The sequence below is a fragment of the Paenibacillus lupini genome (assembly GCF_011761355.1).
In the GTDB taxonomy this organism is placed as follows: Bacteria; Bacillota; Bacilli; order Paenibacillales; family Paenibacillaceae; genus Pristimantibacillus; species Pristimantibacillus lupini.
The window spans coordinates 634,386-692,056 of sequence record NZ_JAASRW010000001.1; the positions used below are offsets into that span (position 1 = coordinate 634,386).

The window sequence follows — 57,671 nt, forward strand, 5'->3', positions numbered from 1 at the left end:
CTCCTAAGGAACAGCCGACTGAAACGCCGGTTGATAATGAGACTAAGCCTGATGAGCAGCCGTCAACCGAGACTCCAACAGAGCAGCCTACAGAACCAGACCATACCGTCCAGCCGCCGCTGGAACACCAGTCGGGCAAAGGTATTACGGTTATTGGTGATTCTGTCATCCTGGATGCCGCGCCATTCCTGGAGAAGCAGCTTCCCGGCATTGTTATTGATGGTAAAGTTGGCCGGCAAATGCGGCAGGCTCAAGATGTTATTAATCAGATGAAGAAGGACAACAAGCTGGGTAGTACGGTTGTTGTCGAGCTGGGTACGAATGGAGCTTTTACAAGCAAACAATTAAAAGCCTTGATCCTGTCATTGGATAAGGTTGATCATATCTATCTGGTGAATACAAGAGTGCCTCGTAATTGGCAGGATACCGTAAATAAGATGCTTCCAGAAGTTGCTAAGGAATTCAACAATGTCACCATAGTAGACTGGTATACGGCAAGTGAAGGGAAAGACGACTATTTCTCCAACGATGGCGTTCACTTGAAGAAGGATGGCGCACAATTTTACGCAGCTATGCTCATTGATGCCATTACTAAGTGAATAAATAAAGAAGGGTATGCCGGGCTATGTTGAATAGGAAGACCGAACAATTACTGACGAATTGTATTACCGAGAATAAGCAGAATATCTACCGGCTGGCATACAGTTATGTGAAAAATAAAGAAGATGCGCTCGACATTGTTCAGGATTCCATCTACAAAGCAATGACGAGTATAGAGCATCTCAAAGATGAGTCAGTAGTGAGAAGCTGGTTTTTCCGCATCGTAGTGAATACATCGCTCGATTTTTTACGTAAGCATAAGAAGATTTATCCGATGGATCAAGAAAGGCTTGAACTGTATGCGCATGGTGCTGTAGATGAATACATGGACATTGATCTTGTGAGAACGCTTGACGATCTGCCTCCCAAATATCGAGATGTTATCATTCTTCGTTATTTCGAAGATATGAAGATTGAAGAGGTAGCGGAAGTGCTGCACGACAATGTGAATACTGTCAAAACACGGCTGTATCAGGCGCTAAAGCTTCTTCGTGTGAAATTAAAGGATAGGAGATCAAGTAATGACTGATATACTAGACAATCTTCGGAAGGAGTACCAGGCGGTACCGATTCCTGAAGAGCTGGATTTTATCGTTAATCGATCTGTTAAGCAAGCCTTGCAAACACGCAGAGTAAAACGGTTGAAGGTAAAAGGGCTTACTGTTGCGGCAGCGATCCTTGTGTTCTTGATTGCCATTAATGCAAGTACAACGGTTGCGAATGCCTTTGCTGCGATACCAGGGGTGGATCGAATCATTAAGGTGCTGACTTTAAAAGAGTTTAAAGTCGAAGATCCTAATTATGATGCCAGCATCAAGGTGCCCGCAATTACCAATATGGAGAACAAAGAATTACAATTAGGGCTGAATAAGAAGTATTTGGCTGAAAATAAAGCGCTGTACGATCTATTTCAAGCTGAGATTGAGGAATTGAAGAAACAGGGACTAAATGAGGCTCATATCGGAGTTGTCGCGGGCTATGAAGTGAAGACCGATAACGACACGATCTTCTCCATTAGCCGTTACGTCACGCAAATCGCAGCTTCTTCCTCGATGGAAATGCAATTTGATACGATTGATAAGAAAAATCAAATTCTGATTAGTTTGCCAATGCTGTTCAAAGACGATCAATATGTGCAGGTGATCAGCGAGAACATTATCGGACAGATGAAGGAACAAATGAAAGGCGACGAGGGTAAGATCTACTGGATCGCCGGCGAAGCAAATGATATTCCGATGGAAGAAGCGTTCTCTACGATTAAGAAGGATCAAAGCTTCTACATTAACAATGACGGCAAGCTTGTTATCGTGTTTAATAAATACGAAGTGGCTCCTGGTTATATGGGTCCAATTGAGTTTATCATCCCAACAAAAGCCATTGAAGGCAGCCTAGTCAGCCATAATTATATTAAGTAAAAGAACAGAGGGACTTCGGTTCCTCTGTTTTTACTTATTTTGGTGACAAAACGGAGCACAAGATGGTAAAATACAGCCGATAATGACAAAGGGAAGGGACTCGTCCAATGAAACTTCAATCTAATACTATTCTTATTACAGGCGGTGCATCCGGCATCGGGCTGGAGCTGGCCGGCCGTTTACTTCAGCTTAATAACACCGTTATCATCAGCGGCAGAGATCAAGCCAAACTCGATAACGCTAAGAAGCAATTCCCGAAGCTTCATACCTTCCAATGTGATGTGACTGATCCTATTGCAATCTCGGATCTGTATAACAACGTGACTGCTCAATTCCCGAGCCTGAATTTCCTTATCAACAATGCCGGTCTCATGCGTAAAATTAACCTGCAAACAAAGGAAATCGATTTGCTCGATATTAACCGTGAGATTGAGACGAATCTCAGCGGCCCGATTCGGATGGTAAATCAATTCCTGCCGCATCTATTAAAACAGTCGACCGCGGCGATTATGAATGTTTCTTCCGCGTTGGCATTTGTTCCATTTGCGATTTCGCCAGTCTATGGAGCGACCAAGGCAGGCATACATTCCTATACACAATCTTTGCGAGTTCAATTAAAGAATACGAAAGTCCAAGTGTTTGAACTGGCGCCGCCATTAACGCAAACCAGTTTGGTGGATGCTTTTGAAGGAAATGACATGAAGGGGAGCGTCCCAATGGACGTTGCGAAGCTGGTAGACCATGTGATGAAAGGTCTGGAGCGGGATCAGCTCGAGATCCGTCCAGGTCAAAGCAATCTGCTTAAGCTGATGAGCCGCGTGGCACCTAATTTTATCTTCAAACAGCTAAGTAAATCAGTAGATGCTATGCTTGCTGATTCACGTAAATAGACAAACAAAAAAAGGCCCCGTGAAGGGCCTTTTTTTGTTTAGCTTTCTTTTTTATCGCGATATCCGCCGTGGACTGGAGCACAGCCACTGCTACCACCAAACATACCACAGCTGCAAGCAATAATGACCAACAAGATAAACAAAACAAGAATGAAACCGGAAGAAGCCATTAAGAATAAAACCTCCTAGTAATTTAGAATACACTATATATTATGTATCTATGTTATGAATTGCTTGGACATTTAGCGGGGTGATAGAGGTCCAATTCCATATCTCAGTAAAAGACATTGTCCTAAGTAGGCAAATCTACGGTGCTCTGAACGAACAAAAGACCCCACGAAGGGGTCTTTTGTTTTTTTTATATTGGAGAGAAATTAAGTTTCTGCTTTCATGGAGGCATGAGGCTTTACTAATTAGTAGTAACCTTTACCTTGACCTACGCCTCCAACCATTGGGCCGCCACAACCGCCGCCACCCCATCCGCCTACAAAACCACAACCGCAGACGATGATCACCAGCAAGATGAACAACACAAGAATGGAACCAACATTATTAAAACCATGGCCAATTCCTGACATAATTCACAACACCTCCTTACGTCTGGAGTATACATTATTGTATGAGGTGGGGTGAAAATATGCTTGGGTATTTGCCTCTGAGGCATTTGACCAATTCCATTTGCCCCTCCGTAACAAAGGTCATGGCATGACAGGGGTAAATCAGTAGATGGAATGTGGACTGATTCCAATAAATAGACAAACAAAAAGGCCCGTAAAGGGCTTTTTTGTTTTAGCTTTCTTTTTTATCACGATATCCGCCATAGACAGGATCGCAGCCAACCGTTTCCACCAGTAATACCACAGCTGCATGCGATAATGACCAGGTGCTTTAAACGTACAAAAGACCCCGTGATAGGGTCTTTTGTTTTTTATATGATAGAGAAATTAAGTTAGTCTGCTTTCATGGAGGCGACATGAAGCTTTGGTATTAGTAGTAACCTTTACCTTGACCTACTCCACCAACTGGCCCGTAGCCGCCGCAGCCGCCACCGCCAAATCCACCTACAAATCCACAGCCGCAGATGATAATTACCAGCAAGATGAATAGCACAAGAATGAAACCAACACTATTACCATGGCCGATTCCTGACATAATTCACAACACCTCCTTATCTGAATTATACGTTAATATATGTGGGAGGAGAGGAAGTGCTTGGGTATTTACCTCAGAGGCATTTGATCAGCTCCATTTGCCCATTAGTGAAATGTCATGGTTAGAGCTTAGTTGCTTCCGCTCTTGGTCTCCAAGTGGAATGGGATCCGAAGCCTGAACGAAGTGCGTTTCGGTAAGCCTGTCGAGCTTGCTAAAGATGCCATAAACGCTTCTTAACCCATGTTGAGCGAGGAGAAGAACAACTTGCCAATGCTGAGCTCCGTATTGCGGGCAGCACGTTTGAACAAAGCTCCTCGGTTGGCGTTGTCACAATCATGGGAGAAATGGATATTTGATATCCAAGAGATGAAGGTAAAGACACAGAATAATAACTCCATAACAATTGAGACCAAGCAGCATAATCAGAAATTTCTCAACACAGAACGACTTGTAGATGAAACATCTTCGCAATTATATACCCTTAAGCTGCTTGATGATGGACAATGGCATATTACAAATATGGATTTACGGTAATTTATCAATCAGGAAGAAGCCTGCTCTGAAATCGGAGCAGGCTTCTTTATTGACTTTAAAGATGAAGAGGATTAGTGCTTTATGATTGGGTAAAATGGCTCAAATGTGAACAAATCGAACATGAAAAAGAATAAATTTCGAAAAAGGTCTTGAAAACCACAATTTTAATGTTATATTAAATAACATCAAGTTGAAACGGATCATGTGAGCTTAACTCGCATAGCTCAACGAACTGAATAAATTTGTCCTCTAGGGTTCCGTAGCGGTAACGCCGCTGGTCTGGTCCGAGAGAGGACGCACAGCCAAGCGGTTGTGTCCACGGAGGGATAAAAGCCCGGGAGGATATGAAAATATCTTCCCGTGGCTTTTTTATTTTTTGCTCAGAGAGAGGGAGGAATTTGGAGATGAAACAAGAGGTTACGCTCCGCCAATCACTTACACTCGTTCAAGTTGTTGCACTTGGGCTCGCATGGATGACACCGATGATTTACTTCTCGGTATTTGGTATCGCGTACGATGCATCGAAGGGCATGATCACAGAAGCTTATTCGCTCTCTATCGTCGCTATCTTTTTCACTGCGTATAGTTACAGCGTTATGGCCAAAATCTTCCCAGGTTCCGGTTCGTCTTACACGTATGTGAAGAAGTCGATGCACCCGATTCCCGGATTTACTGTTGGTTGGGCAATCATGCTTGATTACTTATTCTCTCCCATTATCGCATGCCTCACATTTGGCATCTATCTGAATGCTCAATTCCCGGCGATTCCCGCTTATGTCTGGATCATTGTGCTGAATGTGGTGCTCGCCGTCGTTAACATAGCAGGCATTAAGTTCTCAGCTAGCTTAAGCAAGTTGTTTGTGCTATTCCAAATTATTTTCATTGCGTTGTTCTGCGGATATCTGATTAAAGGGTTGTCTGGAGTACAGGAAGTTGTACTTCCGTTCTCACATATGGATGCGGGACTGCCGACTCTGCTTGCCGGAGCTTCACTCATCTGCTTCTCGTTCCTTGGGTTTGATACAGTATCCACACTGTCAGAAGAGACGATTAATGCGAAAAAGACGATTCCAAGAGCGATTATGCTTATCATCCTGATCGCAAGTATCTTATACATTGCAACTTCTGTCCTCATTCAAGTTAGCTATCCTAACCTGACGTTTAATAATATGGACTCCGCTGGATTTGAGTTGATGAAAATGGTTGGCGGAGCGACACTTGGTGCAATCTTCACAACCGTTCTTATTTTCGCGATCTTCACACAAGGCTTAACATCAGTTACAAGTGTTTCACGCCTGATGTATGTGCTTGGCCGTGATTCGATTCTGCCGAAAAAATTCTTTGGCTCACTTCATCCAAAATTCCGTACTCCGGTTAATAACATCATCCTTGTGTCTATTATTTCATTGCTCGCTCTTGTGATCAGTCTGGATATGGCCGTCAAATTCGTAAGTTTTGGAGCATTGACGTCATTTGCTTTCGTCAATATCTCCGTCATCGTAGAATGCTTTATTAAACGGAAACAGCGTTCACTGAAGCAAACGTTCCAGTATCTGATTTTCCCATTGATCGGGGCATCATTCATTATCTGGTTAATTACTTTGCTAGACACTCAAGCTTTGCTGCTAGGCTGCGTATGGCTCGTGTTTGGTGTCACGTATTATCTGATTCGTACAAGAAAGACGAGAGAAAGCCATGTAAAAGCTAACACCAATTCGATCTTTCCGGCGTCTGCAGCGATAGAATCAGAACTCAAATAAATTTTAATGTTATATATATTGACACGGAAAAAGAATCCACTTATACTTGCGATATGTTAGCAAACATTACATCTGAATAAAGGTTCTGCACTGCAAATAAAGTGCTAGAACGACAATGCTGTCTAGGGTTCCGTTGGCTGTTACAGCCAAGCCTGGTCCAAGAGACGGCGTATGGCGGAAGCCATATGACACGGAAGGACAAAAGCCTGGGAGATTATTCTCTCGGGCTTTTTTTGTTACCAACATATAAGGGGGAATTGGAATGAGCAGCATTTGGCAAACATCGGTTCGAGCAGGGGAGAAATGGTCGGGTGTGATTCGAAAAGGGAGACTCATTCGGTTCACTGCGTTAGAAGCAGGCGCAAACCTGTCGGCCATGATATTCCATGCGAAGGATTTGACCGAGCGCTACAATATGCCGGATTCTTTAAAAGCACAATATACAGCTCACCTGACAAGAGGGAATACACTGATGAGCGATAACGGACGGGTGCTTGCTAGCATCGTAGAAGACAGCCTTGGCTGGCATGATACGATCAGCGGCTATACAACCCGGGCGCTTACAGACCGCAAGTATGGGAAGACCACTTATCAAGAGCTTCGCAATGAATGGCATAGATCAGGTCAAGAAAATTTCGCAGTGGAGTTAACAAGGAATGGACTTGGTGTACGGGATCTGTCACCGGTCGTGAATCTCTTCTCCAAAGTGTACTGCGATGATGAAGGACAGATGCATTACGCGACAGAGCATTGCCCAGCTGGTGCAACCGTTGTACTTCGTACCGAGATGGATGTGCTGCTAGTTTTATCCAATACACCAAATCCGCTTGATCCAAGAACGGTATATCCTTCCGTTCCTGTAAACATAGAAGTCTTGGAAGCTGAAGCTGTAAATGATGATGATTACTGCTTGAACTTCAGGCCGGAGAACAAGAGAGCGTTCGAGAATACTTGGAGCTATCATCAATTGCTTGGTTTGTAATTATTGACGCTTACGAAGCATGAATTGCTTCACAATTCATTTTAGGAGGGTTAATTATATGGGAAGCTTTAACCGAGTGGAGAGCGAACGTTTGCCGGAGGCAGCGATCTATAATGAAGTGATTTTGGCAGGGGATGGCTGGATGCGTGATCTGGAGCCTGGTCAAGTGCTTCGTATTGTTGATTTAGAGGGAAATCAAGCGGCGGATACTTTGTTCTTTGATGCAGAAAATCCGGAAGATCACTATAGTGCGGTTGCGACGATTACGAATCAGCAAAACATCTACTTAACAACAGGCTCGGTCTTGCTGGCGGAATCCGGCAAAGAGCTGGTGAAGATTGTTGCCGATACTTGCGGGCGTCATGATACGGTAGGCGGTTCCTGTTCCGCACAAAGCAATACAGTTCGTTACGCACATGAGAAGCTTCACATGCATAACTGCCGGGATACCTTCATGCTGCAGCTGGCACAAAGAGGTGAGCCTTACGGTAAACGGGATTTGGCTCCTAATGTGAACTTTTTTATGAACGTGCCGGTAACGCCAGAAGGCGGTTTGAAGTTTGATGATGGTGTCTCCTCACCAGGAGCTTATGTAGAAATGCAGTCGATCGGCCGTACAGCGGTACTTATCAGCAATTGTCCACAGCTTAATAATCCATGCAATGCTTATAATCCAACACCGGTTCGTGTCCTGATCTGGAACAGCTAATCATCTTGGGAGAAGAGGAGAGGTTCATATGTTTACTAAAGTACTGATTGCTAATCGGGGTGCCATTGCAGTTCGAATTGAGAGAACACTTCGTAAGATGGGTATTGCCTCCGTTGCTGTATATACGAAAGCCGATCAAGACAGCCTGCATGTAGATCTGGCGGATGAAGCGGTTCTTCTAGGAGAAGGTCCAGCGAAAGAGAGTTATCTGAATGCGGATCTCATCCTGCAGATTGCCAAAGAAACAGGCGCTCAAGCGATTCATCCAGGTTATGGCTTTTTGAGCGAAAATGCAGATTTTGCACGGGCATGTCGAGAGAATGGTATTGTGTTTATTGGACCTACTCCTGAGCAAATGGAATCATTCGGCTTGAAGCATTCCGCACGTGAGCTTGCGGAGAGAGCGAATGTTCCGCTGCTGCCAGGTACGCCTCTGTTGACTGAGCTGGGGGAAGCCGCTCACCATGCATCGGAAATTGGATATCCCGTTATTCTGAAAAGTACAGCAGGCGGCGGCGGGATCGGCATGCGAGTATGTGCAGATGAAGATGCGCTGCGCGCTGCCTTCGATAACGTGCGTCACCTTGCTGAAGTCAACTTTAAGAATGGCGGTATGTTCCTTGAAAAATATATTGCCAAAGCACGCCATGTTGAAGTGCAAATCTTTGGTAACGAATTTGGCGAAGTTGTTGCTCTTGGTGAACGTGATTGTTCCGTGCAACGCCGGAACCAGAAGGTAGTCGAGGAAAGTCCGGCTCCTCAATTCCCAGCAGAGGTTCGGGCAGAGATCCTCGCTTGTGCGAAGCGACTGGCAGCAGAAGCTGGTTATCGCAGTGCCGGAACCGTTGAGTTCCTGTATGATCCGTCCAGCTGCAAGTTCTATTTCCTCGAAGTAAACACTCGTCTGCAGGTCGAACACGGCGTTACTGAGGAAGTACTTGGTCTTGATCTGGTGGAGTGGATGGTGAAGGAAGCGGCAGGTGAGCTTCGTGCACTGGAATCGCTCGTGGGTACGCCAAAAGGACATAGTATCCAAGCTCGTATTTATGCAGAAGACTGTCTGCAGCAATTCCGTCCTAGTGCGGGCCAACTGGATCAAGCTTTGTTCTCGTCTGAAGCCCGTAACGAGACTTGGGTTCGCGATGGGATTACCATTACGACGCTTTATGATCCGATGCTGGCAAAAGTCATCGTTCATGGCGAGAATCGAGAAGATGCAATTGGTAAGCTGAAGCAGGCGCTTCAAGAGACTCGTTTTTATGGGATTACTACAAATCTGCAGTATGTTCAAGCACTGCTTGATGAAGAACAATTCACGGCAGGAGATGTATTCACCCAGCTTCTTAATAACTTTGCACCTTCAGAATCAGCTATTGAGGTGCTTGATGGCGGTATTCAATCAACGGTTCAAGATTATCCGGGCCGTGTAGGCCATTGGGATGTTGGCGTACCGCCATGCGGACCGATGGATCCACTCGCATTCCGTATCGGGAACAAGCTGCTTGGCAACGCCGATCAAGCTAGCGGACTTGAGCTGACACTGCGCGGTGGTTCTTACAAATTCAGAGAAAGTATGCTGCTTTGTGTAACAGGAGCAGATATGCAGCCTACTTTGGACGACGTGTCCATCCCGATGTACACAACGGTAAAAGCAGAACGCGGACAAGTGCTCAGCTTTGGAGAATCGGAAGCAGGCTTGCGTACTTACTTACTGATCGAAGGCGGGTTTGATATGCCGCTTATTCTTGGCAGTGCATCAACGTTTACGCTTGGTGGATTTGGCGGACATGGTGGACGTGCAATCCGTACAGGTGACGTGCTTGGTGTGAACCGCCATCAAGGAGCGGATCTGATCCACGTAAAGCCTTCGCTGCCAAGTAAATTACAGCCAGCCATCACTCGTGAATGGACAATTGGTGTTATTCCAGGGCCGCATTGCACAAACGAATTCCTCAAACCTGAATACTTGGAACAGCTTGCGAATACAAGTTTTGAAGTACATTTTAACAGCTCTAGAACGGGTGTACGTCTTATTGGTCCAGCTCCTCTTTGGGAGAGAGAGGATGGTGGGGAAGCAGGTCTTCATCCATCGAATATTCATGACAACGCGTATGCAATTGGAACGCTTGATCTAACTGGTGATATGCCGATCCTGCTTGGACCGGATGGCCCTAGCCTTGGTGGTTTTGTATGTCCGGTTACGACGGCATCGGCAGAATTCTGGAAGCTTGGTCAACTGCATCCCGGTGATAAAGTCCGTTTCCAGCTCGTCACGCTGGAGGAAGCAGAAGAGCTTCGTAAACAGCAGGAAGAGCTGCTGGATGCGATTCAAGAAGGAGATTGCGCAGCAATTGAAGCGGCAGTATTACCAGTGGTGCATTCTTCCGTATCGCCAGAATATCCCGTTCTGTACCGTGAAGCTGAAGGACGTAAGTTCCCGATAACGATCCGCTGCAGCGGTGATGAGAACCTTCTTGTTGAGTATGGCTCATTAGAATTGGATTTGCTTTTGCGCTTCCAGGTTCATGCTCTTATAGAAGCAATTCGTGAGAATGGTACCATTCCTGTGCTTGATCTGACGCCAGGTGTACGCTCTGTTCAAGTGCATATTGATGCTTCGAGAATTACCGTTCAGGAAGCAGCAAAGCAATTGCTCGCGATTGACAGCAACTTGCCGCCGCTGGAATCGATTCGTGTACCTTCCCGTATCGTCCGCCTTCCGTTATCTTGGGATGACCCGGCTACTCAGCTGGCAATTGACCGTTATCAGCAAAATGTTCGTCCAGACGCACCTTGGTGCCCAAGCAACCTGGAGTTCATCCGCCGTGTGAACGGACTTGAAAGTATTGATGATGTGCAGCGAATTGTCTTTGATGCCAGTTATCTTGTTCTTGGCCTTGGCGATGTTTATCTTGGTGCACCACTTGCAACTCCAATCGATCCGCGTCATCGTCTTGTTACAACCAAGTACAATCCGGCACGGACTTGGACTCCGGAAAATGCAGTTGGCATTGGCGGCGCTTATATGTGCGTTTACGGCATGGAAGGCCCAGGCGGCTACCAATTCGTAGGCCGCACGATTCAAATGTGGAACAAACTTCGTTCCACAGAAAGCTTCAAATCCGGTAAGCCATGGCTGCTCCGATTCTTTGATCAAATTCAATTTTACCCAGTATCGGCAGAGGAATTGCTCCAGCTTCGTGAAGACTTCCCACGTGGACGGTTCGAAGCGGACATTACGGAGACGACCTTTGATCTTGGCGAATATTTGCAGTTCCTGAGTTCGATTGAGGAGAGCGCCGGACAATTCCGCAACCAGCAGCAGCAGTCCTTCAACGAGGAGCGCGAGCGCTGGAAGGAGCTTGGACTTGCAGAGTATGTATCTGAGCAGGATTCGTCGAAGCCAGTGAGTGACGAAGAGCTTCCGTCTGATGTGGATGCGATGAAATGCTCCATGCCGGGCAGCGTCTGGAAAGTACTTGTGAATCCAGGTGACACGATTAAGAAGGGCGATACCCTTATTATTGTAGAATCGATGAAAATGGAGTTTTCGCAAAATGCGCCATTCGACGGTGTGATTCATTCTGTACATGTTAAGCCAGGTGACAGTGTAAATGGCGGCCAACTCATTGTTGGCATCTCGAAACAATCGGAGAGGGAGTTGACTAGCGTATGAATGATAACCAATTGCGAATAACGATCTCTACGCTGCGTGAGCGCTATTTGAACGGAACATTGACGCCAGAGCAAGTTATCCAAACCATCATTGATCGTGCTCAAGCCGATGAGGATAAGCATATCTGGATTACACCGCCATCATTAGCTTTTATCCAGCGTTATCTGGATCGACTTGATCAGCTTGATCGTACACAACTGCCGTTATGGGGTATCCCGTTTGCGGTAAAAGATAATATCGATGTGGCCGGAATGCCAACGACAGCAGGCTGCGAGGATTTCTCTTATCTGCCAGCTGATCATGCTGCTGTAGTAGAACGTTTAATAGAAGCAGGAGCTATTCCTGTTGGCAAAACAAATCTCGACCAGTTCGCAACTGGACTGGTCGGGACGCGAAGCCCGTACGGCGAGACACATAATTCGCTTCGGCCAGAGCTGATCAGCGGTGGTTCAAGCTCCGGCTCCGCTGTTGCTGTTGCTTTAGGTCAGGCAGCATTTTCGCTAGGTACGGATACAGCTGGATCGGGCAGAGTACCTGCTGCACTTAATAACCTAGTTGGTCTAAAGCCAAGTGTTGGGGCATGGTCCATTAAAGGTGTTGTACCAGCTTGCGAAAGCTTGGACTGTGTGACGGTATTTACTCACAATCTGGAGGATGCGGAGCTGGTCGATCAAGTGGTGCGTGGCCTGCAAGCCAATGATCCATGGTCTAAAGATATCTCGGCGGGCGAACATAAGTTGCCTGTGAAAATCCTGCTGCCTGAAGGCCCGCTTGATTTCTATGGACCGTTTGCAGACAGTTATAAAGCTGCATGGGAGCAGGCAGTGGTTGATCTCAAGGCTTTAAAGCTTCCAATCGAATATGTAGAAGTAGAGCTGTTCCAAGTTGCAGCAGCGTTGTTGTATGAAGGACCTTGGGTTGCAGAGCGATGGGCTGCACTAGGCTCATTTATTGATGCGAATCCTGGCGTTACTTTCCCGGTAACTGAGCAAGTACTTCGAGGCGCTACAAAGCCGGAATTCGATGCTACATCCGTATTCAAGGCTTTCCATAAGCTGCAGGGCTATAAACTCGCGGCGAGCAAGCTTTTGCAAGATTCGGTGCTTGTGATGCCTACAGCGGGCGGCACTTGGACACGTGAGCAGGTTGCGGCTGACCCGATAGGGACGAATAGCGCCATGGGCAAATATACGAATCATTGTAATTTGCTGGATCTATGTGCACTCGCTGTTCAATCGGGCGAAGCTGAGAAGGATTTGCCATTTGGGATAACCCTATTTGCCTCGTCAGGAGGAGAGGGGATGCTCTTCGAATTAGCAGAAACATTCCGATTCTCGAAGGAGAAGCAGCCTTCTACTCTCGTAGCTGTATGTGGTCTGCACATGCGTGGTCTGCCGCTGGAGCGCCAAATGCTCGAGCATGGGGCTGCGTTTGTCCGTGAAGACTATACATCCGCGACCTACAAGCTGATGAAGCTTCAAACCGTGCCGCCAAAACCTGGCTTGTTAAAGCAGACGCATGGCGGAGCATCCATTGCTGTTGAAGTATGGGAGATGCCGCTCGCTGCATTTGGTTCCTTCACGGCTGCTATTCCCGGACCGCTTGGCATTGGTAAATTGGAACTCAAGGACGGTACAAGCATCCCCGGCTTTATCTGTGAAGCGTACGGAGCAGTAGGTGCAGAAGACATCACCGCTTACGGCGGCTGGAGAAAAGCGATTGAAGCCGTGAACGCGGTGTAGGTCAAGCTGGTTGACACCAATAAATTCCAAGACTTATACTTTTAAATAGACAGACGCACGATCCTCGAGGGAAAGTGCGTCTTTTTATTGGACAATAGTCACGAACGGCCGCTTGAACAGATAGTAGAGTTGATAAGAACAGAACAGATGAGTCATTCAGAATCCACTAAAAAGCGAGGTGCACGTTAGTGAGAGGTTTGGAAGTTATAAACGCATTCAAAGATAGACTAGATACCTATCCTATGGAGCAATTACGCTATAGCAGCGCTCCAGGAGTATGGTCGATGGGCCAGGTTTATTCCCATATTGTTGATGTGGCACTAGAATATCTGGATAAAATCGAACAATGCGCAATCTCGAGTGTTGATCAGCCTTTAGGCAAAACAGAAGCTGGTGAAGAGCTCATCGAGCGTGGGGGATTTCCACCGATTAAGATCAAATTACCTCCAGGCATGGAGTATAGTCCTAATAACGAAAAAAACAAAGCCGAGCATAATCGTGATTTGGACGATCTGCTCAGCAAGATGAGAGAATGGGATGCTCGAATCCAACTTATTAATCCCAACTATAAAATAAGACATGGGGGCTTCGGCTGGCTGAATGTCAGGGAATGGTTCGATTTGATTGAGATGCATACCCGCCATCATTTACGTCAGCAGCAGGAACTGGAGCAGGCTTGGAAGGAAATTAAGCTTTCTTGAGTTCAATGCGATTACCTTCTGGATCAATAATGACGCCAATCGTTCCCCAACTATGAATATGAACGTCTACCGTAACTCTTCTGTCTAACAGCTCCTGCACAGCCTGCTCAAAATCTATCACATCAAACCGCAGAACGGTTGGATTCTGAGCTCTCGACTTTTCTGTTGACGAGCCCACGCCGCCTCGCTCAACCATAAGATAGCTGCCGCCAAAGTCGAATACGGTAAGATTAGTCTGTCGCTCGCGAACATGTAATCCCATATGTGCGGTATAGAAGTCTACGGCAGTCTCGTAATTTTCCGTGAATAAAATAATACCGGATTCTTTGATTTTCATCTATGATTCCTCCTATTAAAAAATAAGCTTACTCTGCACAAAGAGTAAGCTTATTTTAGTTACATGACCACTACAATTTTACCGCGAACGTGTCTTTGTGATAAACGGGTTAATTCAGCTGGAATTTGCTCCAAGCTGATTTTTTTCTCCACGATGGCGTTTAATTTGCGATCAGAGATAAGCTGCATGAATTCTTCTGTCATCGTCCCAAGTTCACGTTCAGCACGAACATCACCGGATAAATGAGCACCGCCAATCATCATTTTATGAACCGAGAAAGTTTTGTAGGATGGCTGGAAGTCGGCTACGGTCTCAGGAGCGCCGGCGATACAGGCTAGTTGCCCGTTAAAAGAAAGCATAGTCAGATCTGCTTGGGCTGTTACCCGATTGAGTGAATTTAAGATGTAATCAACGCCTAAGCCATTTGTCGCTTCCATGACTCTTGCTGCTACATCTTCGGTATTGTAGTCAATAACAACATCAGCGCCAAGCTGTTTTACATAGTCCGTATTGGCTGTCGATGCCGTTGTAATGATTGGAGATGCTCCAAGCAGCTTTGCTAGTTGGATGGCATACCCGCCAACGCCGCCGGCACCGGCATGAATAAGAATGGAACGTCCAGCTTTCACATTCAGCTTCTCTAGTAAGGCTTGATAGGCAGTTAGTCCAGCACAAGGGAAGGCGGCAGCTTCCTCGAAGGTTACGCCGCTTGGGATACGGCCAGCCATATGAGCTTTCGTTATGCCATATTCGGCATATGTACCTGGTTTCATAAAGCTTCCATGATAAGCGACATGATCACCGATTACAAAGCCCGTAACACCTTCTCCAACAGCATCCACAATCCCCGCCGCATCAAGACCAGGAATGAAAGGATATTGCCAAGCCGGATTGCCGTTTGCCGTCATTTTATAATCTGCAGGGTTTAGGCTTGCTGCCTTGATCTGCACCCGAATTTCACCTAGCCCAGGCTCAGGAATAGGCATGTCCGCCATTGTGAATGTATCGGGGGCCCCTGGGGCATTAATGACCATTGCTCTCATTTTGAGAAAACCTCCATTTTTTGTATGCTTAATATCAGAATATCATTAATCTGTTAGGCTTGAGAACAACAATATTCATTTTTGTTTTCTGGGTAACATCCGTTAAAATAGAATTATTCATAGTCAGATGGAGGAATGAAAGGTGCAGATTGGTGAAATTAGCGAGATTTATCGCTATCCGATTAAATCGTTTGCCGGTGAAAAGCTGGAGGACTGTGTTATTGAAGAGTATGGCTTACAAGGGGATCGTTTTGTCACCTTTTACGATGAGACCAAGAAAGAATGGTACAAGTACATAACGGCTAGAAATATTCCTAATCTGCTTAACTATAAAGCTGAATTTAAAGATGGAGACATTCAAGTAACTTCGCCTGACGGCAGAGTATTTGGCTGGGATGAAGCTTTATTAGAAGAGATCCAAAGCCAGACCTCCACAACTCTTACGATGTCTAAACGGAAGGAACCCCATCCAAAGGCTAAAAATTCACAATTGTTGTCGGTTGACGGAGCAAGTATCCTGATCATTACGGACTCTTCCTTAAACAAGCTGCAGGAGACATGGGGGAAGGAGCTGGATTACCGTCGTTTTCGTGCGAATTTCGTCATTACGGTTAGTGACGATACGTTTACAGAAGGGGATTGGATCGGACGAAAGCTCTCCATTGGAGATACTAAACTGCAAGTGGACAGCTTTTGTGAGCGTTGTGTACTAATTACGATGGATCCTGATACGCAGGTGAAGGATCCAACTTTGCTCAGAAAAGTGAATGAGGAGTTCAATCTGCATTTTGGCGTTTATGCTTCCGTACTCCAACCTGGTTCCGTTAAATTGGGAGACAAGGTGCAGTTAGACTAAATTCAACGTTGAAGAAAAAGAAACCACGATATTCTGTGGTTTCTTTTTCTTCGTTATTGGATGTACTTCCCATAATCAGGGATAGCAATTTGATCAAATTCTTGAACCAATCTCTGCAGGCTTTCAGACAGGAATTGACCTGTCATAGGCATCCCGTGTCCAGTAACAGCTGTCTTTGGCTTCAAAGCCTCCAATTTTTCAACCGACTCCCGGGCAGATTCCCAATCCGTAGTTAAGTAGCGGGGAGGTCCGCTAATCTCAAGCTCCTGCGTAATAACGCTCCAAAGCGATTCTTGCTTGACGGTAACAAAAGCATCACCTGCTAGCAGGGTGCGGTCACTTTCTCTAAAAAGAGACACATGACCGGGGGTATGTCCAGGTGTGTGAATCCATCGCCAGCCTGCCATAATGGGAATCGATCCATCCGATGGAAGCTCAATTACATGATCGCTTAGCTGGATAGCATCGTTAGGAAATAAAGGTGAGAGTTTTGCGACTAATCCACCTTCTACCGTAGCATCAGGTGTGGGGTAATTGCGCTGCCCAGTCAAATACGGAAGCTCAAGTGGATGGGCATAAACAGGGATATCCCAATGCCTGATCAATTCGATAATCGAACCAACATGATCAAAATGCCCATGTGTCAGTACAATGCCGCTTGGTTTGTTTTCTAATCCAAATCGTTCCTCCGCAGCTGAGATAATATCATCTGCCGAATGGGGCATACCAGCATCAACCAGCACCCAGTCTTTTTCTCCCGGTTGGCCAACGAAACAGATATTTACAATTTGAATGGTCTGGCAAAATAGATCAGGTAAAACTTCTTGTCCCAAGCCGCTTTTAATAGAGGTGACCGGTAGGAAATGATAATCTTCACCATATGACATCTCTTCATTCATGCAGGGACCCTCCTTTTCATTTCAATGTACATGTCGGTAATTTGTCCTACTCGGCAAGGAATCATCAGCACAGAATGAAATATTGTCCTTGAGCGCAAGCTATTAGCGCTTAAGCCAATTAAAGGAGGGTTCGACTTGTATTTTTATAAACAAGATCTGATTAACATGATTGTGCCGGACAAGCCAGACCCTGCTGCTGCAAAGGTTTTACAGGAAGCCCTGGGCGGACATTATGGCGAGATGCGCACGATGATGCAGTATTTTTTCCAAAGCACGAACTTCAGAGGGAAAGCAACGCAGTATCGTGACCTGATCAGAGGCGTATTTCTTGAGGAGATCAGCCATGTCGAGCTGGTACAGACAACCATTAATCAGCTGTTAACTGGTTCAGGAGAAGAAAATCCGGGTAATGCTGGTGTAGATGGTGCTCCGCTTGATGAGGCTATCAAACATGCTAATCCCCATCATTATATCGTTGGAGCGCAAGGCTCTCTTCCTGTTGATGCCGGAGGTAACCCATGGATGGGAAATTACGTTTATAATCATGGGAATCTGATTGCAGATCTGTTGGATAATTTGGTACTTGAATCAACAGGTGTTCTGCAGAAATCCCGGATTTATGAAATGAGCTCCAACAAAGCTTTCCGCGAAACGATCGCCTTCCTCATTGTACGGGATAATGCTCATCAGAATGCATTTGCTAAGGCACTTGAAACACTTGGTGTCAGCTGGGGGAATCTGTTCCCAGTACCTAATTATGATATCAATAAATATCCGGAATGCCGGAAATATGTCGATTTGGGCTTCCATAACGCACAATTCAACTTCCGATTGGATGAGACAAGAATTGCTGAAGTGTTTAGCGGCAAATCTCCAAGCCGGAATGGCGGGGAGCTTCAGGTCACACCGCCGCCGGATGGATATCCTGTGCCTTATAATCCGGAACTTCCGAACGAACACGCTCCCGGTCTAACGGACATGGGGAGATAGATCATAATAAAAAGGATCGAGCGCGATTTGCGGTTGATCCTTTTTGTATATACCTTTTAATAGGTGAGAACATGGAGGGGGATCACGCTTGGAAGTCTTTATTGCTGTACTCATTATGCTTGTTCTGATTGGTGTCTCTAACGTCATCTATCGTTTTATTCCGTTCGTGCCAGTGCCGCTGATCCAAATTGCTCTTGGAGCGGTTATGACGATTCTTCCACTTGGCATTCATCTGCATCTTGAACCGGAATTGTTCTTCATCTTGTTCATAGCGCCATTATTGTATAACGATGGGAAGCATACTCCTCGGGATGAGCTGTGGCGGCTTCGTGCGCCAATATTGCTGCTGTCCGTCGGGCTTGTCTTCGCTACCGTATTTGTGGTGGGCTACACTATTCATTGGATGATTCCGTCTATTCCGCTCGCGGCGGCTTTTGGTCTTGCTGCAATCTTATCTCCAACGGATGCCGTTGCAGTAGGTGCATTAGCCGGACGTATTCAACTGCCAAAAAGCTTAATGAGGCTGCTTGAAGGCGAAGCCTTGATGAATGATGCATCCGGTCTTGTCGCTTTCAAATTTGCGGTTGCTGCAGCGATGACGGGCATATTCTCCTTGCATAAAGCAACGCTCAGCTTTCTTGTCATCGCTGTTGGCGGGCTGCTGGTGGGTGCTGTCATTGCTTTCATAATCATTCTTATTCGTCAGCTGCTTAGAAGGGCGGGCCTTGAGGATGAAACGATGCATATGCTGCTGCAGATTGTAACCCCGTTCATCCTTTATCTTGTTGCAGAAGAGCTTGGTGTCTCAGGCATTCTTGCAGCTGTAGCTGGCGGTATTGTGCACGCGGTTGAAGATGACCGGGCGGATCAATCTATGCCAAAGCTAAGATCCGTATCGTTGAGTACTTGGTCAGTCATCCTGTTCATCTTGAATGGCCTTGTATTTGTTATTCTAGGTATTCAAATCCCTGATGTTACTTCGGTTATTTTCAAAGATCCGGGCTTTAATAATTATGTGGTCATTTGGTATGCGATCATTATCTTTGCTCTGCTTCTGGTGCTGCGCTTTGTATGGACGTTTTTGTTCACTTGGTTTGGAGCTTCCAGCAGAGAAACGTTAAGCTACAAGGTCATTATATTGACGACGGTCTCAGGAGTACGAGGTGCGGTTACGCTTGCGGGCGCTTTTTCCATCCCCTTGCTGCTTAACAATGGCAGTCCGTTCCCACAACGTGATTTAATCATTTTCCTGGCCGCCTTTATTATCCTGTTGTCGCTGCTTACGGCAAGTATTCTGCTGCCACTTATCGCGAAGAAACGGGTCATTGCCAACGATGCCGAGAGAAGCCATGAAGAACGAGAATGGCAGATGAAGGTGATGGGCGCAGCAGTAAAGCATTTGGAGCATGTCAGTAATGAAACAAATGAGGCAGCAGTGGAATCCGTCATTGCCGAATATCGCCGGATGATTTTGCAGATCGACATGAAAGATAATCCGAACAAGCAGCTTTCCCGAGGCAAGAGAGAAGAATTAGAGATGCGGATGCTCGCGCTGGGCATTGAACGTAACTACGTCCATAAGCAATTGGAGAAAGGGTTAATTAGCCCCAAGCATGCTCATTTCTATAATAAAATGCTGGATCAGATCGAACTGATTCTCGCCAACCGGCTACATCTTAGTAAGATGGTGATCAAAGGCTTATTAAGCAAGATAAAAGCTTTACTTACTGGCAATAACAAGGCCGCTTATACAGAGGCGGATATCTACGCCTTAAGAGGACTGAAATTGCAATGCTCGGAAGCTGTCCTTGAAGAGATGCAAGCCCGCTGCATGCCTGAAGTGAAGAATGATCCAAGCGAATTCGTGATCGCTTACTATAATCAGATCGTCAACAGGATGAAGACGATGCCGATTCACTCTAGGAACAAGTCGAATGACTTTAATGAAGCAAGGAAGGAGCTCCACTGGGTGGCTATCCAAGCTGAACGGGAGGAAGTTCAAGTTTTATATGAAAAAGGAACGATCGACCGTGAGTTAGCCGCCTTATTACGGCGTCATATCCGTGATCGGGAGGCTGCTATGTACGAGGAGGATGAAATCGGTTAATCTTAATGAGTTGTGCAGTTGATTGCACAGTATAACCAGAAGGAGAGGACCACCATGACACAAACCTTTCATATTGTTGGCTTAACTGGAAGCTTGCGGAAAGCTTCGATGAACAAAACCTTACTCAAAAATGCGGCGTTGTTTCTTCCTGAAAATTTTACATACACCTACGCTGATCTTGGAGATCTGCCGCTCTATAACCAGGATCTGGAGGAGGATTTGCCGGAGTCAGTCAAGCAATTCGCTGAGCTGTGCAGCTCAGCTGACGGCATTCTGATTAGCACGCCTGAATATAACGGACTGATTACTGGGGTACTCAAAAATGCACTCGACTGGGTATCTAGAAAAAATATAGGTGCACCACTAGGGACAAAACCTGTTGCGATTATGGGCGCTACAACCGGACCTGGCGGAACTGCCCGTGCGCAGACGAACTTACGTCAACTGCTATTTGCTTTGGATATGGATTCCGTCAATCGTCCAGAATTGAAGCTTTCCCAAGCACATATGAAGTTCGATGACGAGGGCAGATTGAGTGACTTTGGAACGCTGCAGGTGCTGCAGCAATTAGTCGATAAATTTGTTCAAAAAGTAGAAAAGTCCAAGGCGTAGTCGTAGATGATGAGTAGTGAAATTTATCTTAAACCGTTAGACCAAGCGGATGCGCCAGCAATGCTCGAATTGAAAACGCGTAATCGAAGCTTTTTCCAGCCGTATGAACCGATTAGAAGTGAAGCGCACTATACCCTTGAAGAACAAGAGAATGAGATTAAGAACGGTATAACGAGTTCAGATCAAGATCAAGCTTATATTTTCGGAGTCTATCTCACTCAATCGGATCAGCTGATTGGGCGCATTGCGATCACGAGTGTGTCCCGAGGGGTATTCCTGAATGCATATCTCGGTTATTTTATTGACCAAGCCTACAATGGGCGAGGTTATGCAACAGCTGCCGTTACGTTGGTAGTACGCAAAGCATTCGAGGAGTTAAATCTTCATCGCATTCAAGCAGGCGTTATGCCAAGGAACGAAAGATCCATTAGGGTTTTGGAAAAGGCCGGCTTCAGGCGTGAGGGTCTCGCCCAACGTTATTTGAAAATAAACGATCAATGGGAAGACCATTTGTTATTCGCCATTACTGCGGAAGATTGATTTGAATAATGAAAACGGCCTTGGAGCAATGAGCTCCAAGGCCGTTTTCATATCCATTAAGTCTCATACAGGACTTGTCCAGTTAGAGATAGATCATAACCCGAGATCGAGCGGAGCTCATTCTGGAAGGCGGTGGAACACAAGATGTTCATGACAGCTGAGATCCATTCCATATTTTCAGGCTTTTTAAGTAAGACAAGATCATATTGCTCTTGAATTAATGGTATAAAATCCACGTTGCCAACGATGGCGGCTGCCTTCTCAATGCCAACCCCAACATCCGCTTCACCTGCAGCAACTTTGCCGGCTACTCCGAGGTGGTTGCTCTCCTCCAGATCATAGCCAATCAATTGATTGGCTTGAATACGGTGCAAACGAAGCTGTTCATCGAGCAGGACTCTCGCGCCGGAGCCTTTCTCTCGGTTCACGAACCGCAATCCTGGTCGGTCAAGATCTTCCCAGCCATTTAATTGATGTGGATTCCCGCGTTCCACATATAGTCCGGCCCGTCGTTTGATCAGATTCACAACCATGTAAGAGGAACCGGTCAGTAATCTGCGGATATAAGGGAGATTATATTCACCGGTGTCCCCGTCTAATAGATGAGTGCTGACAATATCGGATTCTCCCTTGTACATGGAGATCAGGCTGTCGAGGCTGCCAACATAAGAGCGTAATGGCCTGACCGAAGGGATATGCTTTTCCATGTGCTTAGCTAACAAGTCCAGACTAATATCTTGACCCGTTATAACGATCGGGCGGATACCGGAAATCGTATAGGGCTGAGAGGTCTTTGCCGTTTCGCTATAGCTGCCGGTAGGTTCAAAAGTTCGGGCTGACTTCTTCGTTTGCTGCTTATAGGCTTCCAGATCGGAGGCATCTACCCGCATCTGTTTGCCAACACGGTAGGAGGGGAGATCACCTTTCTTAATCAGATCGTAGACCGTAAGTTTGGACACTTTAAGAATCTGTGCGATCTCTTCGGTCGTGTAAGAGATATCTTCGGCCATATGGTATTCTCCTTCATCTGCTGTTAAGCCATATTGTAGCATAAGTTACCTTAAGGCGTGGATTCACAGTAGTTTTCTAATTACCAGTTGTCGCCTCCTGAAGAACCACTTGGCGGACTATAAGAGTCTCCTCCGGAAGAAGGGGGTGAAGGGGAGGAACTAATCGATTCCTGCTGACGTCGCTGTTCCTCTTCTTGCCGGCGTCGTTCATCCTCTTGCCTTTGCTCTTCACGAATGATGTTATCGTATTCGAATTGCATTTGATTAATATTATGATCGGCATCATCAATTAGATTCATGGCTTCCATATAAAGTCCAAGCATTATCAAGTTATCAATTTGACTCATATTGGATTGATAACTGCTGCTATGATTGCTGGATACGGAGCGGTGTCTCGTACGGGCATATACCGATTCATAACGGTTCTGGATTTCTCTTATACGACGTTCTGCCTGTTGTTTCTCCTGTACAACCCGCTCGACATCAGTGACAAAAGTGTTTACATTGCGATCAATCGATTGCTGCTGACTCTCCGCGTCATCAAGCGAAATTTGGTTTGAGGCAAGATGATGATCCAACCTTTCTTTGTCCTTACGAATGATGTCGCTGGCGTTATTAAGCATGCTCCCAGGACCGCTTTGAGGAGAGAGGTGCTGCGCAGTTAATAGGGTGTCGGCTGTTTGGAACTTTCTCCAAGTATCCGAATGTGCGTGTTGAATGCCAGCGAGATGCTGCAGGGAGCGATCATAGGCAAGCATGCAGTCCTTCATCGCTAGCGTTGCCTGCTCCGAAAGTGTGATCATATTATCTAATTGTTCACGTGATGCGTTATAACGTTGCTCATTTATGGCAAGTGTTGTTGTTTCGGAATAGGAGACAACATCCCTATAGGTTTGTACAGCTTCCTCATATTTCGGCGGCATGAACGTCCATACGGACGGGTGAAACTTGCTTTTCATTTTTCGAAGCTCTTCTTGGAAGGCTTCTTCATTAAGAGAGAAGGACTGGACAAATTTTTTCATTCTCTCCATATCTTGCATGACCGATGCTCGGAGTTCTAACCTTTGAGGAACCATCTGACGTGCTATATCTAATGCACCACGAATGTTAGCTAACCGATCGGATGCGTCCCTCAGATCCCCATTTTCTAGAGAAACGATAAGCTGCTTGTGTTCAACAGCCGCGTAAGCTGTCCGCTCGAACGGGTTAAACTCAACGAGCTGTAATTGATTTTGTTGCATTTGTGCTTTAATCGATGCTTCCAATTCGTTGATCTTAGCTAACCCTGACTTTTGCTCCGCAATAAAATCCGGCAGCTTATCCAACAGTTGGTTGTGTAAAGTGGTCTGTTCATGCTGCGGTATCAGCAGCTCCGTAGCATCAATGAGTTCAGATAACTGCTGCTTGTAGACCGCATCCGTTTTCTCCTTGTTCACTTCGATTTCGTTTCTCATCATCCTTAGGGACAATTGATAGACATTCGCCAGTTCACTTACACGTCCACTAAGTGCCTGAATAACAGCTTGCATTTCTTTCACGATTTGGTTGTTTGTCTGATCCAGCTCTGCCAGTTCATTGGCGCTTTGACTGTGCTGTTTTGCATGATTATTCTGGTCGCTGACTGTCTTTGCGAATTGATCGAGCTCTGCAGTACCTTTCCTAGTTACAATTCCGATGTGGAGATTGCTGATTGATACAATCAGTTGTTGTACGATCTGAGCTTGCTGGTCAATAGCACGAGACAAAGGGAGAAGCTTCACTTCAGCAGAAGGTGGAGCTCCATATAATTGTACAAGCGGCTTTAATGTCTCCTGTGCACGGAAAAGTTCTACTGAAGTATCCTCAGCTAACGAAAGCACATTACGTTTGAGAGTAGTCCGCTTTTTGAATCGAATTAACACATAGAGTCCAGCCGCAAGGATGACAAGGCTGATGATAACAATGATGCTAATCAGGGGAAATCTGCCGGCATTCACAGGTTCCCTTTGCGAAAGATCGGGTATAACTTGCAGTGGTGAATGCTGTGATGGTGGCGCTACTAACAAGGGATCTGGAGTTGCCGGTTGGATTGGAGCTTCCACTTCAGGTTCAGGCAAAACATTCATAGCGCTGACCATTTGTAACAAGCCAGATCCGAAATCACCTTGTTTGGCCATTGGTGTGAAGTTTTTACCTAGAAATCGATCGATCGATTGGCGGGTTGTATACTCGCTGCCTGCGTAGTCGATCGGCAAAGCATCAAGTTTCTTCTGAAGCGGGACATTCATGAAATAGAGCTGAATGCGACGATCTGTTTTGGAAAGAAGAACAATAATATCATCCGCCTGAAGTGACCATGTATCGTAGACATTCTTTGCATAAACATCAGATTCTTCTCCATCCAAAGAATCGATTGTAAGAATATAGAACATATAAGGCGCACCTGCTCCAGCTGCCATCTCTAAGTCTTTAAGCTGTTCAGATGGAATCATGCCAGCGGTATCATAAATATGGGGTGTTCCTTTGTCTGGTAAACTAGCCGCACTTACCATCCCGGCAAACACGCATAGGAATAGCAAAATGGTAAGGAATATCGTTTTCTTCATCAAAATCCTCCTGAACAATTTTTCTCGTTTCATTGTATCATCTTTCATTTTTGAATCCACATATTCCCAAATAAAAATTCGGCCGAGTGCTTAGAAATATCCGAGGGAAGATTATCTCACATGAAATTCTTTTCAACTAGTTACATTTTATTAGCGGTTATGATATAAGTGGATATAAATAGATATAACTAGATATAATTTGGAGGAGATGGAATGGTTCAAAGGGTAAGGAATTATGCGATTTTGTTAGGTCTAGTTATGATGGTGCTCGTGATGGCTGGATGTGGGAAGGCAAATGGGGATGAGAACAACGCTGCTCAAAGCCAAGTTAAACTCACCATATCTGCGGCAGCCAGCCTAACGGATGCGCTAACGGAAATCCAGAAGACTTACGAAGAAGAGCATTCAGCAATCAAATTGCAATTCAACTTTGGTGCTTCAGGAGCGCTTCAGCGGCAGATTGAGCAGGGAGCCCCAGCGGATCTGTTCCTGTCCGCAGCAGCTAAGAACTTGAAAGCACTTGTTGATAAGCAATTGATCGATACAGACCAACAGATCAATCTATTAAGCAATGAACTTGTCGTAGTGGTTCCGTCAGACAGTACATCCGCAATCACATCAGTTGCAGATTTATCCAAAGCGGAATTCTCTCATATCGCCATCGGTATTCCGGAAAGTGTGCCGGCAGGTAATTATGCGAAAGAATCATTAACGAACGCGAACATGTGGGATTCCCTTCAGTCCAAAGCAGTGCAAGCCAAAGACGTGCGTCAAGTGCTGCAATATGTAGAGACTGGCAACGCTGATGCAGGGTTTGTCTACAAGACCGATGCGTTGACATCCGATAAAGTGAAGATTGCTTTTACCGTTGATCCGGCTACATACACATCTATTCAATATCCGATTGGGATTGTCAAAGCAACGAAACACAGCAAAGAAGCTGAAGAGTTTTATACCTATCTGCAATCGCAGGAGGCACTTGATGTATTTGTGAAATACGGTTTCTCTGTACCAGAGAGCAAATAGGAACATTTAGAACGGGGAACACGATCATTCTTTTTAGGAGGTAACGATGCGGAAAGTTTTTGCTGCTGTTATTCTATTATTTGTTCTTGCCGTCCTGATCTTATCCATTTCACATCGAACAGAGGTTGGTTTCCGGATTACTGTCCATAACAATATGGAACAATCCATATCTCATTTGGTTATAACCTATCCCAATGGTTCTAAGGAGTTTGAGATGGAACCGCGTTCTGTAAAGACGATTCATGTTCATCCAAAGAATTTCGGAGAAGGCTCAATTAATCTTATTTATATTGAAGGGCAAGCTCATCAAGAAATGATAGTGTTCGGATATATCGAGAACGGTTATAACGGTCGAGCTGATGTAAGCATTGATTCCGTTGCGGAGAATGGAGAGCTCCAAGTAACCGTACAAGAGAAAACTAATCTTTACTAAATGACTGATTTAAGAAGCCGCGATCATTGATCGCGGTTTTTTTTGGTTAATTTTCAGGAAAGATATGCAAAATAAGGTTGCGATCTAACCTATCCTTTCAGAGAGGTGTGCAAATGACGTTATCTCAAGTACTGCGACAAATGATGATTAAGGAGTCAGGATCGAATCCAAATAATGATTCATCAGCTAACCTTCCTGATCAGGACAACCAACCGCCAACACTTGCACACACGCTAGAAGAATTCAAAGATTGCAGTGATGTGACTCATGAATCATTTCCTGAGCATCAAGTGGAGCTTATCTACTTTGATCAATTGGTGGATAAGGAAAAATTAAGCCGTCATATTTTATCACCATTATTAACCGGGACTGAGCAGGAAGTATCAAAGATGCTACTGCATCTACAACCTTTTCACACGAATAGCAGCAAAGATCTGATCTTGAACATTTTGGCCGGTGGCGTAGGCGTATTTCATGGTCCTAATGCTTTCGTATTTAACGTCTATAGTCCCGAGAACCGATCGATCAGCCAGTCCGAGACCGAGACGGTTATCACAGGTCCTCATGATGCCTTTACCGAGCAGATTAATACTAGCCTGGCTATGATCCGTGCAAGATTACGGAGCTCACATTTGAAAGTAATCAAGCTGTCTGTTGGGGAAGTTTCGAAGACAGAGGTTTATTTGTTGTATATAAAAGATATCGTTAATATGCGATTCGTCGATGAAGCCAAGAAGCGTATTGAAAAAATTGAAGTGGATGCCATTCTCGATACGAATATGATCATTCAGTATATGGATGATAATAAATATTCAATTTTCCCTCAATTTCTAACTTCCGAGCGTCCGGATGCGATCGTGTCCAAGCTTGTAGCCGGTCGTGTGGTTGGCATGGTAGACGGGAGTCCGTCAGCATTTACAGCACCCACATCCTTCTTTGAATTTTTCTCATCCTCGGATGATTATTATCAGCGATGGATTCTAGGAAGTGCCATTAGGCTGCTGCGCTTCATAGCGTTTATCATTACGATCAGCTTCACGGCCATGTATGTATCTGTAACGACCTTCCATTATGAGATGATCCCGGAAAATCTGATACTTACCTTAACAGAATCGCGAAGCAGGGTGCCATTTCCGCCATTATATGAGGCATTACTGATGGAAGTAACGATTGAACTGCTGAGGGAAGCGGGGGCGAGACTGCCGACCAAGATCGGTCAAACCATCGGTATCGTTGGCGGTATCGTAATTGGTCAGGCGGCCGTACAAGCAGGTTTAACGAGCAACATTCTCATTATTGCAGTCGCTTCATCAGCGATTGCATCCTTTGTTATTCCAAGCTATGTGATGAGTGCTTCGATCCGGTTAATTCGGTTTGGATTGATTCTTTTAGCCGGCTTATTTGGCAATCTGGGTATTTTGTTTGGTATTACCGCGATTGTGATCCACTTGAGCAGCCTGACCAGCTTGGGATCGTCTTATTTGAATCCTGTCGCACCATTCGAGCCGAAAGACTGGAAGGATATCTTTATTCGTGCTCCTTTCAGCTCGCTTCGCGCGAGGCCGACACAAAGCGATTCTCCCAATAAGGTACGCAATAAGACCAGGCGGTGAATACATGGAGACTTCAGAAAAGCTATCTCCCTTCCATACAACGATCTTTATATATATGATCCAAACCGGTGTTATGGGCCTCATTCTTCCGCAACTGCTTGCTGAGAATTTTGGGACGAATGGCTGGATTACGTTGTTTGGATTTGGCATCTTGGCAACGTTGAATATATTGTTGATTGGTGTGGTATATAAACTGGGGCAGGGAAAATCGATATTTCGAATTTTAGAGCAATCCATTCCGAAATTTATGCTGGTCCCTGTGTATCTCGCATTGGCTTTAGTCTGGGCTTTACTTGGCTGTATGGCAGGGAAAGAATATATATTGATATTTCAGATGTATGCTTTTCCAACAACAAGTCCAATGGAATTTAACTTAATACTTGATATATTGGTGTTCTGGTTATTAACGATGGGTCTATATAATATCGCTAAAGCTTCCACCGTTTTCTTCTGGCTAATTGTTTGGTTCGTCCTGCTTCTGTTTTTCTTTTACGCGGATTTTAGCTGGTCAAGAATGACACCATTCCTGTTTAAGGGTGGAAAATTAAGTTTGCTGGAAAGTCTTGATATTTATTCTTCGTTCGTTGGATACGAGACGATTCTTCTCATGTTCGCTTATACGAATCAGAAGACCAAGCTTATTAAGTCCGCTATGTTAGGTAATTCAATCACGACTCTGACTTACCTCTATCTCGCCTTGATTACATTCGGAGTATATAGTCTGGAACAATTAAAGAGTAAGGCCTTTCCTTTACTGGAGATGCTGGCGTATATCCGGTTTCCTTTCGTTGAGCGGATGGAAAATTTGCTGTTTGGATTTATTTTATTTACCGTCCTGTTCTCTGTGGTGACCTATGAATGGTGTGCACTCGAGATGTTGAAGCAAGTTTTCCCTAGGCTAAAGGTTAATTTTCTAGCTTTTATGCTTATGCTGTCTTGTTTCGTCATTGCTTATATTCCGGATACGTTGAATGAGGTAGGAGATTGGCTAAGTACATTAAGTTTAATCGAATGCGGGATTGCGGTCGGGTTGCCTCTTGTGCTAATTGTTGTTCTCCTATTCCAAAATATCGGAAGCAGGCCTGCTCATGAATAGAATGCTGTTATTCTTACTCACGCTGGTTACGCTGATTGTACTTCCGGGCTGTGATTATCGTATCTTGGAACGAATTGGTTTCACATATGCAGGCAGCTACGATCTCGTAGAGGATAACCAGATAGAAGTTGGAATCAGCATTCCAAGAGCTGACCCAACCATTAAATTAGTGAGAGAGCTACATTCCGCAATTGGGAAGAGTTCCAAGGATGTGAGGCTTAAATTTGCCCAACAAACGGATTTATTACTTGTCAATGGCCAAATTCGCGTGCTGCTCTATTCAGAAGCGCTTGCACGTAAAAGTCTCTCCGATCAAATCAAAGGCATAGTAAGGGATACCTCAATCTCTCCACTGGTTAAAATCGCTATAGTAAATGGTAATGCGAAGGAGTTGCTTTTCAAGAATTATAAGCAGCATTTGTCTACAGATAAGTATATCAATCGGTTATTAGAGAAGGAAAGTACTAATCATCAAATTCCCAGAACAACGTTGTATGAATTCGAACGCGATTATTATGATGATGGTGTGGATCCAGTCGCACCTGTTATTAAAGATGATGGAGAGAATATTACAACGGATGGTATTGCATTATTTCGGGATTATGATTTTGTAGGCAAAATTAACAGCAAAGATGCCTTAGTTTTCTGTATCTTGAGAGGGAATTTCAAGAAAGGATCAATGAGTCTCGACTTGAATAGTAAAAATGACGATAATGCTCAAAACTACATCATGTTCACTTCAATGATCAGTAGTAAAAAGGTATATGTTGAGCATAAAGCAAATGAACCCATTCATGTCGTGATTAAAGCGATGATCAAAGGGTCTATTCATGAATATATCGGAGATTTAAAATTAAGCGATGATGCACAGCGGCACCAGATAGAGAATAAAGTTTCGCAGCTTTTATCTGAACGGGCGAATCGAATAATGAAGCAGTTGCAGGAAAAGAAGGTAGACAGCTTAGGGATCGGCATGCACGTTCGCAACAGCATGTCCTATAAAGACTGGAAAGGTATGAATTGGCGTGAAGTATATCCTGAGGTGAAGGTGGATTGTCAACTGCATTTCAAAGCGAAGGATTATGGAAAGGCCAGATAGCTAAAAAACAAGCCCGAACAGGCATGAAGCATGCTGCGGGCTTGATATGTCTTGATCTTATTGCATGGATCTGTAAGGAGAATTTATGTCTTCGTTATGAGAATTGTAACTATTATACGAGTGCGCAGCATATCCCGGGTTAATGGAAGGAGATTGGTTATACGATTGTGAAATCGGGGAGTTATATTGCGAGTGAATCATATTCTCCACTTGTTTGCAGATCTGGGATACTTGGTGCAGCTGTTGAAGAGCCGTTTGATGACCTTGCAAAGCCGTTTGGATAATTTGAGCAGCCTTCTGCTCACGAGCTGCTAATTCCTCAAGGCGTTGTGCATTTTGCTGCTCTTGCTGTAAGAGCATTTGATAATTATGGCTGGCTTGCTGTGTCTGATTAACAAGCTGTTGGATCATTTGCTCACATTGATGAAGGGACTGACTTGCTTGGTTGTTTGTAAATTGCATATTTGAATTCCTCCTTTGATTTAAAGAACACATAATAGAGTCCCATTATGAACGATTAATATTCCGATCCGAGCTGCTTATAATTTGAGCGTAAGAAGCTCATTCTAATAACCGTTATGTTAATTCCGACTGGTTCACTTGGAGGAAGTCATGGAGAAGAAGAAGCAACGAGATCTAGCTTCAATTGCGACAATACCTTTAACGATGACTTTAGCTAATTCCATCCTTATTCCTGTTCTTCCTTCAATGCAGAAAGCGATGGGAATCAGCGCTGTACAATCAAGCTTATTGATTACGGCATATGCGGTAATTGCCATTCTGTTTATTCCAATCACGGGTTATTTATCAGATCGGGTTGGACGGAAAAAGGTTATATTACCCGGATTGTTACTTGTCGCCGCAGCAGGTGCTTTTTGCGGATGGGCAGCAGTTGCCTTTGATAAACCGTATGCCTTAGTGATGACCGGAAGATTGTTTCAAGGATTAGGCGCAGCAGCTTGCTTTCCTGTAGTATTACCCCTTGTTGGTGATTTGTTCAAGAAAGAAGAGGATGTCAGCAGTGGTCTTGGCCTTGTAGAAACAGCCAACACCTTTGGTAAAGTACTTGCTCCGATTATTGGATCTGCCTTAGCCATGTGGACCTGGTATATGCCATTTTGGTTCATACCGGTGTTTAGTATGATTTCCTTTGTACTTGTTGCCGTTTGGGTCAAAGCCCCTAAAGATAAGAAGCCAGCGGTACCTTTTAAGAAGTTCGTCCATTCGGTTGTTGCTTTATTCCATGAAAAAGGAAGATGGCTGTGGGGTGTGTATATTTCGGGCGGCATCAATATGTTCGCAATATTTGCATCCTTATTTTATCTCTCCGAAACACTGGAGGAACGAGGGAGCCATGGCATTCTGAAGGGCTGTCTTGTTGCGATTCCACTTGCTGCTTTATGCTCCACCTCATGGGCTATTGGCAAATGGATTGGCCAGAACAAGAAGTTAATGAAGTGGATTAGTGTCATTGGCTTTGTTGAAGCTGCGGGCTGCTTGATCTTTTTGGCCTTGGGTCGAACAGATACACTTTGGGTCATCATCTCAATCCTGTTTGCAGCTTCAATAGGACTTGGAGCTGCGCTTCCAAGCCTTGATGCACTTCTGACAGAAGGAATCGAGAAAGAACAGCGGGGAACTGTCACTTCCTTCTACAGCAGCATCCGATTTCTAGGAGTGGCGGCCGGACCACCAGTTGCTGCATTATTAATTGAGAATTCAAAGACATCACTATTCTGGGTGCTGACCGTCTGCTGTACTGTAGCTGCTTTAATTGCTCTATTTACGATAAAGCCAAAGCAAGGTTAATGGTAATTTCGTTATATCTGATCGGATCTTTTCATACCCTCTAAAATAATGGTACCAGAGGAGGGATCCGTGCATGGCACAGTCTGAATGGTATGAGCATCGCTTCTGGCTGCAAATTATGGGTGATCATGCCCGATTTATATTCAATACTTTATCACCAGTTGAGATGAATGATATCAAGCTCGCGAATTATTACATTGCTGCTTATGATCAATTGCTTGATTATGCAAGGCAGTCTTCTTCTGAAGCAGATTGTCACTCGATCAGCAAGCAGGCTTGTGATCTAACAACTGAATTTCGGGCCTTCAAGCTGGATCTGCTCGAGAGAGCGATACTTGGCAAAGTGAAGATTATGCTTACCCCAACCTTTCTAAATCATATGGTGAATGAGCTAGAGGAATATTTGAGAATTCTTCATGAATTAGTCGCAGGCAAACCGGTACCTCAGTTTGATGCCCTGCATCATGATTTCTTATGGCTGCCAGATGCAGCAGGGCACGCAGCGGCGATCGGAAGCGACTTGGATATGGTAGAGAAACCTCTAATCAAGCGAACAGAGCAATTTGAAATACATTTTCAACAGCTGTATTTAAAAAGTGTGGAGCTTGCCGGATACATGAGGACAGAGCTGAAAGACTTCCCAGCATTCCGCAGGCTTCATAAGGAAATCGACATGGAGATGAAGCTGTTTGTTGGTTTTCTGAAGGAGCTGGAGGAGCTTGAATTATCGGATGAAGTGTTGGATCGAATTAGTCCGTTGATGCCGGATCATATGATGAGGGAAGAATGTTACTACCTGACCAAGCTTGCGCAGCTGGGGCTGGTTCCAAATCCGAATTGCCAGGCGGATAAACCACGTATTCAATCTTAATCGTAGATGAAATTTAATGTAAGGCAGCAGAACTGTCCTATACGGGATAGTTCTTTTTGTGTTCAGCTTGCAGATAGGTATCAGGATAGCGATAATGAAGTTATCATTGTCGAAGGACTAATAGGAGTTGACCGGTTATGTTTCTACGAAGCGTGGAAATCAGGCGGGATGAAGATTTGGATGAGAGGGCGTATCCATTCTCAATTCCAGCGATTAAGACGATGGACAAGCTGCATTTTCATACAAACGTGACGTTTCTGGTTGGGGAAAATGGGTCAGGGAAGTCAACGCTGCTTGAAGCTATCGCGTATCAATGCGGGTTTCATACAGCGGGTGGAAGCAGGAATAACGAATATGAGGTTGATTCTTCAGCTGCGATATTAGGAAATGCCATTCGGCTTTCCTGGATGCCTAAGGTAACGAACGGATTCTTTCTGCGTGCGGAAACTTTTTATCACTTTGCCTCTTATATCGATACGCTGGGTGCAGATACTCTACGAAATTATGGAGGGCGCTCCTTACATCAGCAATCACACGGGGAAGCATTCCTGTCTTTGTTTAAGCATCGTTTTGGGAAAAAAGCGATCTACCTGCTTGATGAGCCAGAGGCTGCATTGTCACCTGCTCGTCAACTAGCCTTAATGCGTGTGATTAAGGATTTATCAGATGAGGCTCAGTTTATTATCGCCACTCATTCTCCCATTCTGCTGGGGTATCCGGATGCTCGAATCTTGAATTTTGATGACCAGCCGGTGGAGGAGATCCGTTATGAAGATACCCTTCATTATATAGTGACAAGAAGATTTCTGGAAAACCGGAAGACGGTGTTAGCTGAGTTGTTTGAGGATGAGGATTAAGGAGTACAAAGGGGATGCAGCGATGGAAGATCAGTGGAGGATCGCGGAGCATGATCCGCAGTGGCGAATGGTATTTCTAGAGATCGGCTCTAACTTAAGAGCAGCTCTAGGGGAATTAGCGATTCGAATTGATCATATAGGGTCAACCTCCGTTGAGGGGCTAGATGCCAAGCCGATTATTGATATTCAAGTTTCGGTGATGGATATTGAGGATTTAACCAGCTATAGGCCTGAGATAGAACAAATAGGCTTTGTGTTCAGAGGTGAGAATGAGGATAAATCGAAACGATATTTCCGTGAAGCGCCAGGTGCGCGAAGAACTCATCTCCATGTGAGACAAGCCGGCAGCTTTGCTGAACAGCTTAATCTGCTGTTTCGTGATTATTTGCGCGAACATCAGGAGGACTGCCACCGATATGGGGAGGAAAAGCATCGGTTATTTGAACTTTACAAGCATGATCGGATCAAATATGTGGAAGGCAAAGGGCCGATTGTCTGGGATATTGTACATAAGGCTCATCTCTGGTCACAGGAAACAGGCTGGCGGCCTGGTGATTCGGATGCTTAGAGGGGGAGAAATGTTTTGACGCTGCAACAACTAAAGTACATCATTGAAGTCGCGAACCGGGGCTCTATTAATGAAGCCGCCAAGCGGCTGTTTATTTCGCAGCCAACGCTGTCTAATGCCATCAAAGACTTGGAAGAAGAGCTGCAGCTGGCAATATTCGAGCGTTCTAACAAAGGTATTTCCCTCTCAAAGGAGGGTGTCGAATTTCTAAGCTACGCCCGTCAAGTCGTGGAGCAGGCGGAGCTGCTGGAGAGCAGGTATCTGAACGCGAAGCCGTCACCGCAGCATTTTTCCGTGTCGACTCAGCATTATGCCTTTGCCGTGAATGCATTTGTTAGCCTGGTGCAGGAATATGGGCAGGAGGAATATGAGCTATCATTACGTGAGACGAAGACTTACGAGATCATTGAAGATGTGAAGAGCTTGCGCAGCGAGATTGGTATCCTATATCTGAACGAATTCAACGGGAAAGTGATCAACAAGCTGTTGAAGGATTCGAACCTGCAGTTTACCAGTCTATTCACCGCGAAGCCTCATATTTTTATCAGCATCAAAAATCCGCTGGCCAAGCAAAAGAAGGTTACCATTGACCAGCTCGATGAGTACCCGTATCTATCCTTTGATCAGGGGGAATATAACTCCTTCCATTTTGCCGAGGAAATTCTAAGTACGTTATCCCATAAGAAAAGCATCCGTGTAAACGACCGCGCGACATTATTTAATCTGTTGATTGGCTTAAATGGTTATACGATTTCAACCGGTGTACTAAGTGCGGATCTGAATGGGAATGAGATTATTCCGATTCCACTTGATACCGAAGAAACGATTAATGTGGGATGGATAGCCCATCGGAGTACAGCGCTATCCAAGCTGGGATCAACCTACATTGATGCGCTGCATCAAGCAATCGCACCTTCCTAGACGAATCAGGGAATGGAAGCGGGACCACGATGCTTATTTCAAGGCCTCTTAGCTGTTGATCAGCTGAGGGGCTTTTTATTGTCCAGTAACTTGATACCTTCGTTGGAGTAGTCCGTTAGCACGGAAAAGCATATTGTTAGCTAAAACAAAACTATTTTTACCTAACAAAAGTTATGTTATGATATCGCTTATAAAGCTAAATTAGCAAAGGATGTGCCTAATCTATGGTCAATAAAGTTACGATGCAGCAAATCGCTGATCATCTTGGGGTTTCAAAATTCGCAGTATCTAAAGCGCTTTCGGGGAAGCCGGGTGGTGTCAGTGCAGAAACAAGAGACAAAATTGTAAGCGTTGCCACTCAACTTGGCTATTTTGTCAATAAACAAACGAAGACTACCTCGAAACGAAATAAACCTGTATCGGTTAATACCAATACACGAGATACCGTTATTTTGCTTGTACCGAAAGTGAGGTATCAAACGCGGGATTCCTATTTCTGGGGACGTATTATTGACGGTATTACGGAGGAGCTCGCCGACCGCGACATCAGCGCTCTAGTTGTAACCGAATATTTCAAGGACAACTTCTCGAATCTCATTAATCCAAGTGGCGTGTTAGGCATTATTGGCGTCGGTTTTATTGCTTCCAAGATGCTGCTCGAAATTCGGAATCTCGGCATTCCATTTGTTCTCGTTGATCATGAGGACCCCCTTATTCCTTCGGATGTTCTATTCATGAATAATGTGGAATGTACAAGACGTGTCACCAACTATTTGATCGGCTGCGGCCATAGCAAGCTGCAATTCGTCGGCAATACCCGCTATGCGCGAAGCTTCATTGACCGATATAACGGTTACCGCACAATGATGGAGGAGCATGGGCTGGCGCTGAATCAGGAAGAAGGACTAATTTCATTTGAAGGCGAGAATCGGAGTGAAATGACCGAGGCGCTGGAAGCCATTGTGAAAGAACTTATTAATGAACAGCGGCTTCCGACGGCCTTTGTCTGCGCGAACGATTCAATAGCCATCTGTATGATGACCGTACTGGGCAAGCTGTCAGTGCAGGTTCCGGAGCAATGCTCCGTTACAGGCTTTGATAACATCCAGGATGCGGAATGGGCTAAACCGGCGCTGAGTACTGTTAATGTTCAGAAGGAAGCACTCGGCCGTCGGGCTGTGGAGATGCTTCTCAGAAGATTAGACCATCCTGACAATCTGCAGGAAAAAGTATTGCTTGCAGGAGAATTCATCATACGCGAATCAACAGCGCTTAAGAAAGGCGGCTAACCGGACATTCGGTTAAAGGAGATGACAACATGAGTAAATGGGGTTCCCGCTTGCGAATATGGACGGAATGGCCGTCTACACGGATGGAAGCGAAGCTGTTAATCGTTTTTGTTCTGCTTATTCTGCTTCCCATTGCTTTACTTACTTTATTATCTGCGCAGCGATACACGCAAACGATCGAGTCGAACACGGTATCTTATGCTTCGGAACTTACAGATAAGATGATAAGCAAGCTTGACGACTACACGGTGGACATGAAAAAAATCTCGATTATCCCGTCTTATTTGGATGAAATTCAAGCAGGGTTGAAGCTATCCAACGACTACTATGAGAAGGAGCATGAAGTTAAGGGGACATTATCCAACACTTCGGCTGCGGATGACACGGTCAAGCTTAAAATCCAACGTAAAATCGAGAGCAGTATTTATTTTATGAACAATATAAAAGAGGGTACGAGCAATATCTATCTATTTGATCGTTACGGAAATCCCTATTATGTGATAAAGAGTGGAGGCGTACGGTCGAATCTGAGCGACTATTACGGGAATTGGCAGCAAATTGCTCATGAAGCGCATGGCAAACCTGTCCTTGTCAGCACACAGGAAGTGACCACGGTTAACCGCAAACAGTATGTGTTTACAGTGGTTCGGGAAATTATTGATAAATCATATAACCCTATTGGGCTCATCGCCGTTGATGCTAACATTTCGGTTATTACTAATATTGTTCAGGATTTGGATGCGACGACGCATGGTACAACGCTTATCTTGGATGAGCAGAATAGCGTCATCTATGACAGTGAGCAAAAATACTTATTGCAAAATTTATCGGATAATGAGCTGTTGAAGCAGGTAACCGGCAAAGAAGGCAGCTTCCATATCGGTAAAAAGGATCAATCGCAGCTGGTTATATACCGCAAATCAGAGGAATCTGGTTGGCTGATGCTAATCTCTATACCTGAGAAGCAACTCATGTATGAAGCGATGAGAACACGCAATTATACGACGGCAGCGGCCATTTTCACGATGTGTCTGGCGTTCGTCATCTCGTTAATCACCATTTTTGCATTAACCAAACCGCTGCGCTCGCTTGTTAAGCTGATGAAGCAGGTTCAGTCCGGCAAGCTGGATGTGATGTTCCCCATCAGGCGGCGTGATGAGGTAGGCATGGTTGGTAATGCTTTTAACCGGATGATGGGGCGCATCGTATCTTTGATTGAGGATATTTACCGGATCGAGCAGCGCAAAAATCAGATTGAACTGGAAAGCTTGCAACGCCAAATCAATCCTCATTTTATCTACAACACACTCGAGTCCATTCGGATGACTGCCGTCATCAATGATGATCCGGAAGTTGGTCAGATGGTGCAGCTGCTTGGGCAGCAACTTCGTTATAGCATTCATGCGGGAAGCGAGACGGTACAAGCCGAGCAGGAATGGGAGCACTTAAGAATGTATATGCAGCTTCTAAGCTATCGTTATGGAACTCGCTATTCCTTAAAGCTGCCTGAGGATTCTGCGGTAGGGAAAATTGAAGTCATGAAGCTGCTTTTCCAGCCAATCGTTGAAAATGCGATTAATCATGCCTACGACGAGCAGACGGGGGATTTGGTTATTTCAATTGGTTATATGCAAGCTGGCGGAGATCAATATTTTGTCGTCAAAGACGAGGGCAGCGGCATGGACGAAACAGCGCTGCTGCGGCTGAGAAGTATGCTTGATGCAGAGCAAATGCCGGAATGGGAAGGCCGGGGTATTGGTCTAAGGAATGTAAACGAGCGGCTCAAATTACGCTATGGCCCAGCTTATGGGATTACAGTCGACAGCGCGATAGATGAAGGAACGACGGTGTCCATTAAACTTCCGATCACTCCAAAACAAGGAGGAATAACCTTATGAACATTATTGTAGTCGATGATGAGGAACGGATTAGACTCGGATTGTGCAAGCTGATCGAACAGGCAGGGGATAACTATGTCATTATCGGCTCCTATGGCAGCGGCCAGGAACTACTAAATGAACTTGAACACCTGGAGCCGGATTTAATTATTACAGATATTAAAATGCCGCAAATGACCGGACTTCAGCTCATTGAAAAAATAGTCCGTACGCGGAAAAAGGTGAAATTCGCCGTCTTAAGCGGCTTCAATGATTTCGAATTTGCGAGAGAGGCGATGCGCTATGAGGTTAAGGAGTATCTGCTTAAACCTGTTAATTTAGAAGAACTGAATCGTATGCTTGCGAAGATAGAAGCGAGTGTGCAGCAGGAGAATAGCCGCAGACGCCTTGAATCGGAGGATTTGCTCAGTTTGCTGCTGTTTGCTGACGATAGGCAAATGCCAGCAACACTCAAGGATGAGGTGAGCAGCGAGCTTGATCGCAGCCGTTTGTTTGCTGAGCATTATGCTGTGTTGTTAATAGGTGCTGAGCCGACGATCACGGATGAGCAGCTTGAGAAATTCACAGCAGATTGGCAGCGTGAATGCATAATTGTAAGAAACGATAGTCAGCGAAAAGCAATGGTGATGGCAGTTGGTGAGAATGACCATGCGAATACAGTACGAGAACTCGCTGTGACACTGCTGCAGCGAATGCCCAGCTTTACGAAAGCGAAAATCGGAATTAGTGGTGTTTTTTGCGGCAGTATCTGGCTTCAACATGCCTTTCGCGAAGCCTCGACAGCTTTTCAACATGCTTGGTATAATACCGAGCTGCGCTGGTGTTCGGGAATGAGTAACCAAACAGCGCATAAGGAAGAGCGTTATCGTTTGCTTCGTATTATCGATAAGGAGGTTTTGCCAGCCCTTCAGGTATGCGACTTTGCATTGGCGAAACGTGCTTTCGAAAGCTGGCTGATGGAATGTGCCAAGTACCGTTTGAATTGGGAAGAGCTGAGTGAAGTATGCTCAGATCTGGATGTGCTTATAAGTGAGGAAATTAAGCAATGGCTTGGTCAGCAGCAGTCGATTAGTGAGACGATTAAGATGATTGCTCCTGAGAGCTTCGAGGACTGGCGTTCATTTGCCGATCAGCTGCGCGAGGATATGAACAATCGGTTTTTCACGCTTGAGCAGGGACGTTCTGAGAATAAAGCGGTTGAAACCATTAAAGCGTATCTTCAGAAGCATTATACGGAAGAAATCGAACTGCAGCGTCTGGCTGATCTCGTCTATTTGACGCCAAGCTATCTGAGCAAGCTGTTTAAAATCGAAACAGGCGAAACGATAACCGACTATTTGACCACGGAGAGAATTGAACAGGCAAAACGGCTGCTTCGCGATGAGCAGGGCTTGAAAACGTATATGGTCGGCGAGAGAGTAGGCTATGCGGATCCGGCTTATTTTACTAAAGTGTTCAAAAAAATGACCGGTAAAACGCCAAAAGAATACCGTGATATTGTTAGGTGATTCTTGTTAGGTAAAAGTTATGTTAATTAAAGACAATAAAGAATAACAAAGACCATTAAAATAATAGAGCCAATCGCCTATAATTCGGTGTAAGCGTTAACAAACCGGCGTGTAGTCATCCAACAGAAAGCGAGGGAGCCTATTGTTTAATTTTAGTTTCAAAACACAGCGTTATCTAATTTTATTCGGATTTTTAACGATTCCCGTCCTGCTATCGCTGACATTCTCGTATTATCCAGCGATCTCCTTACTCTATTACAGCTTAACCGATTGGACTGGACTAGGCTGGGAAATGAATTTCATTGGCCTCGACAATTACAAGGAAATATTCACGAAACCTGAAGTATTCGGCGCACTGAAGAACAATCTCTATTATTTTATCGGTGGACTTGTCCAGGTTGCGTTATCGCTGTACTTCGCGGTTATTCTGACCGGCAAGCTGCGCGGTCGCAACGGATTCCGGGCGATGCTGTTCATCCCTTACGTGCTGCATAGTGTTGCAACTGTAATCATGTTTAAAAACCTGTATCACATGGAATACGGTTCACTTAATGTGCTGCTAGGCTCGATTGGATTGGAATCATGGCAGCAGAGCTGGCTTGGCAACAAGCATCTCGTGAACTTCTCACTTGCTTTTATCTCGATGTGGAAGTACATGGGCCTCAACATGGTTATATTTATCGGAGCGCTGCAATCCATTCCGAGTGACTTGTATGAAGCAGCTTCGATCGACGGGGCAAACAGCAGACAGAAATTCAGGTTCATTACCTTGCCGAGCATTCGAAAAGTCATGGAGCTGATGCTCATTCTCACCTTGACTGGAGCACTCGAAGCATTCGATATTCCATATGTCATGCTGCTTGGTGCGAATGATACATCGACCTTTGTCATTAAGACGGTTGATACGGCGTTCAAATATCAGAACTTCGGTCTCGCATCCGCAATGGCAGTGGTGCTGCTCATCATGGTATTAATCTTCATCGTTATTCAACGCAAGCTGCTGTTCAGAGAGGAGAGATAAAGAGATGAGACGAGAAGAATCATTCTCCTTTACGATTTTCAAATATGTGACGCTGGCCATGGCTTTATTCGTCGTATTTTTCCCCTTGTATTCCGTATTTGTTGGTGCATTCAAGACGCAGATCGAGTATTACCAATCCGGGCTTCGACTGCCTGCTAATCTATTTAACTTTGATAACTTTAGCAAGGTCATTGACATCGGCAAGCTTGGGCTCGGCTTTAAAAATATTTTCATCATTCTCGTCATTGCGGTTGCCGGCAATATCATGTTCGGAACGATGGTCGCTTATGCAATCGGAAGATTTGATTTCAAGCTGAAAAAACCAATTATGGGGATGTATCTGATTGCCCAGGTTATTCCGATGGTAACAACCCAAGTTGCTACGTTTAGTGTGATTAAATCACTGCATCTGTACAATACGATGGGTGGTCCTATCATTTTATATTTGGGAGCAGATGTCCTTCAAATTGTTATTTACTTGCAGTTTGTGAATAGCATTCCGAAGGATTTGGACGAAAGCGCAATGATCGAGGGGGCTTCCTTGTTCCGAATCTACCGCTCTATTATTTTCCCGCTGCTAGGACCTGCTACAGCAACCCTTGTCATCTTGAAGACGATTGCCATTTATAACGATTTCTATACTCCGTACTTATACATGCCGAGCCAAAAACTAAAGGTCGTGTCGACAGCTATCTACTCGTTTGTTGGACCTAATGCTGCTCAATTAAATGTGATATCGGCAGGTATTCTTATTATTTTCATTCCTACACTACTGCTGTTCCTGTTCCTCCAGCGTTATATTTTCGCGGGAGTAACGAATGGCGCGGTGAAATAGTTGAATGGACTAAATAGTTGAATGGACTAAATTGCAGATCGGACCAAACAGAAGTCATTTAGAAGGAGTGCATCAACGTTGAAACAATGGAATGAATATGTGAATGGAATGACATGGGGCTGGACAGGGGTTCGCGGCACTTGGGCGAGTCCGGAAGCGGAACACTCCATGTCAGAGATGACAAAGCTGAATGTAAATTGGGTGGCGATAGCTCTTGCTGCCGACCAGGAAACACCGCAGTCCACGATCATTCCTTATTGGAACGAACCAACCGTAACGGATGGTGAAGTGTTGTGGGCCATCCGAGAGGCGAAGCGTCATGGGTTGAAAGTATGCTTGAAGCCGGTCGTCAACTGTGCGAACGGGACTTGGCGGGCTCACATTAATTTCTTTGATGATGAGGTACCTGGTGAACCAAGCTGGGCGGAGTGGTTCAAGTCTTACACTTCATTTATCACGCATTATGCTGCAATTGCAGAAGCGGAAGGCTGTGAGATGCTGTGCATCGGCTGCGAAATGGTGCAGACCGACAAACGTGATAAGGAATGGCGCGCTTTAATTGCTGAGGTTCGCAAAATCTACAGTGGTCTTATTACCTATAATTGCGACAAATATCAGGAGGAACGTGTTACCTGGTGGGATGCGGTCGATATTATTTCCTCCAGCGGCTATTATCCTATTGATCAATGGGAAACCCAGCTGGACCGTATCGAAGCTGCCGTGAAGCCCTTGAACAAACCGTTCTTCTTCATGGAGGCTGGTTGTCCTAGCCGTGAGGGCTCAGCTGTTAGGCCTAATGATTGGTCACTTCCTGGCAGCCCGTCCGAGCTTGAACAAAAGCGTTATTATGAAGCCATGTTCGCTGCTTGCTCGAAGCGTGAATGGATGCAGGGATATATGCTGTGGGATTGGCCGGCACGATTGTATAAGGCTGAGGAAGCGGCAAGCAACGATGATTACTGCATGTATGGCAAGATCGCGGCTGCAGTCATAAGCGAGCATTATCATTTCTTGGCATCCAAGAAATAGTAGTCTTTTACTGTTTATCAACCTAACAAAACAAAAATTGTTAGCATAATTCATGACAAGAAAAACAAAAAAACTTCATGTGAATTTGTTTTTAGAGCGGATATGATGGATATGTAAGCGATACCAAAACGAGTGGTAAACGAAATGGAAGCTATGTAAAACTAAATTACAGGGGGTAACAACGATGGAAAAAAGATTTGCAGTCACATTGGTTCTTGCTTTAACCGTAGTCCTCACTGCAGCTTGTGGAGGCAACAATGAAGGTAATAACAATGCAGGAACGGCTACGAATTCTACCGGTAACAATGCTACAGCTTCAAACGACGCTGGTGCGACAAATGCTGGTGCAACAGATTCAGACGCTCCAAGCGATCTGAGCGGAACAATTAAAGTACTTACGCAAAGAACGGACTATGTCAATGATGGAACCTTCGACAAGTATGCAGCTGCGTTCAAGGAAAAGTATCCAAACGCGAAAGTAGAATTTGAAGGTCTTACTAACTACGCAACGGACATTCAAGTCCGCTTGACGACTGGCGAAGCCGGCGACGTTCTGATGATCCCTGCAGGTCTTGCTACTTCCGAATACAGCAAATATTTCGAACCACTTCCGGATGAATGGTTCGATAACGTATACTTCGCGGACAACACTTTGTCTGACGGCAAACGTTACGGTCTGTCGACAGGTGTTAACACGCAAGGTATCGTATATAACAAAAAAGCATTTGCAGCAGCAGGTATTGATAAAGTGCCTACAACGCTCGATGAGCTTTATGCAGATGCTGCTAAGCTGAAAGCAGCGAACATCACCCCGCTGTATATGAACTATGGCGCGCAATGGCCGATGGGCAACTGGGGTGATGGTTCCGCTTGGTACCTAACCGGCGATCCGCAATTTGCAACGAAACAAGTATCCGAGGAGGCACCGTTCCAAGTAGATAACGCTTGGGGCACACTAGCAACCATAGGCCGCACTTTTGTTGAAAAGGGTTATGTTGAGAAGGACTTGTACACGAACAATTGGGAAATGTCCAAAGGCGAAGTAGCAAGCGGCAAAGCAGCCATGTATTTCCTTGGTAACTGGGTAATCCCACAAATTATTGGTGCTGGTGCAGCATCAGAAGATATCGGCTTCTTCCCACTTCCTTATGATAACAGTGGTAAGTACAACGCACCGCTTGGTTCTGACTATTTCGTAGCTGTAAGCAAAGACAGCAAAAACAAGGAGCTCGCTAAGGCTTGGGTTGAGTTCTATGTAAAAGAATCCGGTTACGTTGAAGATTCCGGCTTTATGCCAATCGACAAATCGGCGAAATCATCTATTCCGCAATTGGCTGAGTTCCAAGCTCTGAACCCGACGCTGATCGAAAGTGAAGCAACAGATCCTAAATACAATGAAATTGCGAACAAAGCGCAAATCGGCATCGGTACTGGCGACTACGTTCAAGAATACATTTTAGCTGATGATCTCAAAGCGGCATTTGATAAATTAAATAAAAAATGGAAAGATGCAAAAACAGCTTTGGGCTACTAAACCCAAAACTAACTCCTCGCTTCGGGATTATACCGGGGCGAGGTTTTTTATTATTAATATGTCGAAAGGAGAAGCGTTATAGCCAATAGCTATAACCAGATATAGTATTTTACAGTTACGCTATAGCTCCTAAACCATGATATCTTGTTTGTAACAAACAAATGGTAAGGGGTTGTTGCACATGGCAAAGAGCAGTGTATTGGGGTATCCTCGGATTGGTGAGAATCGGGAATGGAAAAAAGCGCTGGAGGCATTCTGGTCCGGCAAGCTTGAGGAGTCGGAGCTGCATAAGCAGCTTCAAGAGATTCGGTTGAATCATCTTCGCAAACAGCAGGAGAAGGGAATCGATCTAATCGCAGTTAATGATTTCAGCTATTATGATCAAGTGTTGGATACGGCTGCTATGTTCGGGATTATCCCGAAGCGGTTTAACTATACAGGTGGTGCAGTTCCTCTATCGGTCTATTATGGTGTCGCTCGAGGCACAAAGGATGCGGCAGCAAGTGAAATGACGAAATGGTTCAATACGAACTATCACTATATCGTTCCTGAGCTGTATGGTGCGGAACCGGCGCTGACTGAGAATAAGCCGCTTGCAGCTTATCGCGAGGCCAAAGAGAAGCTTGGAATTGATGGTAAGCCAGTCATCTTAGGACCATTCACGTTCCTGAAGCTGTCGAAAGGCTATGGCAAGTCGGAGATCGACACCTGGCTGTCAATACTGGTGAATTTGTATGTGAAAGTACTAAAGGAGCTTGAAGAAGAAGGCGTTCAGTGGGTCCAAATCGATGAGCCAGCCCTCGTCACTAAGCTGAGCAGAGATGATGTGACTAGACTTCAAACGGTATATGGCAAGCTGGCCGAAGCTGTACCTTCTCTAAATATTCTGCTGCAGACGTATTTCGAATCCGTCGAAAACTATAAGGAAATTATTAATCTGCCTGTACAGGGGATTGGCTTGGATTTCGTACACGGACTTCAAGGCAACCTGGCATCTATTCGTGAATTTGGTTTCCCTAAAGATAAAGTGCTTGGCGCAGGTGTTATTGATGGTCGTGGCATTTGGAAGGCATCACTTAGCGATAAGCTAGAACTACTGAAAGAGCTGCAAGGTTATGCTGCATCAGACAAACTACTTATTCAATCCTCCTGCAGCCTGCTGCATGTACCGGTAACGGTTAAGGGAGAAACGAAGCTGCAGCCGGAGCTTACGAACGCCCTTGCCTTTGCTGATGAAAAGCTGGATGAGCTTATCTTATTGACACGTGCATTAAATGAAGGGGATGCTTCCATAACTGCGGAGCTAGAACAATGTGAGAAGGCGCTTCAAGCGCTCGAACAATCTGAAGCAAGGAACCGAAAAGCTGTGCAAGAGGCAGTGGCAGTTATTCAAAGGGAAGATGCTTCTCGTCAGTCCAACTTTGAAAGCCGTCAGCTTGCCCAACAGCAGAAATGGCAGCTTCCTTTGTTCCCAACAACAACAATCGGCAGCTTCCCGCAATCGGCGGAAGTACGTAAAGCCCGTCAGTCCTGGCGGAAAGGCGAATGGGGCAGCGAGCAGTATGCGATCTTCATTAAAGAACAAATCGACAGCTGGATTCAGCATCAAGAAGAGATTGGGCTGGATGTACTTGTTCACGGAGAATTTGAGCGGACAGATATGGTTGAATTTTTTGGTGAGAAGCTTGATGGTTTCGCCTTTACTCAAAATGGCTGGGTACAATCGTATGGTTCCCGTTGTGTGAAGCCTCCGGTAATCTATGGAGACGTCGAATTTACGGAAGCGATGACTGTAGAAGAAACCGTATATGCCCAATCTAAGACTGCTAGACCGGTAAAAGGGATGCTCACAGGCCCAATTACCATTATGAACTGGTCGTTCGTTCGTGATGATCTGGCAAGAGAGCAGATAACCTATCAATTGGCTTATGCCCTGCGTCAAGAAGTTGAAGCGCTGGAGAAAGCCGGAATTGGAATGATTCAGGTGGATGAGCCTGCCGTACGGGAAGGTCTGCCGTTGAAGGAGAATGAACAAGCGGACTACTTGGCATGGGCAGTAAAAGCATTCAAAGTAACGACATGTACCGTTCAAGATACAACCCAAATCCATACTCATATGTGCTATTGCGAGTTCCATGACATGATTGATTCTATTGAAGCGATGGATGCGGATGTGATCTCTATTGAAACCTCGCGCAGCCATGGTGAGTTGATTCAAAGCTTCGAACAGAATACGTATAAACTTGGCATTGGTCTTGGCGTATATGATATTCATAGCCCTCGTGTACCAGACATTGAAGAAATGACAGGAATGATTGACCGCGCCCTGCAAGTACTGGATCCAAAGCTGTTCTGGATTAACCCAGACTGCGGACTAAAAACACGCGGCAAGGAAGAGACCATTGCCTCGCTCCGCAACATGGTCGCAGCAACCAAGATTGCCCGTGACAAACATTTAGTAAACGTGTAAAGACCAAAAGACTGTACCAAAAGTCATCGTGGATGGCTGTTGGTGCAGTTTTTTATTATAGGCTTTGGGTTGAATAGTTTTATCCAATAATTATAAGATGGATTTAATAAACAAGGGGGATGATAAATTGAATAACTTTACCATTAAGTCTTTTGCCCCGTACTCATTAAACTACTTAATCTATATCCAAAATGCATTTATTTCTAGTAAGGGTGAGAGTCGTAAGTTTCCATCTCTTGATATTGTTTATTTAGGACTGCTTGAGGAAGGACATTTTTGCGATGCTTTTAAAAAAGTATGGTCAGATATGATACGACTTTTATCGCAAAACTCATTGTTTGATCATAATGGAGTTTTAGAAAACGAGATGTTCCAAACGTTATTTAAACCAAATGATCAAGGAATAGCAGGATATGAGGAGAGTAAGAGATCGTTTAATGCTTGGTTTTCAAGCCTGACAGGACAAATAACGATTGAAAGAGCAGCAGATCATATGATGTATTACGAAATGGATATCTATAATAGGGTTTCAAAAATGATTAACAACGATGAAAACCGCAGCCAGGAGCTACTAATAAGCCTAATATATGATGAATGTATAATGGGAGAAAGTGAAAGGTATTCAAGGCATTCAATTGTCTCACTTCAAGATTTATATTTTAAAAAAGAAGACTTGGTCTCGAATATTGTAGATCGTTGGAATAGAGGGAATAGAACGTTATAAAATAATGTCATTAGAAATCAACCTCAAGGCGCGATCTTCGCGACCTGAGGTTGTTCGTTTGAAGGTGGAAAATGTTAGATTCCCTGTTCATATAGAAGATGATATCATTGATTATATTCAAGAAGGAGGAGATGACTTGCCTTCATTTTTTTCCCGGAATGGCACAGAAGAGTTTATACCCTACACCTCTGCACACACCGTTATGCTTACCGCTCTAGTTGTTTCCGCGCTTCTATTATATTTCTTCCGATCGGGAGTCCGTAACCACAATCTTGTCAGAACGATAATCAAGTACAGTATACTCCTGGGTCTCTTGGTTCCACAGATTGTCCTCTATTACTGGTATGCTGTTCAAGGTTTATGGAACGTAAAATACACGCTTCCGCTCGAGCTTTGTGGTATATCACAATTTCTTGCCATTATTATGCTGTTTACACGGAGTAGATTGCTGTATCAGATCGTATTCTTCGCGGGCATTGGTGGCGCGATTCAAGCGATGTTTACGCCAGATTTAGATTATCCGTTTCCGCATTTTCGATTTTTTCACTTCTTCCTTGTACATATTGCAATTATCCTTGCCCCTCTCTATATGACGTGGATCGAAAACTTCCGTCCGACCTGGAAGTCCATTTGGATTACAATGATCTTTCTGAACATTCTTCTTGTAGTTGTTGGTGGTACTGATTATTGGCTGGACGCCAATTACATGTTCCTTATGCATAAGCCAGAAGGAGCCTCTCTATTAGATGTGTTAGGTCCTTACCCTTATTATTTGGCAGTAGAAGAAGTTATTGCACTTGTAATATTCACGATTATGTACCTGCCCTTTATCCGGTGGAGAAGACGGCAGGACTTATAAAGAAGATGTTGGCAAACTTGGAGGAATGAGGAATGTCTTTTATTAAAGGAATAGAATTATGCCGTCGATTTCATATGGAAATCGTTGAACCTGTAATGAAGAACCATTATTCTTTCTTGTCGTACTCATCGGCTCTAATTGGTCCCGGCAGCGAAGTGCTAGGATATGATACGGAAATGTCGACTGATCACGATTGGGTGCCGCGGGTGTATCTTTTTCTTAACGAACAAGATATCCGGTATTCTAATCAAATATTATCAACACTCCATGAGCAATCACCGGAAAGGTTCTACGGCTTCCCAGTTGATATAAAGAAGAGTGTAATTACAACAGTGTCGAGGTTCATCGAAGGTTATCTTGGTATAAACAAAGATGAACGAATAGTACCAGTAGATTGGCTAACGTTTCCTTCGCAGTCACTTCTCGAGATTACACAGGGGGCAGTATTTAGGGACGACAATGGTCAACTTTCCACATTACGCAAACAATTCGAATATTACCCCCACGATATTTGGTTGTATCTTATGGCATCAAATTGGCAGCGAATCGGTCAAGAAGAACATCTGATGCTTCGCTCGGGTTTCTCAGGTGACGAACTTGGATCAGCTATTATCGCCTCACGCCTTGTCCGTGATATTATGAATCTCTGTTTTCTCATGGAGCGGCAATATGCACCATATCCAAAATGGTTTGGTACGGCATTCAAACATTTGAAATGTGCAGATCAAATCATGCCTCATCTTTGGACTGCTCAAACGGCAGCTACATGGAGAGAACGCGAGCATGCTCTGAACAATGCTTACAAGTATCTATCAAATATGCACAACGCACTAGGACTCACTGAAAAGATTCCTGATGACGTTTCAACCTTTTATGATCGTCCCTATAAGGTCATGCAGGGTGAAGCAATTGCTAGCCTTATCGCAAACCAGATTGTGGATCTAGACATTCAACAGTTATCTACAAAACGCCTGATTGGTAACATAGACCAGATTACAGACAGCACGGATTTTAGAAAAATGAATCAGTGGTCTGACGGAGAATGCGCAAGAAAAGCTTTTAAAAATATATTTAAACCTAGTGTGAACTAAAATAGATCAATAGAGGTGAGGGTATGGATATTTATCGTTTTGATAATCAGGTAGGAAAACAAATCTCTGCCTATGGCAGTGTAAATCTGATTATGTCTAAAATAGCTCAAACTGCAGGCAATTTTCATGTTGGATGTATGCATTTATCCAATGATGGGCTTGTTGGGGGACATGTTGCTACAATAGAACAGCTCTTTCTAGTTATGAGCGGGAACGTAGAAGTTCGTTCAGCTACTGATGAGCCTTGGACTAAATTATGCCAAGGGGAAGCCGTATTTTGGAGACAAGGGGATTGGCACGAAACGAGAACAACTCTAGGGGCTATGGCACTGGTAATAGAGTGTGAAGGGCTTGATCCTAATGGAATGGTTTTGAAATCTGAATTGAGCGATCAATAGATAGTTTAGTTGTATAGTATCTGGGATATGCAACATTAATGTGGTATGATTTCCCTTATTCTATAATTGAGAGGGATCCCCATGCTCCAGCAGATTTTGATAGTATGTATATGCACTTTCATTATTCACTTTTCAGAAACACTAACTTACTCATTGCGTTTGGCTGGTGTACGCTTAGGGAAATTAGCTGTTGCTATCTCTTTAACCGGAATTATTGTATTGATCTCAAGAACTGCGAATATGCTTCAAGCACCACTTACGGGAAAAATTGTTGATGTATCAAAGCACTTACCAAGCGACTTAGTCATGCAATTTCGTATGGTACTTGCATATGCCTCCTTCGGTACCCTGGCTGCAATAATATTGTTTCCATCAGCAGTTTTTTTGTCAAAGAGAATTATAACTAACTTAGAGCTCACTGGTTCAATACCTCAATTATTTATATCCTCAGTTTCTATACGGAAAGTAAAGAATGCCCGTTTTCATTTACGAGTTCCAAGGATGGAAATGCTATCTCGTCTACGTATAGGAGGCATTCCTAAAAGACTATTTTTATTAAATATCCTTGTTACGGCTATTTATACAGTTGGAGTATTAGCAGCATTGCTTGCAGCAACTTATAGCATTGGGTCTTCAATTGCAGCATCACAGTCATCAGGACTAATTAATGGTATGGCTACAATTCTTCTAACCATATTAATAGATCCTCAAATTGGACTGCTCACCGATAAAGTACTAAAAGGAGAAAAAGAAATTGCTGCCTTAAACAAGGTATTTGGACTTTTGATGATTTCACGTTTACTAGGGACAATTTTGGCACAGTTCATTTTGGTTCCATCTGCTCATTGGATTAATTGGATGGTTCAGTATATATAACAATCGTAGTTAATTTTTAGAGTATATTGAAAACTCGTATGAAACTCACAGGACAGAAGCTGTGGCAAGGCGAAAAATAAATAGAAGGAGTAGTTAAGAAATGGAATGCCCATGGTGCAACAAAGAAGTGGAGATTGTAAAAGGAAGATGTCCAAACTGCCGGAATAAACTGTATGAGGTAACAGAAGAGGATTTTACTCCGGATCTACACAATGAATCTACTTCCAATACGGAGGAATTAAGCGTTATTGAAGTTATTGAAGATAATTTCAAGTGTTCGAAATGTAACGGGAACGATTGTACGGTCAAAGAAATCGCAATGACTGGTGCGGGTTTGAGTAAGTTACTTGATATCCAGCACAATCACTATTTGTTTGTTTCTTGTATGAATTGTGGCTCTGTGGAGATCTATGACCCGAATGTCTTAGAAGGACAGAAGGTTGGAAAATTGGGATCCATAATAGATGTTTTGTTTGGTTAGTACATAAGGAGAATTTAATTTGAGTAAAAAAGTGAGTATATTCATTATCATCTTGCTAGCTATTACTTTGAGCTATTATTTCATTATGTCCTACAAACCAAAAAATACAGTTAGTAAAATTTTAGATGCTTCAATAAAGGGAGAATCGATTCAGTCATTAGACCTAAGCAATAATGCTACATTAAAATCATTCTGGTCTAGCGTTAATGAAACAAAAGGATTTGAATATTCAATAAAAGGAATAGAAGCTGGATGGAATGAGAGAGTGTTTTTAGTTAATATTGTAAAAATTAATTATGATCAGGAGAATCAATTGACCAGTATAATTCAAGGAGCCCTTACTTTTCAATTGTCTCGTTCTTTAAATAGTTGGTCGATTACTGATATTAAAGTTATCAATGATTTGACCGAAACTTGATACAATTCTTATTGAGGGACGGGGAACATTAGATTACGTTATAATGGATGAAACAAAGTGCGTCAATAATCGTTATACAGAATAAAGTAAGTTACGGAGGTGTTTCTGATGGATCTACTAAAAGGCATTGGAAAGCTGGCGGGCGATGTGACAGGCAGAGTACTTGGAGGTACTGTGCGTGTTGCAGGGGAACTTGTTCACAGCGATTACATTAAAGAGATCGGCAATGATGTGGAAAGAGTGACAGCAAAGACAGGTGAACTAGCAGGCCAAGCAGCAAGCGGTGTATGGGATGTAGGCGCCGGTATAATTACGTCGGATAAGCAGCAGGCGAAGACGGGAATTGATGATCTTGGAGATGCGGTCACGACTACTGTTAGAGGTGCTGGCCAAGGAATCGAATACGTGGTCGAAAGCGGAAAAGATGTTGTGACAGGCATTAAGGAAAAAGATAAGCAGCTGATTAAAGACGGCGCCAAGAAACTTGGTAAAGCAGCTGCAGTATCCATTATTGCTGTTGGTGTAATCGACATAGTTGATGGTCCGGACGGAATGGATCCGTCAGAGACAACCTAATAACCTAATGAAAATTTCAAAATGGCAGCTGAGGGCTGCCGTTTTTTTATTTAATCGGATGTATCTTAACTTGTACTGGAATTTGGTGTGCGTTATGGGAACTCAAGCATCACTTGATAGTCAATCAGGTAAGTAATAGTTACACTAATAGTATTCTGATAGAGAGGTGATAATTATGTTTGATATGTCAAAAGTAGGTCGGAATATTGCTGGTTTTAGGAAAAGATCTGGGATGTCTCAAATGAGTCTGGCTGACCGACTTAGCATCAGTTACCAAGCAGTGAGTAATTGGGAAAGAGGCGAAACGATGCCTGATATTTCTAAACTTCCTCAATTAGCCCATATTTTTGACGTTAGCATCGATGAGATACTTGATGAAAGTGAAGGAACACAGCTGTTGAAAAACCTGTTGAACGATACAACCCAGAATTATTTACAGAACCAAGAGATATCGCTAAAAGACATTTCTGCAATTGCACCTCTGCTTAGTAGCGAACAAGTTCAAGAGATAATAGAACACGCACAGGCTAATATGAACATAGGCAATCTAATGTTTGTAGCCCCTTATGTCAGCGAGGAATTCATGAATCAGCTCGTAAGGCAGGTTGTTGGAATAGAAAGCATTGGAGCAGCTGAACTGTTGGCAATTGCTCCTTATATAAGCAAGGTTGTGTTAGATGAATGTGCAACGAAACTATTTCAATTGGAAGGTAACAGTGCAGCCGAACTGCTCGCGATCTCCTCATTTATGAGTAAGCCTGCCATTGACGCATGTGCTAAAGAAATTATTGAACGAGAAGGGAAAGAGAAACTTGTTTTTATAGCCTCGATCATGAGTAAGAATGCAATCGACGAAGTAGGGGAAATGAGTATGTTAGAAGAACACTAAAAACATAAAAAGCAGCCAATAATGAGTGGTATCCCTTTTTGTTAGTCGTGAGTAACAAATCGGATGCAGGACACATTAATCGGCTGCTTTTTTTTGAAGTCGGCTGAGAAGAATATTATATCGTTCAACACGGTATCATCTTCATTTAAGCTTTCCAAGCCGTAATTACAACACTTCCCATCACTTTGGAGAAGTTGCTCATCAGGCGTTCGTTTTTCATCATCATGGCAACTACATCTGGTTTCGTGAATAGTTCGTGATCGATTACCCGTAAAGGGTCGTTATCGCTCATCAGCTGTTTCATTTGCGAAAACTGAGACGCGGAGTACTTGTGAAAGCTTGATTTGCTCATCAGCTTCAGCCATTCCGGAACGGTTCGCAGATGTTGAAGTCCGTAAAATGACTGGAGTTTTTTCTTTTGCACCGTGGTTAATTTCATAGCAAATGCCAGCTCGCGATCGTATAGGACTCCTTTTGGCTTCAGCACACGCCAGTATTCGCGTATAGCGGAGCTTCCTTGGGTAAAAGCCGTAACCGATTCCGTAAAAACGGCATCAAACGTCTCATCCGGAAAAGGCATGGAAGCGGCATCCGCTTGTACGATGCGGACGGGAAATTCGCTTATCTTTGCACGGTAAATCGCTTTTTGAATCATATCTTCATTCCGATCTATTGCTGTCACGTTGCACCCTAAGCTGGCTAAATAACACGCAGTCCGGCCTGTTCCGCATCCAACCTCCAGCACTTTTGTGCCGCGCGGAAAGCCGATTTGCCCGATTAATTCTTTGGTTGCTTGGAAACCTCCGGGATGAGCACTTCCTTCGCCGAGCCGGGCTAATAATGTATGATAATCCAACACCTTCTCACCTCTTCCGATATTCTATGCATACTCTTTGTTATGACTGCACCCATTCTTCACTGCTTTTTTTGTATGCTTGCGCCGTCATCTTTCTATCTCTCTTTTTTCCAAATAGTAGACAATCGTACAAACCTTATAGCCGTCTTTTTCATAGTCTAAGATATACAAGCATCAAGTTAGGAGGAATGAGGTTATGCAGGAAGTTTATCCGGTGAGCCATAAGACGGTCTATCCGTACATTGGACGGAGGGTTAGTGCGGTCACATATGACGGAAGTCATTTTATCGGAACAATCAAGGGAATAAAAGACGGTAAGTTAATGCTGGAGGACTGTATTTTTGATAAGAAGCCTGTAACTCTGTCGTCCGTTCGGAAAGGAAAGCAGTCAAAAAAACAAATTCGTTCCAAGCATAAAGCTAGACTGTCCAGTTATTATGACGGTTATGGTGGAGGCTATGACGGATATGGTGGAGGTTATGGCGGTTACGGTGGAGGTTGTGGCGGATTCGGCGGCGATTGCTTCTTTTTCCCATTAGCAATCTTTGCTTCGCTTTTCATTTTGCCTTTCTTCTTTATTTAATGGCGTTGACACGATTACAAATTGTGAAAAGAGGAATCGCTATTGGCATCCAGGAAACCTCCTAAAAAAAGAGTGCCTGAGGGAAGAGTTCATGCGGTCAAAAAAGCTAAACGTTTGGTTGGGCAGCCCGTTTGTGTATTGTTATATGATGGCAGCTGTTATGTCGGAACGATTCATGCCATTCATGACCATAAGCTAATTCTTTCCGAATCCAGAAACTGTGGGAGCGTGAATCTTTCTGATCGTTCCAAGACACCTGAAGTCCAAGTATCGGGACTGCTCGATTCCTTGATAGGGGGAATTGGCGCACTCACTTCTTTTGGTTCAATGGCATCCGGCTTATTCAAGCCAATGTTTTCCGGGCCATCCGTTCAATCTGAGGCGGGAATTCTAACAAATGAAAGTGATTCGGAAGGCAAATCAGCAGGACCGGGGGCGGCAGGTGGAGAACAGCAGAATGGGTTTTTCGGATCTGTTAAACAAATGCTGCCGAAAGTCCAAGTCGGCCTTAATATGGTGAAGACGATTATGCCTTTAATGAATATGTTCAAAATCTGACGTTTTAATGAAAAAGAGATGGTGCCACTGAGACACCATCCCTACATATGATGAATCAAGCAATCCCAAAATTGCTCTACTCCTGCGGAATCGCACTTTCATCCATAAAGCCGATTTCCCATTGATGACCGTCTAGATCTAGGAAGCTTCTCTGGTACATGAAGCCGAGATCTTGTGTGTCGTTTGCAATATTGCCACCTGCTGCAATCGCGCTGTTCACTAACTTGTCCACTTTTTCGCGGCTCTCGACCATTAATGCAATTAAGACCTCGGTCGTTTTGGATGCATCAGAAATCTCTTTCTTAATGAAGGTCTTGAAATACTCTTCAACCAACAACATGGAGTAAATGTTTTCTCCGATGACCATACAAGTTGCATTGTCGTCAGTGAAGTTTGGGTTGAATTCAAAGCCTACTTGGGTGAAAAATTCCACAGATTTCTTCAGGTCTTTTACTGGTAAATTAACAAACATACTTTTGGCTGTTTCTGCCATCACGATCACCTCAAGTATACAGTAGCATTATGATAAATTGGATGTCAAACCAAGATTTGTACTACCTCGATACAATTATGTTTAGCCTAATGCCTGCCCAGACTTATGTCTAGCGGAATGCAGTGCCGAGGTCCGTGTTTACGATCTTTCGTGCTTGATAAGATAGAACTAACAATTAATAAGGAGAATCAATTATGAAGAAAATACGAAAGATAATAGGATTTTGTCTGGGAGGAATTATAAGTATTTTAATACTAGCTACTTTAGTAGTAATCATCAATCACAAAATTCATTTGGGCAAGGAAGATGTATTAGTTAAGCCCATGGGTCAAATGGTTTCAGTTGATGGACATAATATGAGTGTCTATACAGAAGGTCAGGGAAATACCACCTTGGTATTTCTGGCAGGAGGCGGCACAGCCTCGCCTATATTAGATTTTAAAAGCTTATATTCTCGATTAAGTGATAAATATAAAATTGCAGTACCAGAAAGAATAGGGTATGGTTTCAGTGATGTTGCGGACGTTCCAAGAGATCTTGATACCGTATTGGAGGAAGACAGACAAGCGTTATTATTAGCAGGTTTGAAGCCTCCCTATGTATTAGTTCCACATTCAATTACGGGATTGGAGTCCGTTTATTGGGCTCAAAAATATCCAAAAGAAGTATCTGCCATTGTTGGAATAGATGTGGGTACTGTAAATGCTTATTTCGATCCCAGTACTCCGAAGGCATCTGATTTTATAGCAAAAATAAAGATACTGGCATTTGCAGAAAAAATGGGAGTAACGCGTTTTATCCCATCTATGGTTGAAAGCGAAGCGGCAATAAAAGCAGGTAATTTGACAGCCCATGAAAAAGACATATATAGAGCAATATATTATAGAAGAACGAATACTCCACCGATGGTAGAAGAGCTAGTGGATCTTATGGATAATGCTCATAAAGTAGATGCACTGCCACCACCACAGTTACCAGTATTGTTTTTCATTTCGAATGGTGATGGGATTGGTCTTGGTTATAGTAAAGAACAATGGCAAGGATTCCAAATATCTTACCTTTCAAAAATAGCTAATAGCAAGTATGTATTAATGGACTACGGACATTATCTTCAAGATTTTGCACCTGATGTACTTGCTCAGAAAATCAAAGATTTTGTACCAGCTACCTAATAGTCGATGGTCAGGACGGAATAGAGACATCAGAGACAACCTAATAACCTAACCTAATGAAAACTTAAATTGGCAGCTAACGGCTGCCTTTTTTTATTTAATTAAGCAAACAGTTTCATAAGTAGTTACAATGTCATCACTAATTGAAGCTTAGAAGACCAACTCAGGTGAGTAAATATGCACTTTCATATGTTGGTAAGAACGATGTAGAATATAGGTGGATGTAACCGTTTCCGTTTATAAATAAAAGAAATGAGGTCTGAATAAGTATGTTGGGAATCTCTGTTATGACTTTCAATTTGCGATATCCAGAAATCAATGATGGTTCTGATTATTGGCCGGAACGAATCGACCGGGCGACTGCCGTTATCAAAAAACATCAACCTATGCTTATCGGCACGCAGGAAGGTTATCACTCGATGCTCAAAGATTTAGAGACTCGTTTGAATGAATACGATTGGGTCGGGCGAGGTCGTTTTGGAGAACATGAGAATGAGCACAATGCTATTTTTTATAACCGTGACGAATTAACACTAGTAGAAAACGGGCAGTTTTGGCTGTCGGAAACACCTGAGTCGGTGGCTTCGATTAGTTGGAATAGTGCGTTTCCGAGAATCTGTACGTGGGCACGTTTCCTTCATCGGAAGTCCAATAAATCATTCTATCTTTACAACACCCAT

General features: G+C 44.2%; 58 protein-coding genes and 2 riboswitches (2 of these 60 cut by a window edge). Of the genes, 47 read left to right on the forward strand and 11 right to left on the reverse strand.

Annotated features, from left to right (window positions below; all coding sequences use genetic code 11):
* From FHS17_RS03130 to FHS17_RS03145, 4 genes are all read left to right on the forward strand, one after another.
* Positions 1 to 599: the end of an acyltransferase family protein gene (locus FHS17_RS03130; protein ID WP_167274308.1), read on the forward strand. 1,423 nt of this gene lie to the left of the window's left edge; the window shows 599 of its 2,022 coding nt (coding positions 1,424-2,022); its start codon lies off the left edge, out of view; the stop codon is at positions 597 to 599.
* 26 nt (positions 600 to 625) lie between these two features.
* Positions 626 to 1,129, forward strand: a complete 504-nt coding sequence (locus FHS17_RS03135) for a sigma-70 family RNA polymerase sigma factor (RefSeq protein ID WP_167274313.1) — start codon at positions 626 to 628, stop codon at positions 1,127 to 1,129.
* Positions 1,122 to 2,015 (forward strand): anti-sigma-V factor RsiV, encoded by an 894-nt coding sequence (gene rsiV, locus FHS17_RS03140; protein ID WP_167274316.1) that lies wholly within the window; start codon positions 1,122 to 1,124, stop codon positions 2,013 to 2,015. Before FHS17_RS03135 ends, rsiV begins: the two co-directional genes overlap by 8 nt.
* A 107-nt stretch (positions 2,016 to 2,122) precedes the next feature.
* A complete protein-coding gene (locus tag FHS17_RS03145) occupies positions 2,123 to 2,905 on the forward strand; it encodes an SDR family oxidoreductase (RefSeq protein ID WP_167274320.1) in 783 nt (260 codons plus the stop codon).
* A 38-nt stretch (positions 2,906 to 2,943) separates the two neighbouring features.
* Here the strand turns inward: FHS17_RS03145 and yjcZ are convergent, their stop codons facing one another.
* From yjcZ to FHS17_RS03160, 3 genes are all read right to left on the reverse strand, one after another.
* On the reverse strand, positions 2,944 to 3,075 hold the full coding sequence (yjcZ, locus tag FHS17_RS03150; protein WP_167274323.1) for a sporulation protein YjcZ: 132 nt from the start codon (positions 3,073 to 3,075) through the stop codon (positions 2,944 to 2,946).
* Positions 3,076 to 3,318: 243 nt separating this feature from the next.
* Positions 3,319 to 3,483 carry a hypothetical protein gene (locus FHS17_RS03155; RefSeq protein WP_167274326.1) on the reverse strand — a complete coding sequence of 55 codons (165 nt, stop codon included), beginning with the start codon at positions 3,481 to 3,483 and terminating at the stop codon, positions 3,319 to 3,321.
* A 409-nt stretch (positions 3,484 to 3,892) separates the two neighbouring features.
* Complete coding sequence (locus tag FHS17_RS03160; protein ID WP_167274329.1) at positions 3,893 to 4,057, reverse strand: hypothetical protein; 165 nt, start codon at positions 4,055 to 4,057, stop codon at positions 3,893 to 3,895.
* Positions 4,058 to 4,321: 264 nt separating this feature from the next.
* Here FHS17_RS03160 and FHS17_RS03165 point away from each other — a divergent pair, with 264 nt between their 5' ends.
* The 7 genes from FHS17_RS03165 (at position 4,322) to FHS17_RS03195 (ending at position 14,161) form a co-directional block, all read left to right on the forward strand.
* On the forward strand, positions 4,322 to 4,591 hold the full coding sequence (locus FHS17_RS03165; RefSeq protein ID WP_167274332.1) for a hypothetical protein: 270 nt from the start codon (positions 4,322 to 4,324) through the stop codon (positions 4,589 to 4,591).
* 238 nt (positions 4,592 to 4,829) lie between these two features.
* Positions 4,830 to 4,934: riboswitch (guanidine-I (ykkC/yxkD leader) on the forward strand.
* 61 nt (positions 4,935 to 4,995) lie between these two features.
* Complete coding sequence (locus tag FHS17_RS03170; RefSeq protein WP_167274335.1) at positions 4,996 to 6,351, forward strand: APC family permease; 1,356 nt, start codon at positions 4,996 to 4,998, stop codon at positions 6,349 to 6,351.
* A gap of 111 nt (positions 6,352 to 6,462) precedes the next feature.
* Positions 6,463 to 6,566, forward strand: a riboswitch (guanidine-I (ykkC/yxkD leader).
* Positions 6,567 to 6,613: 47 nt separating this feature from the next.
* Positions 6,614 to 7,333: an urea amidolyase associated protein UAAP1 gene (locus tag FHS17_RS03175; protein WP_167274339.1), complete on the forward strand. Its 720-nt coding sequence runs from the start codon at positions 6,614 to 6,616 to the stop codon at positions 7,331 to 7,333.
* Between the two features lie 58 nt (positions 7,334 to 7,391).
* Complete coding sequence (locus tag FHS17_RS03180) at positions 7,392 to 8,042, forward strand: urea amidolyase associated protein UAAP2 (RefSeq protein WP_167274342.1); 651 nt, start codon at positions 7,392 to 7,394, stop codon at positions 8,040 to 8,042.
* A 28-nt stretch (positions 8,043 to 8,070) separates the two neighbouring features.
* Positions 8,071 to 11,718 (forward strand): urea carboxylase, encoded by a 3,648-nt coding sequence (gene uca, locus FHS17_RS03185; RefSeq protein WP_167274345.1) that lies wholly within the window; start codon positions 8,071 to 8,073, stop codon positions 11,716 to 11,718.
* Positions 11,715 to 13,460 carry an allophanate hydrolase gene (gene atzF, locus FHS17_RS03190; RefSeq protein WP_167274350.1) on the forward strand — a complete coding sequence of 582 codons (1,746 nt, stop codon included), beginning with the start codon at positions 11,715 to 11,717 and terminating at the stop codon, positions 13,458 to 13,460. The genes uca and atzF overlap by 4 nt, the downstream gene beginning before the upstream one ends.
* A gap of 188 nt (positions 13,461 to 13,648) precedes the next feature.
* Positions 13,649 to 14,161 (forward strand): DinB family protein, encoded by a 513-nt coding sequence (locus tag FHS17_RS03195; RefSeq protein WP_167274353.1) that lies wholly within the window; start codon positions 13,649 to 13,651, stop codon positions 14,159 to 14,161.
* On the opposite strand, the gene FHS17_RS03200 is transcribed toward FHS17_RS03195, so the two are convergent.
* Together FHS17_RS03200 and FHS17_RS03205 are read right to left on the reverse strand one after the other, a co-directional pair.
* Positions 14,148 to 14,498 carry a VOC family protein gene (locus tag FHS17_RS03200; RefSeq protein WP_167274356.1) on the reverse strand — a complete coding sequence of 117 codons (351 nt, stop codon included), beginning with the start codon at positions 14,496 to 14,498 and terminating at the stop codon, positions 14,148 to 14,150. The genes FHS17_RS03195 and FHS17_RS03200 overlap by 14 nt on opposite strands.
* A 59-nt stretch (positions 14,499 to 14,557) precedes the next feature.
* The gene (locus FHS17_RS03205) at positions 14,558 to 15,541 is read right to left on the reverse strand and encodes a zinc-binding dehydrogenase (RefSeq protein WP_167274359.1); all 984 of its coding nucleotides are present in this window, start codon (positions 15,539 to 15,541) and stop codon (positions 14,558 to 14,560) included.
* 142 nt (positions 15,542 to 15,683) lie between these two features.
* On the opposite strand from FHS17_RS03205, the gene FHS17_RS30995 reads away from it, so the two are divergent.
* On the forward strand, positions 15,684 to 16,397 hold the full coding sequence (locus FHS17_RS30995) for an MOSC domain-containing protein (protein ID WP_167274362.1): 714 nt from the start codon (positions 15,684 to 15,686) through the stop codon (positions 16,395 to 16,397).
* A 53-nt stretch (positions 16,398 to 16,450) separates the two neighbouring features.
* Here FHS17_RS30995 and FHS17_RS03215 read toward each other — a convergent pair whose 3' ends face one another.
* The gene (locus tag FHS17_RS03215) at positions 16,451 to 17,296 is read right to left on the reverse strand and encodes an MBL fold metallo-hydrolase (protein WP_167274366.1); all 846 of its coding nucleotides are present in this window, start codon (positions 17,294 to 17,296) and stop codon (positions 16,451 to 16,453) included.
* A gap of 135 nt (positions 17,297 to 17,431) precedes the next feature.
* On the opposite strand from FHS17_RS03215, the gene FHS17_RS03220 reads away from it, so the two are divergent.
* The 4 genes from FHS17_RS03220 to FHS17_RS03235 all read left to right on the forward strand — a co-directional run bounded on the left by FHS17_RS03220 (position 17,432) and on the right by FHS17_RS03235 (position 21,545).
* Positions 17,432 to 18,286 carry a manganese catalase family protein gene (locus tag FHS17_RS03220; protein WP_167274370.1) on the forward strand — a complete coding sequence of 285 codons (855 nt, stop codon included), beginning with the start codon at positions 17,432 to 17,434 and terminating at the stop codon, positions 18,284 to 18,286.
* A gap of 88 nt (positions 18,287 to 18,374) precedes the next feature.
* Positions 18,375 to 20,393 carry a Na+/H+ antiporter gene (locus FHS17_RS03225; protein WP_167274373.1) on the forward strand — a complete coding sequence of 673 codons (2,019 nt, stop codon included), beginning with the start codon at positions 18,375 to 18,377 and terminating at the stop codon, positions 20,391 to 20,393.
* Between the two features lie 54 nt (positions 20,394 to 20,447).
* Positions 20,448 to 21,005, forward strand: a complete 558-nt coding sequence (locus FHS17_RS03230) for an NADPH-dependent FMN reductase (RefSeq protein WP_167274376.1) — start codon at positions 20,448 to 20,450, stop codon at positions 21,003 to 21,005.
* Between the two features lie 6 nt (positions 21,006 to 21,011).
* Positions 21,012 to 21,545: a GNAT family N-acetyltransferase gene (locus FHS17_RS03235; RefSeq protein ID WP_167274381.1), complete on the forward strand. Its 534-nt coding sequence runs from the start codon at positions 21,012 to 21,014 to the stop codon at positions 21,543 to 21,545.
* A gap of 56 nt (positions 21,546 to 21,601) precedes the next feature.
* Here FHS17_RS03235 and FHS17_RS03240 read toward each other — a convergent pair whose 3' ends face one another.
* Both FHS17_RS03240 and FHS17_RS03245 read right to left on the reverse strand, forming a co-directional pair.
* Entirely contained in the window at positions 21,602 to 22,555 is a 954-nt protein-coding gene (locus FHS17_RS03240) for a substrate-binding domain-containing protein (protein ID WP_167274385.1), read from the reverse strand.
* Positions 22,556 to 22,635: 80 nt separating this feature from the next.
* Positions 22,636 to 25,140: a TPM domain-containing protein gene (locus tag FHS17_RS03245; RefSeq protein ID WP_167274389.1), complete on the reverse strand. Its 2,505-nt coding sequence runs from the start codon at positions 25,138 to 25,140 to the stop codon at positions 22,636 to 22,638.
* Between the two features lie 273 nt (positions 25,141 to 25,413).
* Between FHS17_RS03245 and modA the strand changes: the two genes are divergently transcribed.
* From modA to FHS17_RS03270, 5 genes are all read left to right on the forward strand, one after another.
* On the forward strand, positions 25,414 to 26,166 hold the full coding sequence (gene modA / locus FHS17_RS03250) for a molybdate ABC transporter substrate-binding protein (protein ID WP_415639867.1): 753 nt from the start codon (positions 25,414 to 25,416) through the stop codon (positions 26,164 to 26,166).
* Positions 26,167 to 26,212: 46 nt separating this feature from the next.
* A complete protein-coding gene (locus FHS17_RS03255; protein ID WP_167274397.1) occupies positions 26,213 to 26,599 on the forward strand; it encodes a hypothetical protein in 387 nt (128 codons plus the stop codon).
* Positions 26,600 to 26,712: 113 nt separating this feature from the next.
* Positions 26,713 to 28,212 (forward strand): spore germination protein, encoded by a 1,500-nt coding sequence (locus FHS17_RS03260; protein ID WP_167274401.1) that lies wholly within the window; start codon positions 26,713 to 26,715, stop codon positions 28,210 to 28,212.
* Between the two features lie 4 nt (positions 28,213 to 28,216).
* Positions 28,217 to 29,308, forward strand: coding sequence for a GerAB/ArcD/ProY family transporter (locus tag FHS17_RS03265; RefSeq protein ID WP_167274404.1), 1,092 nt, complete (start codon positions 28,217 to 28,219; stop codon positions 29,306 to 29,308).
* Positions 29,301 to 30,407: a Ger(x)C family spore germination protein gene (locus FHS17_RS03270; protein ID WP_167274408.1), complete on the forward strand. Its 1,107-nt coding sequence runs from the start codon at positions 29,301 to 29,303 to the stop codon at positions 30,405 to 30,407. Before FHS17_RS03265 ends, FHS17_RS03270 begins: the two co-directional genes overlap by 8 nt.
* A gap of 57 nt (positions 30,408 to 30,464) precedes the next feature.
* On the opposite strand, the gene FHS17_RS03275 is transcribed toward FHS17_RS03270, so the two are convergent.
* Positions 30,465 to 30,869, reverse strand: a complete 405-nt coding sequence (locus FHS17_RS03275; RefSeq protein WP_167274411.1) for a hypothetical protein — start codon at positions 30,867 to 30,869, stop codon at positions 30,465 to 30,467.
* Between the two features lie 150 nt (positions 30,870 to 31,019).
* On the opposite strand from FHS17_RS03275, the gene FHS17_RS03280 reads away from it, so the two are divergent.
* The 22 genes from FHS17_RS03280 to FHS17_RS03385 all read left to right on the forward strand — a co-directional run bounded on the left by FHS17_RS03280 (position 31,020) and on the right by FHS17_RS03385 (position 53,329).
* Positions 31,020 to 32,216, forward strand: coding sequence for an MFS transporter (locus tag FHS17_RS03280; RefSeq protein WP_167274415.1), 1,197 nt, complete (start codon positions 31,020 to 31,022; stop codon positions 32,214 to 32,216).
* A 73-nt stretch (positions 32,217 to 32,289) separates the two neighbouring features.
* Positions 32,290 to 33,087 (forward strand): DUF2935 domain-containing protein, encoded by a 798-nt coding sequence (locus tag FHS17_RS03285; protein ID WP_167274420.1) that lies wholly within the window; start codon positions 32,290 to 32,292, stop codon positions 33,085 to 33,087.
* 137 nt (positions 33,088 to 33,224) lie between these two features.
* On the forward strand, positions 33,225 to 33,944 hold the full coding sequence (locus FHS17_RS03290; RefSeq protein ID WP_167274424.1) for an AAA family ATPase: 720 nt from the start codon (positions 33,225 to 33,227) through the stop codon (positions 33,942 to 33,944).
* Positions 33,945 to 33,966: 22 nt separating this feature from the next.
* Complete coding sequence (locus FHS17_RS03295; RefSeq protein ID WP_167274430.1) at positions 33,967 to 34,512, forward strand: GrpB family protein; 546 nt, start codon at positions 33,967 to 33,969, stop codon at positions 34,510 to 34,512.
* Between the two features lie 15 nt (positions 34,513 to 34,527).
* Positions 34,528 to 35,433: a LysR family transcriptional regulator gene (locus FHS17_RS03300; protein ID WP_167274433.1), complete on the forward strand. Its 906-nt coding sequence runs from the start codon at positions 34,528 to 34,530 to the stop codon at positions 35,431 to 35,433.
* A gap of 224 nt (positions 35,434 to 35,657) precedes the next feature.
* Entirely contained in the window at positions 35,658 to 36,722 is a 1,065-nt protein-coding gene (locus FHS17_RS03305) for a LacI family DNA-binding transcriptional regulator (protein ID WP_167274438.1), read from the forward strand.
* A 29-nt stretch (positions 36,723 to 36,751) separates the two neighbouring features.
* Positions 36,752 to 38,620: a sensor histidine kinase gene (locus FHS17_RS03310; RefSeq protein WP_167274441.1), complete on the forward strand. Its 1,869-nt coding sequence runs from the start codon at positions 36,752 to 36,754 to the stop codon at positions 38,618 to 38,620.
* Positions 38,617 to 40,128 (forward strand): response regulator transcription factor, encoded by a 1,512-nt coding sequence (locus FHS17_RS03315; protein ID WP_167274445.1) that lies wholly within the window; start codon positions 38,617 to 38,619, stop codon positions 40,126 to 40,128. The genes FHS17_RS03310 and FHS17_RS03315 overlap by 4 nt, the downstream gene beginning before the upstream one ends.
* A gap of 142 nt (positions 40,129 to 40,270) precedes the next feature.
* Positions 40,271 to 41,149 carry a carbohydrate ABC transporter permease gene (locus FHS17_RS03320; protein ID WP_167274450.1) on the forward strand — a complete coding sequence of 293 codons (879 nt, stop codon included), beginning with the start codon at positions 40,271 to 40,273 and terminating at the stop codon, positions 41,147 to 41,149.
* A gap of 4 nt (positions 41,150 to 41,153) precedes the next feature.
* Positions 41,154 to 41,984: a carbohydrate ABC transporter permease gene (locus FHS17_RS03325; protein ID WP_167274453.1), complete on the forward strand. Its 831-nt coding sequence runs from the start codon at positions 41,154 to 41,156 to the stop codon at positions 41,982 to 41,984.
* A 108-nt stretch (positions 41,985 to 42,092) separates the two neighbouring features.
* Entirely contained in the window at positions 42,093 to 43,013 is a 921-nt protein-coding gene (locus tag FHS17_RS03330; protein ID WP_167276337.1) for a glycoside hydrolase family 113, read from the forward strand.
* A gap of 184 nt (positions 43,014 to 43,197) precedes the next feature.
* Positions 43,198 to 44,547: an ABC transporter substrate-binding protein gene (locus FHS17_RS03335; protein WP_167274458.1), complete on the forward strand. Its 1,350-nt coding sequence runs from the start codon at positions 43,198 to 43,200 to the stop codon at positions 44,545 to 44,547.
* Positions 44,548 to 44,728: 181 nt separating this feature from the next.
* Positions 44,729 to 47,017 carry a 5-methyltetrahydropteroyltriglutamate--homocysteine S-methyltransferase gene (gene metE / locus FHS17_RS03340; RefSeq protein ID WP_167274462.1) on the forward strand — a complete coding sequence of 763 codons (2,289 nt, stop codon included), beginning with the start codon at positions 44,729 to 44,731 and terminating at the stop codon, positions 47,015 to 47,017.
* 127 nt (positions 47,018 to 47,144) lie between these two features.
* A complete protein-coding gene (locus FHS17_RS03345; protein WP_167274467.1) occupies positions 47,145 to 47,741 on the forward strand; it encodes a hypothetical protein in 597 nt (198 codons plus the stop codon).
* Positions 47,742 to 47,877: 136 nt separating this feature from the next.
* Positions 47,878 to 48,600 carry a YwaF family protein gene (locus FHS17_RS03350; RefSeq protein WP_167274471.1) on the forward strand — a complete coding sequence of 241 codons (723 nt, stop codon included), beginning with the start codon at positions 47,878 to 47,880 and terminating at the stop codon, positions 48,598 to 48,600.
* A gap of 32 nt (positions 48,601 to 48,632) precedes the next feature.
* On the forward strand, positions 48,633 to 49,691 hold the full coding sequence (locus FHS17_RS03355; protein WP_167274475.1) for a DUF4037 domain-containing protein: 1,059 nt from the start codon (positions 48,633 to 48,635) through the stop codon (positions 49,689 to 49,691).
* 23 nt (positions 49,692 to 49,714) lie between these two features.
* Entirely contained in the window at positions 49,715 to 50,089 is a 375-nt protein-coding gene (locus FHS17_RS03360; protein WP_167274479.1) for a cupin domain-containing protein, read from the forward strand.
* 81 nt (positions 50,090 to 50,170) lie between these two features.
* Positions 50,171 to 50,965, forward strand: a complete 795-nt coding sequence (locus FHS17_RS03365) for a lipid II flippase Amj family protein (protein WP_167274483.1) — start codon at positions 50,171 to 50,173, stop codon at positions 50,963 to 50,965.
* 100 nt (positions 50,966 to 51,065) lie between these two features.
* Positions 51,066 to 51,446: a zinc ribbon domain-containing protein gene (locus FHS17_RS03370; protein WP_167274488.1), complete on the forward strand. Its 381-nt coding sequence runs from the start codon at positions 51,066 to 51,068 to the stop codon at positions 51,444 to 51,446.
* 19 nt (positions 51,447 to 51,465) lie between these two features.
* The gene (locus tag FHS17_RS03375; protein ID WP_167274491.1) at positions 51,466 to 51,864 is read left to right on the forward strand and encodes a hypothetical protein; all 399 of its coding nucleotides are present in this window, start codon (positions 51,466 to 51,468) and stop codon (positions 51,862 to 51,864) included.
* A 108-nt stretch (positions 51,865 to 51,972) separates the two neighbouring features.
* The gene (locus FHS17_RS03380) at positions 51,973 to 52,440 is read left to right on the forward strand and encodes a hypothetical protein (RefSeq protein WP_167274495.1); all 468 of its coding nucleotides are present in this window, start codon (positions 51,973 to 51,975) and stop codon (positions 52,438 to 52,440) included.
* Positions 52,441 to 52,615: 175 nt separating this feature from the next.
* Positions 52,616 to 53,329 (forward strand): helix-turn-helix domain-containing protein, encoded by a 714-nt coding sequence (locus FHS17_RS03385; RefSeq protein ID WP_167274498.1) that lies wholly within the window; start codon positions 52,616 to 52,618, stop codon positions 53,327 to 53,329.
* 145 nt (positions 53,330 to 53,474) lie between these two features.
* On the opposite strand, the gene FHS17_RS03390 is transcribed toward FHS17_RS03385, so the two are convergent.
* Entirely contained in the window at positions 53,475 to 54,188 is a 714-nt protein-coding gene (locus tag FHS17_RS03390; protein ID WP_341805755.1) for a class I SAM-dependent methyltransferase, read from the reverse strand.
* A 193-nt stretch (positions 54,189 to 54,381) separates the two neighbouring features.
* On the opposite strand from FHS17_RS03390, the gene FHS17_RS03395 reads away from it, so the two are divergent.
* Both FHS17_RS03395 and FHS17_RS03400 read left to right on the forward strand, forming a co-directional pair.
* Positions 54,382 to 54,768, forward strand: a complete 387-nt coding sequence (locus FHS17_RS03395; protein WP_167274501.1) for an LSm family protein — start codon at positions 54,382 to 54,384, stop codon at positions 54,766 to 54,768.
* A 42-nt stretch (positions 54,769 to 54,810) separates the two neighbouring features.
* Entirely contained in the window at positions 54,811 to 55,326 is a 516-nt protein-coding gene (locus tag FHS17_RS03400; RefSeq protein WP_167274504.1) for a hypothetical protein, read from the forward strand.
* A 76-nt stretch (positions 55,327 to 55,402) separates the two neighbouring features.
* Here FHS17_RS03400 and FHS17_RS03405 read toward each other — a convergent pair whose 3' ends face one another.
* The gene (locus tag FHS17_RS03405) at positions 55,403 to 55,819 is read right to left on the reverse strand and encodes a VOC family protein (RefSeq protein WP_167274509.1); all 417 of its coding nucleotides are present in this window, start codon (positions 55,817 to 55,819) and stop codon (positions 55,403 to 55,405) included.
* A 194-nt stretch (positions 55,820 to 56,013) separates the two neighbouring features.
* Here FHS17_RS03405 and FHS17_RS03410 point away from each other — a divergent pair, with 194 nt between their 5' ends.
* Together FHS17_RS03410 and FHS17_RS03415 are read left to right on the forward strand one after the other, a co-directional pair.
* The gene (locus tag FHS17_RS03410) at positions 56,014 to 56,991 is read left to right on the forward strand and encodes an alpha/beta fold hydrolase (protein ID WP_167274513.1); all 978 of its coding nucleotides are present in this window, start codon (positions 56,014 to 56,016) and stop codon (positions 56,989 to 56,991) included.
* Positions 56,992 to 57,260: 269 nt separating this feature from the next.
* A protein-coding gene (locus tag FHS17_RS03415; RefSeq protein ID WP_167274518.1) for an endonuclease/exonuclease/phosphatase family protein crosses the window boundary here: on the forward strand, positions 57,261 to 57,671 show its 5' portion. It continues 384 nt past the right edge of the window; the window shows 411 of its 795 coding nt (coding positions 1-411); it begins with the start codon at positions 57,261 to 57,263; the stop codon falls past the right edge of the window.

Excerpts from the sequence above, each read along its gene's own strand:
- FHS17_RS03135 (WP_167274313.1), top strand. The coding sequence starts at position 626 with ATGTTGAATAGGAAGACCGAACAATTACTGACGAATTGTATTACCGAG.
- rsiV (WP_167274316.1), top strand. The coding sequence starts at position 1,122 with ATGACTGATATACTAGACAATCTTCGGAAGGAGTACCAGGCGGTACCG.
- FHS17_RS03145 (WP_167274320.1), top strand. The coding sequence starts at position 2,123 with ATGAAACTTCAATCTAATACTATTCTTATTACAGGCGGTGCATCCGGC.
- yjcZ (WP_167274323.1), bottom strand. The coding sequence starts at position 3,075 with ATGGCTTCTTCCGGTTTCATTCTTGTTTTGTTTATCTTGTTGGTCATT.
- FHS17_RS03155 (WP_167274326.1), bottom strand. The coding sequence starts at position 3,483 with ATGTCAGGAATTGGCCATGGTTTTAATAATGTTGGTTCCATTCTTGTG.
- FHS17_RS03160 (WP_167274329.1), bottom strand. The coding sequence starts at position 4,057 with ATGTCAGGAATCGGCCATGGTAATAGTGTTGGTTTCATTCTTGTGCTA.
- FHS17_RS03170 (WP_167274335.1), top strand. The coding sequence starts at position 4,996 with ATGAAACAAGAGGTTACGCTCCGCCAATCACTTACACTCGTTCAAGTT.
- FHS17_RS03175 (WP_167274339.1), top strand. The coding sequence starts at position 6,614 with ATGAGCAGCATTTGGCAAACATCGGTTCGAGCAGGGGAGAAATGGTCG.
- FHS17_RS03180 (WP_167274342.1), top strand. The coding sequence starts at position 7,392 with ATGGGAAGCTTTAACCGAGTGGAGAGCGAACGTTTGCCGGAGGCAGCG.
- uca (WP_167274345.1), top strand. The coding sequence starts at position 8,071 with ATGTTTACTAAAGTACTGATTGCTAATCGGGGTGCCATTGCAGTTCGA.
- atzF (WP_167274350.1), top strand. The coding sequence starts at position 11,715 with ATGAATGATAACCAATTGCGAATAACGATCTCTACGCTGCGTGAGCGC.
- FHS17_RS03200 (WP_167274356.1), bottom strand. The coding sequence starts at position 14,498 with ATGAAAATCAAAGAATCCGGTATTATTTTATTCACGGAAAATTACGAG.
- FHS17_RS03205 (WP_167274359.1), bottom strand. The coding sequence starts at position 15,541 with ATGAGAGCAATGGTCATTAATGCCCCAGGGGCCCCCGATACATTCACA.
- FHS17_RS03215 (WP_167274366.1), bottom strand. The coding sequence starts at position 17,296 with ATGAATGAAGAGATGTCATATGGTGAAGATTATCATTTCCTACCGGTC.
- FHS17_RS03230 (WP_167274376.1), top strand. The coding sequence starts at position 20,448 with ATGACACAAACCTTTCATATTGTTGGCTTAACTGGAAGCTTGCGGAAA.
- FHS17_RS03235 (WP_167274381.1), top strand. The coding sequence starts at position 21,012 with ATGATGAGTAGTGAAATTTATCTTAAACCGTTAGACCAAGCGGATGCG.
- FHS17_RS03240 (WP_167274385.1), bottom strand. The coding sequence starts at position 22,555 with ATGGCCGAAGATATCTCTTACACGACCGAAGAGATCGCACAGATTCTT.
- FHS17_RS03245 (WP_167274389.1), bottom strand. The coding sequence starts at position 25,140 with ATGAAGAAAACGATATTCCTTACCATTTTGCTATTCCTATGCGTGTTT.
- modA (WP_415639867.1), top strand. The coding sequence starts at position 25,414 with ATGGCTGGATGTGGGAAGGCAAATGGGGATGAGAACAACGCTGCTCAA.
- FHS17_RS03255 (WP_167274397.1), top strand. The coding sequence starts at position 26,213 with ATGCGGAAAGTTTTTGCTGCTGTTATTCTATTATTTGTTCTTGCCGTC.
- FHS17_RS03260 (WP_167274401.1), top strand. The coding sequence starts at position 26,713 with ATGACGTTATCTCAAGTACTGCGACAAATGATGATTAAGGAGTCAGGA.
- FHS17_RS03265 (WP_167274404.1), top strand. The coding sequence starts at position 28,217 with ATGGAGACTTCAGAAAAGCTATCTCCCTTCCATACAACGATCTTTATA.
- FHS17_RS03270 (WP_167274408.1), top strand. The coding sequence starts at position 29,301 with ATGAATAGAATGCTGTTATTCTTACTCACGCTGGTTACGCTGATTGTA.
- FHS17_RS03275 (WP_167274411.1), bottom strand. The coding sequence starts at position 30,869 with ATGCAATTTACAAACAACCAAGCAAGTCAGTCCCTTCATCAATGTGAG.
- FHS17_RS03280 (WP_167274415.1), top strand. The coding sequence starts at position 31,020 with ATGGAGAAGAAGAAGCAACGAGATCTAGCTTCAATTGCGACAATACCT.
- FHS17_RS03285 (WP_167274420.1), top strand. The coding sequence starts at position 32,290 with ATGGCACAGTCTGAATGGTATGAGCATCGCTTCTGGCTGCAAATTATG.
- FHS17_RS03290 (WP_167274424.1), top strand. The coding sequence starts at position 33,225 with ATGTTTCTACGAAGCGTGGAAATCAGGCGGGATGAAGATTTGGATGAG.
- FHS17_RS03295 (WP_167274430.1), top strand. The coding sequence starts at position 33,967 with ATGGAAGATCAGTGGAGGATCGCGGAGCATGATCCGCAGTGGCGAATG.
- FHS17_RS03305 (WP_167274438.1), top strand. The coding sequence starts at position 35,658 with ATGGTCAATAAAGTTACGATGCAGCAAATCGCTGATCATCTTGGGGTT.
- FHS17_RS03310 (WP_167274441.1), top strand. The coding sequence starts at position 36,752 with ATGAGTAAATGGGGTTCCCGCTTGCGAATATGGACGGAATGGCCGTCT.
- FHS17_RS03315 (WP_167274445.1), top strand. The coding sequence starts at position 38,617 with ATGAACATTATTGTAGTCGATGATGAGGAACGGATTAGACTCGGATTG.
- FHS17_RS03325 (WP_167274453.1), top strand. The coding sequence starts at position 41,154 with ATGAGACGAGAAGAATCATTCTCCTTTACGATTTTCAAATATGTGACG.
- FHS17_RS03330 (WP_167276337.1), top strand. The coding sequence starts at position 42,093 with ATGACATGGGGCTGGACAGGGGTTCGCGGCACTTGGGCGAGTCCGGAA.
- FHS17_RS03335 (WP_167274458.1), top strand. The coding sequence starts at position 43,198 with ATGGAAAAAAGATTTGCAGTCACATTGGTTCTTGCTTTAACCGTAGTC.
- metE (WP_167274462.1), top strand. The coding sequence starts at position 44,729 with ATGGCAAAGAGCAGTGTATTGGGGTATCCTCGGATTGGTGAGAATCGG.
- FHS17_RS03355 (WP_167274475.1), top strand. The coding sequence starts at position 48,633 with ATGTCTTTTATTAAAGGAATAGAATTATGCCGTCGATTTCATATGGAA.
- FHS17_RS03360 (WP_167274479.1), top strand. The coding sequence starts at position 49,715 with ATGGATATTTATCGTTTTGATAATCAGGTAGGAAAACAAATCTCTGCC.
- FHS17_RS03365 (WP_167274483.1), top strand. The coding sequence starts at position 50,171 with ATGCTCCAGCAGATTTTGATAGTATGTATATGCACTTTCATTATTCAC.
- FHS17_RS03370 (WP_167274488.1), top strand. The coding sequence starts at position 51,066 with ATGGAATGCCCATGGTGCAACAAAGAAGTGGAGATTGTAAAAGGAAGA.
- FHS17_RS03380 (WP_167274495.1), top strand. The coding sequence starts at position 51,973 with ATGGATCTACTAAAAGGCATTGGAAAGCTGGCGGGCGATGTGACAGGC.
- FHS17_RS03385 (WP_167274498.1), top strand. The coding sequence starts at position 52,616 with ATGTTTGATATGTCAAAAGTAGGTCGGAATATTGCTGGTTTTAGGAAA.
- FHS17_RS03395 (WP_167274501.1), top strand. The coding sequence starts at position 54,382 with ATGCAGGAAGTTTATCCGGTGAGCCATAAGACGGTCTATCCGTACATT.
- FHS17_RS03405 (WP_167274509.1), bottom strand. The coding sequence starts at position 55,819 with ATGGCAGAAACAGCCAAAAGTATGTTTGTTAATTTACCAGTAAAAGAC.
- FHS17_RS03410 (WP_167274513.1), top strand. The coding sequence starts at position 56,014 with ATGAAGAAAATACGAAAGATAATAGGATTTTGTCTGGGAGGAATTATA.